Origin of the sequence: Pauljensenia sp. 27098_8_83 (assembly GCF_041432695.1) — a bacterium.
Classification (GTDB): domain Bacteria; phylum Actinomycetota; class Actinomycetes; order Actinomycetales; family Actinomycetaceae; genus Pauljensenia.
Map to the genome: position 1 here is coordinate 1 of NZ_JAPWAD010000005.1, position 57,671 is coordinate 57,671.

Below are 57,671 nucleotides of genomic sequence, written 5' to 3' on the forward strand. Positions count from 1 at the left end.
CTCGAGTCCTTCGGATTCCGCGAGTGCGGAACCATCACAGTTGCCAACGGTACGCAGCGCGTCGCCTACGACTGGATCAAAGAGGCGCTTCACGGCAGCACCCCGGCTAGCTCCACAACACGCTAGACTCTCACCCGTAAGCACTTACCCAACAATCTCGCATGCAATTCCCTACAGACACTGGTCCACAACGCCTCAGAAACCGCATGATTTCAACGTTCCGGTTTCAAAATCTGAAATACTGTCGTGGGAATTGCATGCGACTTTTCCTGTGCTACACCCAATAGGGGGTGTTGCACCCGATCAGAACGGGTGCAACACCCGTCGACAGGGTGCGCAACCCGAACAGCGACAAGCTCTTTCGCGAAAGCGCACCACCGGCACAGCAGACACCTCGGCCAGGCCCGGCACCATGCGCCAGAGCCGGCCCGGAGCCGCACACATGGCCGCCCACCAAGGCACCACGACCTCGCCACACTCGCCGACGAACCCCGCAACAACCCCGCACGTGGGTGTACGCCAAGCCCACACCCGAACACACGGCCCCGCACACACGCGGGCGCGCGCCCGGCCAATCAGCCGGGCGCGCGCCCTTCCCACCAACCGCCACGAGGGCGGTAGCCTCACTTGATGAAGCCGAGCGCCTTGACGGCGTCGTACTCTTCCTGCAGGGCCTTGATGTTGTGGTCGATTCCGGCGCGGGTCGCGTCGGAGATCTCGAGGCCGTCGACGACCTGCCACTCGCCACCATCGGAGGTGACGGGGAAGCCGAAGTTCAGGCCGGCGGGGACGCCGTAGTGCGTGCCGTCGGACATGACACCGGCGGTGACCCACTCGCCCTCGGGGGTGCCGTGGATCCACGAGTACATGTGGTCGATCGCGGCGTTCGCGGCGGAGGCGGCCGAGGAGGCGCCGCGCGCCTCGATGATGGCGGCGCCACGCTTGGCGACGGTGGGACGGTAGTAGCTGGACAGCCACTCTTCGTCCACCAGCTCGGTCGCGGGCTTGCCGGCGACCTTCGCGAAGGAGACGTCCGGGTACTGGTCGGCCGAGTGGTTACCCCACACGACGACGTCCTTGATGTCGGCGTTCGCGGCGCCAGTCTTGTGCGCCAGCTGCGCGATCGCACGGTTGTGGTCGAGGCGCATCATCGCGGTGAAGCGCGACGCGGGGACGTCCGGCGCAGCGTTCTGGGCGATGGTGGCGTTGGTATTCGCGGGGTTGCCCACGACGAGGACGCGCACGTCGTCGGCGGCACCGTCGTTGATGGCCTTGCCCTGGGGGCCGAAGATGCCCGCGTTGGCCTCGAGCAGGTCGGCGCGCTCCATGCCCTTGCGGCGCGGCATGGCACCCACCAGGTACGCGACGTTGGTGCCCTGGAATGCACGGTTGACGTCGTCGAAGATCTCAACGCCGGCCAGGGTCGGGAACGCACAGTCGTCGAGCTCCATGGCGGTGCCCTCGGCGGCCTTGACGGCCTGGGGGATCTCCAGCAGGTTCAGCTTGACGGGCACGTCCGGGCCGAACAGCTGGCCGGAAGCAATGCGGAACAGGAGGGCGTAGCCGATGTTGCCGGCTGCGCCAGTGACGGTGACGATACGAGGTTCTGCCATGATTGGCGCTCCTTTACAGTTCCTGTGGGCGTGTGCCCTTCAGTCGCGGTGTTCTCCGCGCTCTGCCCCTAGGATACGTCGTCGGTCACAGTTCGACCCGGGCACCCAGTCCCAAGACGAGACAGCCGAACAGTGATCTGCAACATACACATTAGGTTAGCTCTCCCGCACTCATGCCGCCCCGCCGTAGAGTAGGGCATATGTCCGACACCAACCCCACCGCCCCGCACGAGCACGCACCCTCCCGGATCCCGGCCCCTGCCTCGTCCCATATTGACGAGGCCGTGGCGCACTCCCACGAGCACGCGCACTTCGCGGGCGGCGGGCATGGCGGCCACGGCCACGATCACTCCCACGCGGGGGCCTCGGCCAAGCGCTTGGGGTGGGCGCTCGCGGTGACAGGGGCCGTCGTCATCGCGGAGTTGCTCGGCGCCTTCTGGTCGGGGTCCTTGTCGCTGGCGGCGGACGCGGGACACATGGTTGTCGACGCGTCCGGCTTGGTCGTCGCCCTCATCGCGGCTCGCCTGACGCGCCTTCCGCGCGACGAGAAGCACACGTGGGGGTGGGCGCGCTCCGAGGTCCTGGCCGCCGCGCTGCAAGCCGGCATGCTCCTCATTATCAGCGTGATGGTCGCGTGGGAGGCAGCCTGGCGCCTCGTCTCTCCCCCGCCCGTCGAGGCCGGCCCGATGCTTCTCGTCGGCGTCATCGGCCTGCTCGCGAACGTCGTCTCTCTGGCGATCCTGGCTGGCGGGCGCGACGCGAACCTGAACATGAAGGCAGCATTCCTGGAGGTCGCGAACGACGCGCTCGGCTCCCTGGCGGTGATCCTGGCGGCAGGCGCAGAGTGGGCATTCGGGTGGGCGCGCGCGGACGCGATCGCGTCGCTGCTCATCGCGGTCCTCATGGCTCCACGCGCGCTGTCCCTCCTGAAGCGCTCCCTCGCGATCCTCATGGAACAGACCCCCGCCAGCGTCGATGTCACCAAGCTGCGCGCGCACATGATGGGCGTCGACGGCGTGCTGGGCGTGCACGACCTGCACGTGGTGGCCGTCTCCTCCCACCTCGTGACTGTCACCGCGCACGTGACTGTCACGCACGAGGCCGACGGGCCTTCGCGCGACCGCATCATCCACGAACTCGGCGAATGCGCGTGCCACCACTTCCCCATTGCCCACTCCACGTTCCAGCTCGAATGCCCCGAGCACGCGAGCCACGAGCACATGGAGCACTAACCGCCACCTCGTCCCCACAAACAGCGAGGCGGAGGGAGCTACACGCTCCCACCACCTCCCCCAGATACACGTCGGGGGCCACGCCAGCCGGCGCGGCCCCCGAGCTCAGCTCAGATGAGACTACTTCGTGCGATTCGCGCGGTAGTACTCGATGAGAGCGCGGGTGGACTGATCCTGCGCGTCCAAGGCCTCGGACGAGCCCTCGATGGCGGGGAGGATCTGCTTGGCCAGGACCTTGCCCAGCTCAACGCCCCACTGGTCGAAGGAGTCGATACCCCACACGGCACCCTCCACGAAGGTGATGTGCTCGTACAGGGCGATCAGCTGGCCCAGGACCGACGGGGTCAGGGCGGGGGCCATGATCGAGGTCGTGGGACGGTTGCCGGTGAACACGCGAGCGGAGACGATGGCCTCGGGCGTGCCCTCGGCGCGCACCTCCTCGCTGGTCTTACCGAAAGCCAGGGCCTTCGTCTGGGCGAAGAAGTTCGACAGGAACAGCTCGTGCATGTCGGCGTCGCCATCGCCCAGCGCCCACGTCGGGTTCGCAAACGCGATGAAGTCGGCGGGAACCATGCGGGTGCCCTGGTGGATCAGCTGGTAGAAAGCATGCTGGCCGTTGGTGCCGGGCTCGCCCCAGAAGACCTCGCCGGTCTCATAGGTGACGGGGCTGCCGTCGCGGCGCACGGACTTGCCGTTGGACTCCATGGTCAGCTGCTGCAGGTACGCGGGGAAGCGGTGCAGGTACTGGGAGTAGGGCAGGACGGCGTGCGTGTCGGCACCCAGGAAGTTCGAGTACCACACGTTGAGCAGGCCCATGAGGAGGGGCACGTTCTTCTCGGGCGCGGTCTCGGCGAAGTGGCGGTCCATCGCGTTAAAGCCGGCGAGGAAGTCGGCGAAGCCCTCGGGGCCGATCGCGACGGCCAGGGAGGTACCGACCGCGGAATCCACGGAGTAGCGGCCACCCACCCAGCTCCAGAAGCCGAAGGCGTTGGCCGGGTCGATGCCGAACTCGGCGACCTTGTCCAGGGCGGTGGACACGGCGACGAAGTGCTTGGCGATCGCCTCCTTCTCGGAGGCCTCGTCGGTGACGATGCCGCGCTCACGCAGACCGTCCAGCAGCCAGGCGCGCACGACCTTGGCGTTCGTGATGGTCTCGAGCGTCGTGAAGGTCTTGGAGGCCACGATCACGAGGGTCGTCTCGGGGTCCAGGTCCTTCGTGGTCTCACCCGCGTCGGTGGGGTCAATGTTGGAGATAAAGCGGCACTCCAGGCCCTCCTGCACGTAGGGCTTGAGGGCCTCGTACGCCATGACGGGACCCAGGTCGGAGCCGCCGATGCCGACATTGACGACGGTCTTGACGGGCTTGCCGGTGATGCCCACCCACTCGCCGGAGCGGACGCGGCGGGCGAAGGCGTAGACCTTCTCCAGGACCTCGTGCACGTCGGCGATCGCGTCCTGGCCGTCGACCGTCAGGGAGTCGGTCGCGGGGCGGCGCAGCGCGGTGTGCAGGACGGCGCGGTCCTCGGTGACGTTAATGTGCTCGCCCGCGAACATGCGGTCGCGCAGCTCCAGGACACCGGTCTGCTCAGCGAGGGCGAGGAGGTGGCCCACCAGCGTGGGGCACACAAGGTTCTTCGACAGGTCGACATGCAGGTCGGCAGCATCGAAGGTGAAAGTCTGGGTGCGGTTGGGGTCATCCGCGAAAAGCTTGCGCAGATCGGGTTCAAAGTTGTCGGCCAGCTGGTCGAGCGTGTCCCACGCGGGGGTCATCGTCGGGTCGATCACGGGGATATCACTCATGGGGTCTCCTGACAGTAGAGATAGGTTCGCACTCTAGTTTAGCGGGGACTTGGCCCCTGGTCACCCCCGCTTCGCTCTCCTGAAACGACGAGGCCGTGGCCCGCTAGCACTCACGGAACCACGGCCTCGTACGCCGCGCGAATTCGGTCGAGTCAGGCGACCGGATCGTCGATGGGGATGGGCGTGGCCTCGATGCCCGGGTTCTGCAGCGACACGATGCGCTGGACGGGCACGAGGTCGAGCCACCACTGGTGGAAGGGACGACGATTCACCAGGTCGAGGTCGTCGAACATGTTCTTCACCGGGCGCGCCTCCATCACGGCGCCGACCTGGCCGATGTAGTAGGCACCGCGGTCGCCGCGCTCGAACTGGTCCACCAGCTGCTCGAAGGCTCGTGCCACGAGGCGCGTAGCGAGCAGGCGGTCGTACGGCGAGGGCGATCCGCCCTGCTGCATGTGGCCGAGAGCCTGGTGGCGCACGTCGTAGATCCCCTCCGACTCGGCGTTGAACACGTCGGCCAGGAACTCGCGGTCGTAGTACTGGGACGCCGACTCGTTGAGGAGGGTCAGGAACAGGCGCCTGCCGGACTTGAAGGAGGCGACCATCCGCTCAGCGTCCGCGGCGATCTGCTCGAGGGAGGGGGACTCCTCGTTGATGTACATGTACTCCGCGCCGCTGGACAGGGCGCTCATGAGTGTCAGGTAGCCGCAGCGGCGTCCCATCGTCTCGGCGATGAAGCAGCGCTTGGAGGCCGCCGCGCTCTCCTTGATGCGATCGATCGCCCAGGTCGCGTTGTTGATCGCCGTGTCCGTGCCAATCGCGAGCTCGCAGCCGGGCAGGTTGTTGTCGATCGAGGCGGGGATGAGCAGAATCGGGATCTGGAACGCCGGGTAGCGGTCCTTCTCCGAGGTGATCGCGTGGACGCCCAGGTAGGCGTTCATGCCGCCGATGACGAGGAGCGCGTCGATCTGGTTGCGCTCGATGGCGCGTCCCAGCGCGTAGAACTGCTCGACCGGCGGAATGTCACGCTTCGTGCCGAGCTCGGCACCGCCCTTGAAGGCCCAGCCTTCCACGTCGGACCAGCTCAGTTCACGCACGCGGTCATCCGCCAGTCCGCTCCACGAACCCTCCACGCCGAGCATCGTCCAGCCGCGGGCGATACCCAGGCGCACGGCCACGCGGGCCGCCGTGTTCATGCCGGGGGCCAGGCCGCCAGCGTGCAGGATCGCGACGCGCTGGGACTCGCCCGTCGGCTCGGGGGTGAGCTGCGGGGGCGTGGACAGGATCTGGTTGATGCCCACCATCGAGGAGAAGGACGATCCGCGCGAGGCCTGGGCAGCCGCGTAGTCGCCGGCAGCGATCAGGTCCTTGACCGCGCGCGTGTCGTGGACGGCCTTCATGAGGGGGACGCGCGTGATGCGGTTGCGGCGCACGCCCAGGATGACGGGCTCGTCCTCGGCCGTGGAGGCGAGGATCTCCTGGACGGCGGCGTAGCCCAGCAGCGTGGACATCCAACGGTCGTACGCCGACGGTGTACCGCCGCGCTGCACGTGGCCGAGGATCGTCACGCGCGCATCCTCACCGGTGCGCTCCTGGATCGTGTCCGCGATCAGCTGCGTGGACAGCTCGTTGCCGTCACGGTCGTGCGCGCCCTCTGCCACCAGGACGATGGACTCGCGGCGGCCGGCCTCGCGGCCGAGGCGCAGGTGCTCAGCCAGGTCGTCCTGCCAGCCAGGACCCGCCGGGTCCTCGGGCGTGAACACGTAGTCGGCGCCACCCGCGACAGCCGCCATGAGGGGCAGGTAGCCGCAGTGCCGACCCATGACCTCGACGACGAACGTGCGCTGGTGCGAGGCCGCCGTGCTGGTCAGCTGGTCGATGGCGTCCAGGATGCGGTGCAGCGCAGTGTCCGCACCAATCGTCATATCCGTGCCCACCATGTCGTTGTCGATCGAGCCAACGAGGCCGACGATGATGAGGGCGGGGTGAGCGGCCGCGGTCTCGGCCGAGATGACGCCCTCGGCGGCCAGCTCGGCGACGTGCTGCGCCCACTCGCCGCGGAACTCGTTCGTACCCGACAGGGAACCATCGCCACCGATCACCGCGAGGTGATCGATGCCGTGCTCAAGCAGGTTCGCGGCCGCGCGGTGCCGGCCCTCGTACGTGCGGAAGTCCGCGCTGCGGGCCGTGCCGATCACCGTGCCGCCCTCAGCGAGGATCGAGGACACGTCCGACCATTCCATCTTCTTAATGGAATCGCCGCCCGTGCAGGCCCCCTGCCAGCCTTCATAGATCGCGTAGGGCTGCGCGCCACGCGCCAGCGCCGTGCGCACAACGGCGCGAACGGCCGCGTTCATTCCCTGGGCGTCACCGCCCGACGTGAGGACACCGATACGAACTGTGCTCATTTTTCTGCCATCTTTCGTTGACGGAGCGGGCCGCGAAGCCCGGTGTGCCTATCATGTTCCATTCTACGTGGCCTGCGCCTCCACCACTAGGGCCTAACTCCCATTTACCGAGGAAACGACAAGCGCGCGCCCGCCGAGGCGGCGGGCGCGCGCGAGCACAATCACAACAAACTAGGCGACCGTTTCGCTGCTATTGCGGGCAGCCGACTCCGCCAGCTCCTCGGGGCTCACAACGCCCTCAACGGACACACGGTCCAGGTAGGCCATGCCATCAAACGCCAACTCGCGAGCATTCTCCGGGTCACCCTCGTTGCCGATCGAACCGTGGGCCATACGGTCGACGATGAGCGCGATCGCGCCATCGCCCGTCACGTTTGTGGCGGTACCGAAGGAGTCCAGCGCAATGTAGGTGGCGATCATCAGCGCGACCTGCGCGTCGTTGAAGCCCAGCATCGAGCTCAGCAGGCCCGTGGCCGCCATGATGGCGCCGCCGGGAACACCGGGGGCCGCGACCATCGTGATGCCCAGCATGAAGATGAAGCCCACCCACTGCAGGGAGGAAACCGTCAGGCCCTGCGTCAGGACGATGGCGAACGCGAAAGAGAAGATCTTCGAGGTCGAGCCAGCCAGGTGGATCGTCGCGCACAGCGGAATCGTGAAGGACGCAACCGCGTCGGACACGCCGTTCTTCTTCGTCTGACGCAGGGTCACCGGGATGGTGGCCGCGGACGAGGAGGTGCCCAGAGCCGTCAGGTAGGCCGGCATCATCGTAACGATGGCCTTGAAGGGGTTACGACGCGCGACGAGGCCCGCGAAGCAGAACTGGGTCAGCAGAATGACGACCTCGAGGACCAGGACCACGACGACGACGCGCAGCAGCGTACGAATAACCGAGGCGGCTTCGCCCGTGTAGGTCAGGTTCAGGAAGATACCGAAGATGTGCAGCGGCAGCAGCGGAATAATAATCGTCTCGATGAGGCGCGTGATGATGGCGCGGAACTCGATGAAGCCCTTGCGCAGCACGCCGCGCGGCACCATCGACAGGCCCAGGCCCACCACGAAGGACAGGAGCAGCGCCGTCATCACCTGCAGCGGCGCAGGCATCTCGATCGTGAAGTAGGACTCCAGGGCGCTGCCCGGCTCGGCCACATCGGCCAGCTGCGTCGAGGCGAGGAGGCGCGGGAACAGGGACGCACACACCAGGTAGGTCAGGAAGCCCGAGAACAGCGTCGACGCGTAGGCGATCGCCGTCGTAATACCCAACCACTTACCCGCGCCGCGACCCAGATCCGCGATCGCGGGGGTCACGAGGCCGATAATGATCAGCGGGATCGAGAAGGACAGGAACTGGCTGAAAATAGCCGAGAAGGTCGCAAAGATACGGCCAATCTCAACGGGAACCAGGTGGTTATCGCCGATACGGACGGATCCGAGGACGGTCGCAAGGACGATCGCAGCGATCACCCACACGAGGATTCCGGATTTACGCATGAACGCGCGCATGTCTTTCACCTTGAAAATAGGGATGATGGGTCACGCCTAGCATGCCCGAACTTTACGCATTCTTGAAGCGGTAGCCAGGATACGGGATAGATGCGGCGCAAATCACGTGGCCGACAGAGCGCAACGACGAGGCCATCCACCCCTCGCGCGGGCCACACTCTGCGGATTTAACGCACCGCGAGCGTCGACACGTACGGCGCGAACCACCAAATAATCGCGGCGAGAATCACGTACACCGCGACATCCATGAGACGCGCGCGCGACGCAAACCACGGGCGCCCCGGCGTCCACAGGCGCAGCGCCCCCATCCCGACGAGCACAGCGACCATCAGCATGACCGCACGGTGACGGTGATCCGTCACGGCCAGCGCTATCACGCCGAGCACCCCCACCGCACTGAGGGCAGCGCCAAGCCACGCACCCACTCGTGCGCGCATGGTCTTCTCCTCGTCGTTCACGCCCCCTACCCTAGCGCACGAGCACACCCGGCCATACGATCGCTCACATCTACCCCTCCGCCTCAGCCCCGGCCTCGTGCCGCACAGAACCGACCCCGGCATCGTCCGAACGAAGGAATAGGACTCAGAGGGCGCGCGGGTTTAGTATTAGTCCAAAGGTCCCTGAGACCAGCAGCATATTTCTCGCATCAAAGGAGCATTCGAGTGTCCCGCTTTATTGTCGTTGCCCCCGGTTCGTCGGAGGCCGCCGCCCTCGCCACTGACGAGCTGGCCCGCGTTCTCGGCGTCACCACGGTCGACGCCCTGGCCGGCACGACGGCCACCGACGCCGCCCTGCGTCCCGCCTCCGCCCTGCCCGCCGTGGTCGAAGCCGTGCGCGCCGCCGGTGACGACGCGCTCATCTCCCCCGCCCGCGAGGCCTCGAACCGCGCCTTCGACCACGTCGCCTGGAACCTGAACCTCGCCGCCGCCACGCGCGCCGGCGTCGTCCTCGCCTTCGACGCCGAGGGCGCCAGCGCCGAGCTGCTGACCGAAGAGATCGCCGCCGCCCGCCTGCGCGCCGAGGCCGCCGCCGCTTCCGTCGTCGCCGTCGTCCTGACCGGTGGCGCCCCCGCGCTCGAGGCCGACGTCCCCGTTCTCACCCTGCCCCTCGGCGAGGACGCCGCCGCCACGCTGCGCGAGGCCCCCACCCCCACCGCCGTCACGCCGCTCGCCTTCCAGGCCGACCTCATCGAGCGTGCCCGCGCCGACCGCAAGCGCATCGTCCTGCCCGAGCCCGACGACGACCGCGTCCTGCAGGCCGCCGCCCAGGTCCTCGCCGCCGGCATCGCCGACATCACCTTCGTGGGCGACGCCGACTACGTCGCCAAGCGCGCCGGCGAACTCGGCCTCGACCTGAGCGCCGCCCAGGTCGTCTCCGTGGGCGACCCCGCATACCTCGAGCGCTACGCCGAAGAATTCGCACGCCTGCGCGCCAAGAAGGGCGTCACCCTCGAACAGGCCCGCGAGAAGGTCACCGACGTGTCCTACTTCGGCACCATGATGGTCCACATGGGCGACGCCGACGGCATGGTCTCGGGCGCCGCCCACACGACCGCGCACACGATCGTCCCCTCCTTCCAGATCATCAAGACCGCCCCCGGCGTCTCCGTCGTCTCCTCCATCTTCCTCATGGCGATGAAGGACCGCGTGTGGGCATTCGGTGACTGCGCCGTCAACCCCAACCCCACGCCCGAGCAGCTCGCCGACATCGCCGTGACCTCCGCGCGCACCGCCGCCCAGTTCGGCGTCACCCCGCGCGTCGCCATGCTCTCCTACTCCACCGGCACCTCCGGATCCGGCCCCGACGTTGACGCCGTCGTCGAAGCCACCCGCCTCGCCCGCGAGAAGGCCCCCGAGCTGGCCATCGAAGGCCCCATCCAGTTCGACGCGGCCGTCGACGCGGCCGTCGCCTCCAAGAAGCTGCCCGGCTCCGACGTCGCCGGCAAGGCCACCGTCTTCGTCTTCCCCTCGCTGGAAGCCGGAAACATCGGCTACAAGGCCGTCCAGCGTTCCTCCGGCGCGCTCGCCGTCGGCCCGGTCCTGCAGGGCCTCAACAAGCCCGTCAACGACCTGTCGCGCGGTGCCCTCGTCGAAGACATCGTCAACACCGTCGCCCTGACCGCCGTCCAGGCCCAGGGCTGAACGGGAACGAGCCCCCGGGGTCCGGTTACCATTAAACGTAAACGGGCCCCGGCCTCGTCCTTTATCCCCCAACCCCACAACACGAAAGGCGAACGCGTGACCTCGTCCTCCGTTCTCGTCATTAACTCCGGCTCCTCCTCCATCAAGTACCAGCTCGTCGACCCCGAAACCGGCGACGCCATCGCCAAGGGCATCGTCGAGCGCATCGGTGACACCACCGGCCTCATCAAGCATGAGCACGGCGACGCCGTCACCACCGAAGAGCTCCCGGTTCCCGACCACACCGTCGGTATGCGTGAAGTCCTGCGCCTCTTCGACACGGAGGGTCCGTCGCTGGCTGATGCGAACGTCGTCGCCATCGGCCACCGCATCGTTCAGGGCGGCCGCTACTTCGACGGCCCGGCCCTCATCACCGACGAGGTCCGCAACCTGATCGAAGAACTGTGCCCGCTGGCTCCGCTGCACAACCCCGCCCACCTCAAGGGCATCGACGTGGCGCGTGAGCTCATGCCCGACGTCCCCCACGTCGCCGTCTTCGACACCGCGTTCTTCCAGCAGCTGCCCGACAAGGCCGCCCTGTACGCCCTCGAGACCGAGACCGCCGAGAAGTACTCGGTGCGTCGCTACGGTGCCCACGGCACCTCCCACCAGTTCGTCTCCCAGGAAATCTCCACAATGCTGGGCCGCGACGACCTCAAGCAGATCGTCCTGCACCTGGGCAACGGCGCGTCCGCCTCCGCTGTCAAGAACGGCAAGCCGATCGACACCTCCATGGGCCTGACCCCCCTCGAGGGCCTCATGATGGGCACCCGCACCGGCGACATCGACCCCGCCGTCGTGTTCCACCTGCAGCGCGTCGCCGGCATGACCGTCGACGAGGTCGACACCCTCTTCAACAAGAAGTCCGGCATGAAGGGCATGACCGGCGAGTCCGACATGCGCTCCGTGTGGGAGGTCATCAACAATACCTCCGACCCCGAGGCTTCCCGGCGCGCCCGTACCGCCATGGACGTGTACATCAACCGCCTGCTGAAGTACGTGGGCTCCTACGCCGCTGAGCTCGGCGGCCTGGACGTCATCACCTTCACCGCCGGTATCGGCGAGAACGACGACGACGTGCGCCGCGAGCTGGCCGAGGCCCTCGCCCCCTTCGGCGTCAAGATCGACGTCGAGGCCAACAAGGGCCGCGTCAAGGAGCCGCGCATCGTGTCCGCTCCCGACTCGGCCGTCACCCTCGTCGTCTACCCGACCAACGAGGAGCTGGCGATCGCCCGCCAGGCGCTGACCTTCGCCTGATCGGTTTTTCCGCACGAGGCCGGGGTTCCCACGTGGGGCCCCGGCCTCGGGCGTATCCACGTCCACTATTGACTGCACGCCAACACACCGACTACGATCAGAAGTGGTAACGGCGAGCAAGTCCTCGCAGAGTGCCGATCCGCGGGCCCACGAGCGCACACGTTGCGCCGTGGGTCTTTGCGTCTCTCAGTGAGGGGAAACATGCTCATCGCTTACATCGACGAAGTTGGCGAGGCCGGGGTTCCCCCGTGGTGCCCCGGCCTTTCGGCGTTAGAGGCAGACAGCGTTGGGTGCGAAGCGTTGTGCCACTGTGCTGGATGGGGAGAATTGGTCGCGAAGGCGGTTGTGGCCCAGGTGCGGGGCGTTGGGCCCGGGTGCGGGGCGTTGCTCCGCGCCCCTGCTTGTCAGATGCTGCTTGTGGATAGGAACGGCGCATCTGGATAGGAAACGACATATCCGGATAGGTTAATAACCTATCCGGATGCCCATAACCTATCCGGATGCACGCAACCTATCCAGATGTCGGGAGTACCCCTCATGTCGGGAGAGGCTCCCAGCAACATGACTCGTCCTGTGAGCCAGGGGCGCGCGGGCTCCGGGCGTATCCTGAGAGAGTAGTCATCCCGAGGAGGGCCTCATGAACAGCGACGTTTCCACCCTGGCGGACTGGATCGCTCAGTCACCGTCGACCGTGTTTTTCGGCGGCGCAGGCGTCTCGACCGAGTCCGGGATCCCCGATTTTCGCGGGGCGAACGGCTTCTACTTCCAGGAACGCGAGATCCCCCTCGAAACGGTCCTGAGCATCGACTTCTTTGAGCGGCATCCACAGGCATACTGGGAGTGGTTCCACGAGATCTACCATCCGGTGGAGCCCAACGGCGCGCACAGGGCACTGGCGTCTCTGGAGGCCGCGGGACACCTCGACGCTGTCATCACGCAGAACATTGACGGCCTGCACCAGCGGGCCGGATCCCGCACCGTGTGGGAGCTGCACGGCAACTGGGAGCGGCTCGTGTGCACGCAGTGTGGGGCGGTCGCAGCGTTGCGCGATGCCGTCACCGTCGACGGGGACCCGGTGCCCGCGTGCCCATCGTGCGGCGGGCAGATGCGCCCGGACATCGTCATGTACGGCGAATCCCTCGACGAGGCCGTCATCGAGGCCGCCGTGTCAGCCATCGCGCGGGCGTCCACGCTGATCGTGGCTGGCACGTCCCTCGTGGTGTACCCGGCAGCTGGCCTCATCAACTACTTCTCCGGGGACCACCTGGTTCTCATGAACGCCACCCCGACCTCGGCCGATGCCCGCGCCGACCTGATTGTTCGCGAGCCGGTGGGTGCCACACTCGATCGCGTCATGGACCAGCTGCGCGCGGAGGGTGTTCTGCCCGCGTAGGGCTTGGAGCGCGCGGGATTCGCTCACAGGCCACGGCCCCAACGCACAGGTGCCACCTCCCCTGCGCACATGCGGATAGGTTGCGCACATGCGGATAGGTTGCGCACATGCGGATAGGTTGTGCGCATATGGATAGGTTGTGCGCATCCGGATAGCTTATTTTCCTATCCGCATCTTCATAACCTATCCGGATGTTCGTAACCTATCCGGATGTTCGTCCCCTACCCGAGAACCGGAGGACTACTGCGTCATACCACTGGCGCGAGCAACCGCTAGTATTCCTGCCTTTGCTTCTTCCATCCGGATCCGATCCTCGGGGCTCAGCCTCTGGCTGATCGACATCGCAAGGGCGGGACGTTCTCTTGCGAAGATATCCGAGTTGTGAAGCTCGCGAACCCCGCCCCGTGAATGAGAGAAGTATAGTTTTGACTCAATCGTCAGCTTCGAACGCGTCAAGTCCTCGAAAGCCGTCGGGACCCAGCTAAATGGGCTGTCTTCGATGAGCTGGTATTCGAAGGCACGCCTCACGGCCGCCGCTACCCAGTCAGCAAATTGAACGTTTGCGCTCAGCTTAGAATCAACATGCATCGTTGATTCGATGAGCCGTCGCATCTCACCGTGGTCTGGATCCGCTGTACGGTTAAAGACATGGGCATATGAGTTCTGTACTTGTACGACCCGTTCTTTTTCGTTTTCAGTGTCCATGATGACAATCAGGTTTTCCCCGTGACGCTCCGCGTACGTGCAGAGCCTATTGAGAGCTTGATGGAGACAGCCCCACTTAAACTCAAGGAGTCCCTGCTTCTGAAGCCGAGAGTCTTTCCCCCACCTTTCTGTGGCAGTGCCCAGCGGTTTCTCTTCGCCATAGAAGAACAGACGTCCGCCACGGGCGCAGAGGAACCGTACGAGTTCGCGAAAACCTTCGATTGGACGCCGATAGCTGTCCCATGCCACCGGGGTGAAGATATCAGAGCCTTTCCTCTCCCAGGTCCCAGCCGTCGCTTCAATCGGGATCAGATGAGCAAAGAGCCTCCGCTTCTTCTCAGTGAAGCACTGCGACATCGCTCGCACATGGTCACTCGGGATCACGAAACCCGCATATCCAAAAGCTGGTGACCCGTTGTAATTCTTATGTGTTTTACTAACGAACGCTCCCGCCTCGGCAACTTCGTCGAGATAAGCAACCAGCATCTGGCCTCCTTTGGCTAGATAGACGGAAACCCACACCGCGAGGGCGTGGGTTTTCGATGTGGCACTCTGAGCACTAGCCCCGTTACCGATTCCAATGCTACCTTCACAGGCTGCTTACTGTCCAGCAGTTCCTCAGAGTCTGCTGATGTCAGGATTACCCCTCCAGGCCAGCGGGATCAACGAGGGCGAGGGCGCGCGGGGCGCGAGAGATCCGCACGCGTTGCCCCCAGGTGAGGGTCAGGCGGTCTGACTCCATGCCGTCGCCGAAGAGCACGAGGGATTCGGAGCCAACGACGAGGCTGAGATCCTCGCCGTCGTCCAGGAGGCCCTCGGTGTGCTCGACTCCGGTGTAGGGCGAGGGCCACGCCTCGCGCACGAACCACGCGAGCGAGCGCGAGGTCGGGGCGGGCAGCTCCCCCATGTGGCGGCCGCGTTTGAGGGAGGCGCCCCACCCGGTCGCCCCGGTGCCCGTGGAGACGACGACACCGGAGGAGGATTGGCGCTCGACGGATGAGCCCACGGACAGCTCGTAGCGGGCGCTCTGGTGACTGTGATGCCCGATAAAAACCTCGTTGAGGGCTGTGAGCGTGCGCGAGTCGTCGGCGCTCGCGCGCACCATCGTCAGCTGATCCACCCGCAGGTCCGCGCCCGCGTCGATGCGACCCAGGGCGGCGACCCCCTGGTCGGGCGTGCATCGCACGAGCACGCCTGCGTTGGACTGGGGCACCGAGTTGATGCCAACCACGGTCTGGTCGCCCGCGTACTTGGAGACGTTGGCGACCAGACCGTCGGGTCCCACGACGACAATGACATCCTCGGGGGCGAAGAGAAAACGCGAGAGGGAGTCGCGCTCCACGTCGGCGCTCGCCCACCCGTCCGGGATGCCTGCCCGCACGTGGGCCAGCGCGGACACGTGCGCCTCGTGAGCACATTCGACGGACTCGAGGGTGCGTCCACGCGAGCGCAGGACGAATTCGACCTGGCCGCGCGTGGAGTAGCGGTCCATGAGCTCGTCGAACTCGGTGGGGCGACGGACGATGACGGCGCGGCGACGCATGGTTACTTGCCTTCCTTCGCGTGACCGGTGAACGCCGAGACGAGGTCACTCAACACGTCGGCGGTAATGGTGATGTTTCCGAAGGACGGCATGTTCTTGGCCATTTCCTTCAGGGCGAGGGCGCGCGCCACTTCGGGGCCGGCCTCGGCGAGGGCCTGGATGTAGGCCGCGTCGTTGGCGATGCGTGCGCGGCCCGCGGTGTTCCAGTCGACCTCGTACGCCTTGGCTTTTTCAGTGATACGACGCGCTTCCGCTTCGACCTCAATAGCGTCCGCTGCAGCCTTCTCTTCGGCTTCGCGCCTGGCGTTATGACCTTCCTGATCGACAAGGTCGGCGCGCTTACGGGCCAGGTCGAGCTTGGATTGCATCTCGTTTGCAGAAATCTGGGACTCGCGTTCGACCGCGAGCGCCCGGCGCTCGTAGAGGGCGCGGTCGGCCTCGGCCTGGAGTTGCTCGAGGAGAGGGGCGCGCAGGGAGGATTCGACGCCCTCGTCCGGGCGCAGGCTCAGCAGGCGCGCGTCGACGACGGCAACGCCGGTGGCGCGCAGCTGCTCGTTCGCCGCGAAAGCCTGGGTCAGCACGCGGCCGACCCGATCGAGGGACCCGGCGATGGCGTCGGTCAACATCATCTCCCCAATCGCCGAGGCCAGGGCGGAGAACGCGATGCGGGTGACGGTTTCGTCGATCTGCCACAGTCCCTGTGCGTCCGCCCCGGCCTCGCGCGGGTAGAGCCCGAAGTCGTAGTGAGCGGCGGCGGCCTCGGCGTCCTCGATGTGGTAGGTGATGGCCACCTGCGCGTTGATGTTTTGCTGGTCGGAGGTCGTCGCCTGGACGAGGAAGCTGTGAGCGCGGTTGGCGGTGGGGACTTCCGCGAGCGCGCAGCGTCCGGCTCGTAGCCAGAAGGACTGGCCGACACCGGATCGGATGGTGCGTCCGGCGCGGATCTGGACGACATGGTCGCCGGCCCCGCCCTGGTAGCGGATGAAGAAGGGGTGGTGGTGAAGAGTTCCCATGATGGCTCCTTGGTTGGTGACCCACTTGTTTATGTCAGGATGACGATAACCCCATCAGGTATTTAATGTCAACTCGACGCAAATAGGGTAGGATGGCACCATGACACAGCCCCTCACCGTTCCCATTGCCGTCGACATCGTCGCCCTGACGGTCATCGACCACACCCTTCACGCCCTCGTCGTGCGTCGCGGCATCGAGCCCTTCAAGGACCACCTGGCCCTGCCCGGCGGCTTCCTGCGCGAGGGAGAACAAACCAAGGAGGCCGCAGCGCGCGAACTGGAGGAAGAAACCGGCATCACACCCCCTGGCCACCTCGAACAGCTGTGTACCTACGGGCCGCAGGGACGAGACCCCCGAGGGCCGGTCCTCTCGGTTGCCTACCTCCTCCTCGCCCCATCTTTTGCGCCGGCCCGCGCGGGAGGCGACGCCTCGGGAGCGCTCTGGTACCCCGTCGACGCCCTCCTTGCGCCCAATTCACCCCTCGCCTTCGACCACGCGAGCATCCTCGCGGACGGAGTCGAGCGCGCCCGCTCCAAGATCGAATACTCCCCCCTGGCCACGTCCTTCTGCGGCCCCGAATTCACGATCACACAGCTACGCACCACCTACGAGGCCATCTGGGGCTCGGCACTCGACCCGCGCAACTTCCACCGCAAAGCAACAAAGACAGCTTCCTTCATTGAGCCGACGGGCGGCACCGTGCGCGAAGGGGCAGGTCGCCCGGCTGCCCTCTACCGCCTCGTTCCCGGCGTCGACGACACCGCTTTCGTCCTCGATCCTCCCCTGCGCCGCCCGCCCGCCCCGGCCTCGTCACCGAAGAGCGCGAGCGCGCCGAGTACGCAAGAATAAGCCCAGTACCAAAGGAGAACTATGAACTTCCATTCCCTCTACGATCAGGGCTTTGCGCGCGTCGCCGCCGTGACCCTGCCCGCACACCCTGCCCGCCCCTTCGAGAACGCGTGCGAGATCATCGACGCGGCCCGCCAGCTCGATGCGCGCGGCGTCGCGATGGGTGTCTTCCCCGAACTGTGCGTCTCCGGATACGCTATCGACGACCTCCTCCTGCAGGACGTGCTCCTCGACAACGTCGAGAAGGCCCTCGCACAAATCGTCGAGGCCAGCGCCGACCTACTCCCCCTCCTCATCGTCGGCGCACCCCTGCGCAAGGACAACGCACTGTACAACTGCGCGGTCGCCATCCACCGCGGACGCGTCCTCGCGATCGTCCCCAAATCGCATCTGCCCAACTACCGCGAGTTCTACGAAAAGCGCCACTTCGTCACCATGCCCCCACGCGCCTGCGAGCGCATCGAAGTGCCATGGGGCGGCGTCGAAGAATTCAGCGGCGGCCCCGTGTGGGTCCCCTTCGGCCCAGTCCTCCTGTCCGCCGACGACGTGCCCGGACTGACCGTCGGCATCGAAGTCTGCGAGGACATGTGGGTGCCCGTCACCCCGTCCACGGAGCTGGCGCTCGCGGGCGCAACCGTCCTGGCAAACCTGTCCGCCTCCCCGATCACCGTCGGGCGCGGCGCGGACCGCGAGCTCATGGTGCGCTCGATCTCCTCGCGCTGCTGCGCGGCCTACGTGTACACGGCGGCCGGCATGGGTGAGTCCAGCACGGACCTCGCCTGGGATGGCGAAACCATGATTTACGAGGCCGGGGAACGCCTCGCGATCGGCGAGCGCTTCCAGGAGGGCGCGCACATCACGATCGCCGACGTGGACCTGGAGCGCCTGCGCACCGAACGCAAGCGCCAGAACTCATTCACGGACAACGCACAGCGCTACTTCGCAGGTGACGAGCGCATGGCCCCGCAGGAGGTCGAGTTTACGCTCGACCCGCCGCGCACCGACCTGGGCCTGGAGCGCTCCGTCAACCGCTTCCCCTTCGTCCCCAACGACCCGACACGCCTGGAGCAGGACTGCTACGAGGCCTACAACATTCAGGTGGCCGGCCTCGTGCAGCGCCTGCGAGCGATCGGCAACCCGAAGATCGTCATCGGCGTCTCGGGCGGCCTGGATTCGACGCACGCGCTGGTCGTGGCCTCCCGCGCGATGGACCTGCTGGGCCGTCCGCGCACGGACATCCTGTGCTACACGCTGCCCGGCTTCGCCACCTCCGAACGCACGAAGAAGAACGCGACCCGCCTGTGCGAGTACCTGGGCACCTCCTTCCAGGAGATCGACATCCGCCCGGCGGCCACGCAGATGCTCGCCGACATCGGTCACCCCTACGGCGAGGGCGAGGCCACCTACGACGTGACCTTTGAGAACGTCCAGGCGGGCCTGCGCACCGACTACCTGTTCCGCCTGGCCAACCACCTGGGTGGCATCGTGCTGGGCACGGGCGATCTGTCCGAGCTGGCGCTGGGCTGGTGCACGTACGGCGTGGGCGACCAGATGAGCCACTACGCGGTCAACACGGGCGTACCCAAGACCCTCATGCAGCACCTGATCCGCTGGGTCGTGGCCTCCAAGCAGTTCGACGAGCGCGTCGGCGAGGTCCTCCTGTCGATCCTGCACACCGAGATCTCCCCCGAGCTGGTTCCCACCAAGCCGGGCGAGAAGATGCAGTCCACGCAGGACAAGATCGGTCCCTACAACCTGCAGGACTTCACGCTGTACTACGTGCTGCGCCGCGGCGCGCGCCCGTCGAAGATCGCGTTCCTCGCGGAGAAGGCCTGGTCGGACGCTTCCACGGGCTCGTGGCCGGTCGGCTTCCCCGAGGAGGACAAGGTCGCGTACTCGCTGGACGAGATCGTCAAGTGGGAGCGCCTGTTCCTGTGGCGTTTCTTCAGCCAGCAGTTCAAGCGCAGCGCGCTGCCTAACGGCCCGAAGGTCATGGCCGGCGGCTCCCTGTCCCCGCGCGGGGATTGGCGCATGCCGTCGGACGTGTCGGGCGCGGATTGGGTCGCCGAGCTCGACGAGGCTGTGAAGGGCCTGGTCGACTGACCTAGCGTTTCGCTCAACCACACTGTTTCCTGGGGGCGGTGCTCACGCGAGCACCGCCCCCAATTCATCCCCTGCGATCAGCGCATCGTCATTCCCTGCGCTCAGTTCATCCCCAGCGATCAGCGGAGGTCACACCACGCGCCTCTCTCCAGCGCCGGTTCCCGCCCACACCAGACGCTCCGTGCCCACAATTTCGCATGCAATTCCCCAAACACATCACAACCATACAGAGCACAAACGTTGAAATTCCACCGTTTTTCAACGAGCTAATAAATATTAGGGAAACCAAATTGCATGCGAGATTTACGAAAAGCGTGAGCTTGGCAACAAATGTGCGCAGTCGGCGAGAGGGAGGCGCAGCCGGCGAGAGGGAGGCGCAGCCGGCGAGAGGGAGGCGCAGCCGGCGAGAGGGAGGCGCAGCCGGCGAGAGGGAGGCGCAGCCGGCGAGAGGGAGGCGCAGCCGGCGAGAGGGAGGCGCAGGCGGCGAGAGGGAGGCGCGGTCGACGGGGCCGCTGCCAACGAACGCGTGAACACGGGCCCCAACGGGGCAGCGCGAAACTATGTGCGTATTCACACGCACGAGGCTCAAAATGTCTGTATGGTTGGTTTGACAGTTAGGTAAGCCTTGCCTTCCCTATTTCAGCCCCAGCACAGATACCTCTACGGAGAAATGATGTCTCGTACGACCACCTCCCTGGCCGCCATCGCCGCCATCGCCGCCCTCGGACTGGCCGCATGTTCTTCCGGCACCACCACTTCTTCCTCCCAGTCCTCCGCTTCGCCGAGCGAGACCACGCAGGCCACCCAGGCCTCGTCCGTGAGCATCGACGCGAACGACGGTCCGGTCGAGATCAAGCTGCCCGTGACCCGCGCAGCCTCCCTTGACAACCGCACCTTCGAGGTGCTGCAGCAGTGGGACGTTCCGCTCGTCGCCGTCCCCAAGAAGCTGATCCCCTCCACCGTCACCGCCTACAACGGCGAGGACATCGCGGACGTGGGCATGCACCGCGACCCCAACCTGGAGGCCCTGGTCGCCGCGAACCCCGACCTGATCATCTCCGGTCAGCGCTTCTCCAAGTTCGACGCTCAGATCAAGGAACTCGCGCCCGACGTCCCGCTCATCAACCTCGAGCCGCGCGAAGGCAAGCCCTTCAACGAGGAGCTCATCCGCGAGGTCACGGACCTGGGTGAGATCTTCGGCAAGCAGGATGAGGCAAAGAAGCTCGTCGACGACTTCAACGCGTCGATCGAGCGCGCGAAGAAGGCCTACGATGGCTCCTCGACCGTCATGGCGGTTGACGTCTCCGGCGGCAACATCGGCTACGTGGCACCCGGCAAGGGCCGCACGTGGGGCCCGGTCTTCGACCTGCTCGGCCTGAAGCCGGCGCTCGAGGTCGAGGGTTCGACTGACTCGCACACCGGTGACGACATCTCCGTCGAAGCGATTGCGCAGGCCAACCCGGCGTGGATCTTCGTCCTCGACCGCGACGCCGCCATCACCAAGGACGGCTCCAACACGCCGGCCGAGACCGTCATCAACGACAACGCTGCGCTGCAGAACGTCGCTGCGCTGCAGAACAAGCACGTTCTGTACGCACCGAACGACACGTACACCAACGAGTCCATCATCACCTACACGGAGATCTTCAACTCCATCGCGGGCGCTTTCGAAGCTGCGAAGAAGTGACCCTCTGACACACAAGCGGGTGCCGCCCCTCGGGGCGGCACCCGCACCCCGTTTTCCTATGACACACTCCCCCACCACCGCCCCGCCCGCGGACGCGGCGCTCGAGCGAGAGGCCACCCCGGCCTCGTCGAAGCGTCGCCCCCTGGCGCTCGCCCTGGCCACGCTCGCCGTGGCTGCGCTCCTCGTCCTGTCACTCTCGACCGGCGAATACTCGATCCTGTCCCAGGACGACGGCTGGCAGATTTTCCTCGCCGTGCGCGTCCCGCGCACGATCGCGCTCGTCCTGTCGGGCGCCGCGATGTCGATGAGCGGCCTCGTCATGCAGCTGGTCACCCAGAACCGATTCGCCGAGCCCTCGACGACGGGCACGACCGAGTGGGCGGGCCTGGGTCTGCTCGTCATCATGATCGTGTGGCCCGGCGCCCCGATCCTGGTGCGCATGACCTGCGCGATCGTCTTCGCGTTCGTGGGCACGATGGTGTTTTTCGCCCTGCTGCGCCGCGTCTCGCTGCGTTCCTCGCTGCTCGTGCCGATCATGGGCATGATGCTCGGCGCGGTCGTCTCCGCGATCTCGACGTTCCTGGCCCTCGAGACGAACACCCTGCAGAGCGTGTCGGTGTGGTTCCAGGGGTCTTTCACGTCGGTGTACGAGGGCCAGTACGAGATCCTGTGGATCGTCGCCATCATCGTCGCAATTGTGTTCGTCATGGCGGATCGCCTGACGGCCGTGTCCCTCGGCGAGGACATAGCGGTGTCGCTTGGCGTCAACTATCACCGCATGATCCTCATCGCGACGGGGCTCGTGGCCGTGGCCACCGGCGTCGTCACCGTCGTCGTCGGATCGCTTCCCTTCCTGGGCCTCATCGTTCCCAACCTCGTGTCCATGTCGATGGGTGACAACCTGCGCACCAACCTGCCGTGGGTGTGCCTGGCGGGCATCGCGCTCGTGACGGTCACGGACCTCCTGGCGCGCACAATCATCTCCCCCTTCGAAATGCCCGTCTCGGTCATCCTCGGTGTTCTCGGCGCCTTCGTTTTCATTGCGCTCGTCCTACGCCAGGCCAGGAAGGGGGCCGTCCTGTGAACATCCTGTCCTCCTCCGCGACCCCCGAGGCCGTCTCCGCTTCCCCGGCCCCGGCCTCGTCCGCGCGCACGAAACGCCCCACCCGACGCACCGGCGCCTTCACCTCCCCGGCCGCACGGCGTCGCTGGTGGATCCTCTTCGGGCTCGTGTGCGCGGTCGCGATCCTCGCCTGCATCGGACTCATCGCCTGGAAGAACCCCGCACAGTTCGGCACCCCCGTGTTCTGGAGGCTCGCCCGCAGGCGCGCCTTCGCGGTCCTCGCGATCGCCATCGTGGCGGTGTGTCAGGGCATGGCGACGGTCGCCTTCCAGACGGTGGCGAACAACCGCATCATCACGCCCTCAATCCTCGGGTTTGAGTCCCTGTACCGGGCGATCCACACCTCCACGATCTTCTTCCTGGGCGTCGCCGGCCTGGGCGCGTCGGCGACCGTCGGGAACTTCGTCGGGCAGCTCGCCCTCATGATCGCCTTGACCCTCGTGCTGTATTCGTGGCTGCTCACCTCGCAGCGGGCCTCGATGCACGCGATGCTCCTCATCGGCGTCATGTTGGGCGCGGGCCTCGGGTCGATCTCCACCTTCATGCAGCGCCTCCTCACGCCCTCGGAGTTCGACGTACTGACCGCGCGCCTTTTCGGGTCGATCGCGAACGCCCAGAAGGAGTATTTCCCGATCGCGGTCCCGCTCGTCGCGGCTGCGGCCATCGCCCTCGTCGCCCTCACCCGCCAGCTGTCCGTGCTCTCGCTCGGCCGCGAGACGGCCACCAACCTGGGCCTGAACCACCGCCGCACGTCCGTGCTTGTCCTCGTCCTGGTGTCGATCCTCATGGCCACATCCACGGCCCTCGTGGGTCCCATGACGTTCCTCGGGTTCCTCGTGGCGACGCTGGCCTACCAGTTCTCGGACACGCACGATCACCGCTACATCTTCGCGATGTCCGTCGCCCTGGGCGCAGCGATCCTGGCCAGCGCGTACTTCGTCATGAATCACGTGTTCAACACGCAGGGCGTCGTCTCCATCATCATCGAGTTCGTCGGCGGACTCGCGTTCATCGTCACTATCTTGCGGAAGGGCCGCCTGTGATCTCCATCGATTCCGTCGTCAAGCAGTATTCGCCGTCGGTGCGCATCGGCGCGGTCTCCCTCGACATCCCCACGGGCGGCATCACGGCGCTCGTGGGCCCCAACGGCGCGGGCAAGTCCACGATCCTCACCATGATCGGGCGCCTCCTGGGCATCGACGAGGGCACGATCGAGGTCGGCGGCCTCAACGTGGCCACGACGAAGTCCTCCGAGCTGGCGCGCACCCTGTCGATCCTGCGCCAGGAGAACCACTTCATTTCGCGCCTCACGGTGCGCCAGCTGGTGGGTTTCGGGCGCTTCCCCCACTCGAAGGGACGCCTGAGCGCGCAGGATGAGACCATCATCGACCGCTACATCGGCTTCCTCGACCTGGAGGAGCTCGAAGGGCGCTACCTGGACCAGCTGTCGGGCGGCCAGCGGCAGCGCGCCTACGTCGCCATGGTGCTTGCCCAGGAGACGGAGTACGTCCTGCTAGACGAGCCCCTCAACAACCTGGACATCGCGCGCAGCGTCGAGATGATGCGCATGCTGGAGCGGGCGGCGCGCGAGTTTTCGCGCACGATCGTCATCGTCCTGCACGACATCAACTTCGCGGCGCGTTACGCCTCGCAAATCTGCGCGCTCAAGGACGGGAGGGTCGCCTTCATGGGCACCCCGGAGGAGATCATGCGCGACGAGGTCCTCACCGACATCTTCGATACCCCTGTCACCGTCGTACCGGGCCCCAACGGCCCGCTCGCCTGCTACTTCTAAGCGGGGCTGGCTCGGGCGCGCGGCTTGGCCGCCGCACGGTCACCGCGCCCCGCCCGCCTCAGCGGCGACGAGGCCGGGGCCGGGTAGAATAGGCGCGCGGCCCTTCGTGAAACGGCCGTGAAACGCTCGTCTTCCAAGGGGTTCCCGTGCACGTCGGACTGATCGCCGTCTTCCTGATTCTCGCCGTCGCTCTCATCGCGGGTGGCCTCTACCTCTTCATGTCGGGACTGACCGCGCGCGCCGGTGTGTGCCGTCCACCCCTGGGGCTGCGTCTTCAGGGCGTCGAGCCGGGCTCGCAGGACTGGGAGCGCGCCCACCGCGCCGCCTGGCCCATCCTCTTCGGCGGCGGCGTCCTGGGCACCGCCCACGGCATCGCCCTGGCCGCCACCACCCTCATGGACGCGCGCATCTCCGTGCCCATCGTCTTCATCGTCTCAGGGCTCATCGTCGAGGCCGGCCTCTGGCTGGTCGCCAAGGGTGCCGGCAAGGCGTCACTGAAGTAACGCTTCGCGGGGCGCCGCCGCCCCGCCCATCCCGCGCGGATACGACAAACGGGCCCCGGCCTCGTGCATCACCTCACGAGGACGGGGCCCGCCGCACAGTGTCGGAGCCTCAGGCCTTGGGGCGCTCGCGGCGATCGAGCATGTATAGGGCCATCTTCGAGGGCTCGAGCGCGCGCACGGCGTGCGGCAGGCGCGTGCCGAAGTGGATGACGTCGCCGGGCTTCAGGACGACGGTACGCCCGTCAGCCTCGATTTCGAGGGTGCCCTCGAGGGTATGGAGGATGACGGGCATCGCGGCGGTGTGCTCGCTGAGGATCTCGTCCTTGTCGAAGCTGAAGAGGACCAGGCGCACGCCCTCAGCGTGCATGACGGTGCGCGACACCGTGGCTTCCTCGTTGATCTGGATCATCGAGGCGATGTCCTGCAGGTCCGTCATGATGGGCGTGGGGACCTCGGTGTTCGATTCGGGCGACAGGCTCATTGGCTCTCCTTGGGTTTGCGCGCGACGATGGCGACGCCGCACAGGTGTCGATCATATTTCTTAAACGTGCGCGCCATCGTCGTGACGCGTTCACGCAGGTCTTTGTCCCGCGCGACGTTGCGCATGATGCGCAGCGCTCCGAGCACGCCCTCGTCGGCGATCATGCGGCCGGGCTTGAGGAGGGCCATCGGGGCCGTGCGGGTCTCTTCGACGACGAGGCCGACGTCCTCGAGTGCGCGCCTCCAGTCCGCGACCGTGAGGGGGCGGGCGTTGACGTTGATGGCGCGGGCGAGGGCGCGGCGAATCTCGGTGGCGGGTTCCTCTCCGATGGAGTCGGGGCGCATCGCCAGCTCGTGGATGACGTAGCGGCCGCCGGGTCGCAGGATGCGCGCGGCCTCGCCCATGATGGCGCGCTTGGCCTTCTCCCCCTGCATGGAGAGCATGGCTTCGCCGACGACGACGTCCGCGCTCTCGTCCGGCAGGCCGGTCTCGGCCGCGTCAGCATTGACGCAGTGCCCCACGCCCGAGGCGATGGCGTCCACGCGCGCAGCAGCGTTCGGATCGCGCTCGACACCCACGTAGGAGGCGGGGCCCACCTCAATAATCGCCGAGGCCGTGACGCCCAGGCCGGGCGCGAACTCGACGACGTCGGAACCGGGTAGGACAGCGCGCTTGAGAGCCCACGTGCTGAGGGCGAGTCCTCCGGGGCGCAGGACCGTCTTTCCGGCGCGCGCGAGGACCCAGTGGCCGGGCGCCTTCTCGACGGGCCGATCGGCGAAGGGCAGGGCCTCCGCCAGCGATTCACTGTGAGTTGCCATATACGCAAGTATAGCGTTGTCTATTTCTTCATGCAGGGCTACACCCACAGAAAATGCGCCGACGGCTCCCTTCCTCCGCGCTACAGGCCGATAATCTCGGCGAAAGCTCCCTTAATTGCGTCGAGGCGCTCGCGCGCCTGCTCCCAAGGCAGCGGCTCCCCGTCTGCGACCGGCAGGATCACCTCGAGGTAGCACTTGAGCTTGGGCTCAGTACCCGAGGGGCGCGCGATAACACGGTCCCCGGCCTCGGTGAGCACGAGGACGCCGTCCGTGGGCGGCAAACCGCGGTATCCCTGCGCCAGGTCCGAGACCTCGACGACGGGCGATCCGGCGAGAACGGTCGGCGGCTGGGCGCGCAGGCGCGCCATACCGCTGGAGATCTGCTCGATGTCGTCGACGCGGAAGGTCAGCGGCGAACTCACGTGCAAGCCGTGCAGTCGCGCCAGGCGCTCCAGCTCATCCCACACGCTGCGCCCCTGCGCCTTTAGCGAGGCCACGAGGGAGGCGGCGACGACCGAGGTCGCGATGCCGTCCTTGTCGCGCACGTGGGCAGGGTCCGGGCAAAAGCCGATGGCCTCCTCGTAGCCGAAGCCGAGGCCCGGTGCACGGGCGATCCACTTGAAGCCCGTGAGCGTCGTGTGATGCTCCAGGCCATGCGCGTGAGCGATACGCGAGAGCAGGCGCGAAGACACGATCGAGTTCGCGAGCGAGCCCGTCATGCCGCGCGAGGCCAGGAACTCACCCAGCAGCGAGCCGATCTGGTCACCGCTGAGCGGGCTCCATCCCGTCTCCGAGGTGGGGTCGGGCACCACAAGCGCGCAGCGGTCCGCGTCGGGGTCGACCGCGATGATGAGGTCTGCCCCCTGCTCGCGGGCCTGCTCGATCGCCATGTCGAGGGCGCCGGCCTCTTCGGGGTTGGGGAAGGGCACGGTCGGGAAGTCGGGGTCGGGATCGGCCTGGGCCGCCACGAGGGAGACGTTGGAGAATCCGGCCTCAGCCAGGACGCGCGAGGTGATCGCGGCGCCCACGCCGTGCATGGCGGTCAGGACGATGCGCAGGTTCTCGCGCGCCGAGGCCTCGCCCGAGGCCAGGGCGGAGGCGCAGGCCACGTATTCCTCGCGCGGGTCCACGGCCTCGATAAGGTCGTCGTCCATCGGGACCTCGTCCGCGGGCGGCGCGACCTCGATGGCGGCCGCGATCTCCGCGTCGAAGGGTGGGACGATCTGGACGCCGCGCCCGTCCCCCTGCACGATGCTACCGCCCAGGTAGACCTTGTAGCCGTTGTCCGGGGCGGGGTTGTGGGAGGCGGTCACCATGACGCCCGCGTCCGCGTCGAAGTGCAGCATCGAGAAGGAGGTGAGCGGGGTCGGGTTGGCCTGGGGCAGCGCGAGGACGCGCACCCCTGCGGCCGAGGCGACGCGGCAGGCGGCCGTGGCGAACTCGGAGGACCCGTAGCGGGCGTCGCATCCGACGACCAGCGTGGGGGTGCCCGTCGCGTGGCGCTTGACGACCTCGCACAGGCCGGCGGTCGCGCGGATGACGACCGCGAGGTTCATGCGGGACTCGCCCGGGCCGACGACGCCGCGCAGGCCTGCGGTGCCGAACTGGAGGGGGCCGTTCATGGCGGCGCTCACGCGGGCCGCCGCCTCCTCGTCGCCGCGCTCGGTGGCCTCAATGTCGGCGCTCAGGGCCGAGGCCGTGGCGGGGTCCGGGTCGTGGCTCGCCCACTGGCGGGCGCGCTCCAGCAGCTCCATCGTCTTTAGTCCTCCAGTCCTGCCAGGATGGCGTTGGTTGCGGAGACCCCCAGGCGGGAGGCTCCGGCCTCGATCATGGCCAGGGCCGTCTCGGCGTCACGGATGCCGCCCGAGGCCTTGACCCCCAGCGCGTCGCCGACCGTGGCGCGCATGAGGGCGACCGCGTGGGTCGAGGCGCCGCCCGCGGGGTGGAATCCCGTGGAGGTCTTGACGAAATCCGCGCCAGCGGCCATCGAGGCGGTGCACGCGGCGACGATCTCGTCGTCGGTGAGCGCGGCGGACTCGATGATGACCTTGAGGATGCGCGGGGCGGGGACGACGCGGCGCACGGCCGCGATCTCCTCCTCGAGGTCGTGGAGGCGCGCGTCCTTCACCAGCTCGATGTTGATGACCATGTCGATCTCGTCCGCGCCGTCGGCGACGGCCTGGGCGGCCTCGAAGGCCTTGACCTGGGGCTTGACCGCGCCCGAGGGGAAGCCGACCACGCAGGCGACCTTCAATCCCCCGGGAACGTCCAGGGGCAGCATCGAGGGGGACACGCACACCGAGAAGGTGCCGGCCGCGGCGCCCTCCTCGACGATGCGGGCCACGTCCGCCTTGGTGGCCTCAGGCTTGAGGATCGTGTGGTCGATGAGTGCGGCCACGTCACGCTTCTTCATGGAACTTCTTTCTTGTCGCATCACAGCTGGGCCAGGGGCAGGGCCAGCTCCATCATGGTGGTAAAGGAGGTCTGACGCGCCTGGGCGTCCGTGGCCTCGCCCGTCACCAGGGAGTCCGAGACGGTGAAGATACCCACGGCCTCGACGCCCGCGTGGGCGGCCGTCGCGTACAGGCCCGCGGACTCCATCTCGACCGCGAGCACGCCCATGCGCTGCCAGGCCTCGTTGAAGGTCGGGTTCGCGTTGTAGAACGTGTCGGAGGAGAGGATGTTGCCCACGTGGATCGGCACGTCGGCCTCGCGGGCGCGACGCACCACGTCCTCGATGAGGCGGAAGGAGCCGATCGGAGCGTAGGAACCAGGGATCTGGTACTGATCCAGGAACGCCGAGTTCGAGCAGGCGGCCTGGGCGACCACCACGTCGTACAGGTTGACGTCCGGCTGCAGGGCACCGCACGTGCCCACGCGCACGAGGCGCGTGCAGCCGAACTCGTGGATCAGCTCGTGGGCGTACAGCGAGATCGAGGGGATGCCCATGCCCGAGCCCATGACGGACACCGGGGTGCCGCGGTAGGTGCCGGTGTAGCCCAGCATGTTGCGCACGGCGTTGAACTGGCGCGCGTCCTCCAGGTAGGTTTCGGCGATGAACTTCGCGCGCAGCGGGTCTCCGGGCAGGAGGATCGTCGGCGCGATGGGGGCGGTGGGGTTGATGTGCGGTGTCGAGCGCATGTGTCCTCCTATGGTGTCGAGGAGCCCGGGGCTCCGTCGAGGCTTCTTTACCCTTGTCGCAAGGCTATGCCGTGCAATTGAAATGTGTCAACGAGTGGTTTGACAAATGTTCTCATCCACTTGGGGCGCGATCACGCACCCCGCGCGGGGTTGCCCCACGTGGCCGTTCCAGCAGCGCGAGGGCCAGGTCCTGGTCGACCACCAGGTGAGTGGCCAACCCCATGTGCAGCGCCGTCTCCAGCGCCTCCGCTTTCACACGCCCGCCAGCAACGAGCACCCTCACGGGGCGAGAGCGCAGCTCCTCGAGCGTGATACCGACCGTCCGGCGATCGACCGAGGCCAGGGCAACCGCGCCCTCGCGCGTAAAAAACCGCGAGCAGGCATCCCCAACCGCGTCGCGCATCAGGGCCTCCACCTCGTCGTCCTCGAGCTGGCCGAGGTTGAGCGAGAGGGCCTCACGCCCCAGGGAACCAACGGTAAACACCGCCACGTCCACACCGCGCCCCTCCTCCAGGATCCGCTCGATCAACCGGTCGCGGCGCACGATGGAGAGCATCGCCGTGTCCTGGAAGATCACGGGCAACGGCAGGTAACAGGGCTGCGCATTGAAAGCCTCGCAAAAAGCCCGCATGATCTCAAAATCGTGCGTCGCCCGCTCAGAAAACGACGTCCCGCCCTTGAGCTGGACGACGCGTACGCCCACGCGAGGGGCGCGGGGCAGGTGGGCCGCGAGCGCACTCATCGTGCGCCCCCAGGAAATCCCCACGCTCATGCCGTCGCGCACGAGCTGGGTGACGACATCGGCACCGACGCGGCCGACCTGCTCGATGGCCTCGCCCTCGGTCATATCGCGGCCGTGGGCGACGCGCACGCTCGCCAAGCCGAAGCGCTTCTCCAAGCGCAGGGCGATCTCCGAGGCGTCCTCGCGCGGATCGTGGATCTCGATGGTCACAAAGCCGCGCTCGCGGCCGTGGGCGAGGAGTTTGGCGACCGTGGGGCGCGACAAACCCATGCGGGCGGCGACCTCGGCCTGGCTCAGTCCCTGCTGGTAGTAGAGCTTGACGGCCTCAATCGACTGTTCGTCGCGCCTTTCCACGATTCCTCCTCCCTGCACGCTCGCGATTCCCCGGCGTTAGGACACCGTCTCCAGGACGACTCTGCGCGGCTCGGGGGTGACCCCGTCAGCGATCTCGATGGCGCCGGAGAGGGACTCCAGGGCGCGCTCGATGCGCCACTCATCGTCGGTGTGGAGCGTGAGCAGAGGCTGGCCCGCCGCGACGCTCTCCCCCGGCTTGGCGTGGATCTCGATGCCGGCGCCCGCCTGGACCGGGTCTTCCTTGACGGCACGACCGGCACCCAGCCTCCACGAGGCCACGCCCACGGACAGGGCGTCCATGCCGACGACGGTTCCCCCGGCCTCGGCGAGGACCTGGTGGGTGTGCGCGGCGCGCGGCAGCGGCGCGTCCGGGTCGCCGCCCTGCTCGCGGATCATCGCGCGCCAGCGGTCCATCGCACGCCCGTCCGCCAGCGCGGCCTCCACGTCAGCATCCCGGACTCCCGCAAGGTCGAGCATGTTGCGCGCCAGCTCGCACGTCAGCTCAATGACGTCGGCGGGGCCGCCTCCAGCGAGAACCTCGACGGATTCCTCCACCTCGAGGGCGTTGCCGATCTTTCGTCCCAGCGGCACGGACATGTCGGTGAGCAGCGCACGCGTGGCGACCCCCGCGTCGCGGCCGAGGTCCACCATCGTGCGGGCAAGCTCGCGCGCGGCGTCCAGGTCCTTCATGAAGGCACCCGAGCCGACCTTGACGTCCAGGACCAGGGCTCCCGTGCCCTCGGCGATCTTCTTGCTCATGATGGAGCTGGCGATGAGCGCGATCGACTCGACGGTCGAGGTGATGTCGCGCAGCGCATAGAGCTTCTTGTCAGCGGGCGCCAGGCCTGAGCCCGCCGCGCAGATGACCGCGCCGCAGCCGCGTCCCAGCTGAGTCATGATCTCGTCATTGCTCAGCTGCGCCCGCCATCCGGGGATGGCCTCGAGCTTGTCGAGCGTGCCGCCCGTGTGCCCCAGGCCTCGGCCCGAGAGCTGCGGGACGGCCACGCCGAAGCACGCGACCAGCGGCGCCAGGGGCAGCGTAATCTTGTCGCCCACGCCGCCCGTGGAATGCTTGTCGGCCGTCGGCTTACCGATGCCGGAAAAATCCATGCGCGCGCCCGAGCGGATCATCGCGTCCGTCCAGCGGGCGATCTCGCCCCGGTCCATGCCGCGCAGGAAGATCGCCATCGCCAGGGCGGCCATCTGCTCGTCCTTGATGACGCCCTTCGTGTAGGCGTCGATCGTCCAGTCGATCTGGTCGGGGCTCAGCACTCCCCCATCGCGCTTGACGCGGATGATGTCAACGGCATCAAAGAGTGCCATCGTGTCCTTCTTTCTCCTGGGGCGAGGCCGGGGTGGCGCCGGGGACGGACGACAGGTCGTGGGGTCCGAACGCGCCGGGCAGCACCTCGGTCATGGGGGCAACGCCGCCCGGCATGAGGACCAGGCAGGAGGGGCCGCCGTGCTCGTAGATCAGCTGACGGCAGCGCCCACACGGGGCCACCGGCTCCTCGTTGCCGTTGACGGCGACGACCGCGACGAGCGCGCCGCCACCTGAACGGATGAGGTCTGAGACCATGCCGCATTCGGCGCACAGGGTGACCCCGTAGCCGGCGTTTTCGACGTTACAGCCGCTGACGAGCCAGCCGTCGGCGGTCAGGCCCGCGGCCCCCACGGGGAAGTTCGAGTAGGGGCAGTACGCGTGCTTCATCGCGTCGATGGCCTCGGCCAGCAGGGCGTCCCAGTCAATTTCTGTTGGATCCATGCGGGTTCTCACTTCACGTAGGGGATGTTCTCGGCGGCGGGCGCGCGCGACTTGCCGACGAATCCAGCGACGGCCACGATCGTGACCACGTAGGGGATCATCGACACGAGGTCGGCGGGGATCGCGGGCTCGATGTTGGGCAGCATGCGCGCCAGGGCCTGCGCGAAACCGAACATGACGGCCGCGCCCATGGCTCCCAGCGGGTTCCACTTGCCCAGGATCATGGCGGCCAAGGCGATGTAGCCGTTGCCCGCGGAGATGTTATCCGTGAAGGCCAGGCCGGAACCGATCGTAAAGAACGCGCCGCCCAGGCCTGCGAAGGACGACCCCAGGATCGTGTTGAGGGTGCGCGTGCGCCCCACGTTGATGCCGACGGTATCGGCGGCGCGCGGGTGCTCACCGCAGGCCCGCAGGCGCAGACCCCAGCGCGAACGGAACAGGAAGAACGCCAGGGCGATGACGGCCGCGTACATCAGGTAGACGAGGATCGATTGGTTGAACAGGACCGGGCCGACGATCGGGATCTCGGAGAGGCCGGGAATCTTGATGTCGGACAGCGAGAACTGGTTGGTGTTCAGGCTCCCAGGGGAGTTCTTCATGATCGTCCCGTAGAAGAACGTCGTCAGGCCCAGCGCCAGGACGTTCAGGACGACGCCGACGATGATCTGGTCGACCCCGTACTTGACGGAGAAGAGCGCCAGCAGGGACCCCAGGGCAGCGCCCGCGAGGGGGGCAGCAACGAGGCCCGCGTATGGGGTCTGGAAGTACGAGGCCGCCATCACGCCCGCAAACGCGCCGACGAGCAGATCGCCCTCAATCGCGATATTGACGACGCCGACGCGCTCCGAAACGACGCCCGAGAGGGAACCGAAGATGAGCGGCGTCGAAATCGCCACGGTGGACACGAGGGTCGAGGTCAGGGTGACGACGCCCGTCGACCCGGAGCCCGCGTAGAACAGGAATCCCAGGATCGTCGACAACCCGACGACGGCCATCCCGCCGACGCGCGCCCACGCGGGCTGGGTGATGCGCCGCACGGTCGCGGCAATCGTCCATGCGGTAATCGCGATCGTCAGGACGGCGAGCACCCACACGATGGGGGCACCCGCGGTGACGATGTCGGGGATCGCGTACGACTGCGACTTGTCGTTCAGGCGCAGCGTCATGTCGCCTCGGGCAGCCGCCGCGAAGACGACGAGCAGCACGCAGGCCGCCACGTAGATGCCGGGCAACTTCCAGGAGCGCTTGGCTTCGACCTGCGTGACCACGGTGGACTCACTTGTGCTCATCAGCGTTCCCCTTTCGCGTCTGCGCGGCCAGCGCGCGCACATCGGGCAGACGGAACAGCCAGCGCACCAGCGCCGGCGCGGCAATCAGGAGGACGATCACCGACTGCAGAATCAGGATCATGTCGATCGGCACGCCCTTGGCCTGCATCGTGTAGCCACCCGCCTTAAAAGCACCAAAGAGGAGGCCCGCACCGAATGTTCCCCACGTCTTGTTGCGCCCCAGCAGGGCCACCGTGATCGCGTCGAAGCCGATCGAACCGGCCACGTCGCGCGAGACGTACCCGATGGTTCCCAAGGCCTCGTTCGCGCCAGCCAAGCCGAGGAACGCGCCCGAGAGGACCATCGTGATCGCCGTGATGCGCTCGACCGAAATGCCTGCCGTGCGGGCGGCTGCCGCATTCGCGCCGACCGCGCGAATCTGGAATCCCAGCGTAGAACGCTCGATGAGCCACCAGAAGAAGGCGAGGGCAACCAGGGCGACGATGAAACCGACGTGCAGCTTGAAGGGGGCGGGGAGCAGGCGCGTCAGAGCCGCGCTGTCCGCAACCTTCGGCGTCACCGGCTGGTTCGAACCGGGCACCTGCCACGCCTTCTGCGTGAGCGTGTACCCCAGACCCAGCGTCGCGATCGAGTTGAGCATGATCGTCACGATCACCTCGTTCGCGCCCGTCTTCGCCTTCAGGACGCCCGCGATGCCGGCGTAGAGGCCGCCCGCGACGACCGCGACGAGGAGGGCCACCAGCGTGTGGAGGACCGGCGGCAGGTTCACCGCGAAGCCCACCCACACGGCTGCGAGCGCTCCGACGATGATCTGGCCCTTACCGCCGATGTTGAACAGACCCGCCCGGAAGCCGAGCGCCAGACCCAGGCCCGAAATGATCAGCGGGATCGAATAGAACAGGGAATCCGTCAGCGGCTTGATCTGACGGACGAAGGTCGCTGCGTTGGGATCGACGATCGATCCGCGGAACATCGCGTAGTAGGCATCCAGAACGGATGCACCCGACAGCGCGATGAGGACCGCACCGATCACGAACGCAATGAGGACGGCCAGCACCGAGACAAACCACTGCGAGCCAAGGATCCGGGTGAGGATGCCCGGCCCGCTACTGGTGCGCGCGCTCATTGTTCCTCCTTCCTCTGCGCCCCGGTTTCCTGCGCGGAACCCGAGGAGGCGGCCACGGCCTCGTCCAAGGGGACGCCCGCCATCATCAGGCCGAGGACGTCGCGGCCCGTGTCAGCCGGGACGATGCCCACGATGCGGCCGCGGTACATGACGGCGATACGGTCCGCCAGCGAGATGACCTCGTCGAGTTCAGAGGAGATCAGCAGGACCGCGCAGCCCTGATCGCGCACGTCCACGATCCGGCGGTGAATGAACTCAATCGAGCCGACGTCGACGCCGCGTGTCGGCTGGTTGGCGACGAGCAGCGTCAGGTCGCGCGACATCTCTCGGGCGACGACCACTTTTTGCTGATTGCCGCCCGACAGGGAGGACACGGGATCCTCAATCGAGGTCAGGCGGATGTCGTATTCCGCTTCCTTGTCGCGGGCGTTGCGCGCAATCGCGCCGCGTTTCAGGGAACCGAACGAGGCGAAAGCCGAGGAGCGGAACTGGTCCAGCACCAGGTTATCCGCGATCGAAAACGAGGCGATGATGCCATCCGTCGAGCGGTCCTCGGGGATGAAACCGACTCCCGCGTCCAGGGACTGACGCGGCTTCGCACGCGTAATGTCCGCATTCTCGAGGCGGATCACGCCGCTGTCGGGGCTGCGCAGGCCCAGGATCACCTCCGCCAGCTCCGTCTGTCCGTTGCCCTGCACGCCGGCGACCGCCAGGATCTCACCGCGCGGAACGTCGAAGGACACGTGGTCGAGAAGCGGCACACCGCCCGCGCCGAGCAGGGACACGTCCTCGAAGGCTAGGCCGCCGCCAGCGGGACGCGCGGGCTCTTTCTCCACGCGCATGAGCACCTCGCGTCCCACCATCTGTGTGGCCAGCGAGGCCTCGGAATCGCTCGGGGACGCGTGCCCCACGACGCGGCCGCGGCGAATGACCGTGATCTCGTCTGCCACGGCGCGCACTTCGCGCAGCTTGTGGGTAATGAACACGATCGAGGTCCCGGCATCGGCGAGCTGACGCATGATCGTCATCAGCTCATCCGTCTCCTGAGGAGTCAGCACGGCCGTCGGCTCATCGAGGATGAGGACCTTCGCCTGGCGCGACAGGGCTTTGACGATCTCCACCCGCTGCTGCGCACCCACCGGCAGATCCTCGATGAGAGCATCGGGGTCCAGGTCGAAGCCGAAACGCGCCGACACCTCGCGTACCGTGCGCCGGGCGCGCTCTCGGCTGATAATCCCCGCCGGGCCGGTCGGCTCGAAACCCAGGGCAATCGACTCCGCGACCGTGAAGACCGGGATCAGCATGAAGTGCTGGTGCACCATGCCGATACCCGCCGCGACCGCGTCGCCCGGCCCCTTGAACGTCACGGGCGTACCGTCGATGAGAATCTCACCCTCATCGGGTGCGTGCATGCCGTACAAGACGTTCATGAGCGTGGACTTGCCCGCGCCATTCTCTCCGAGCAGGGCGTGAATATGCCCCTCCTCGATCGTTAAATCAATCGAGTCATTGGCGATGAGGGGACCGAACCTCTTCGTGATCCCCCGCAGCTCTAATTTCATTCCTTCGACCTTCCCCAGCTGGTGGGCGCACCCCGCCCCGATGCCCGTGTGGGGCCGACAGCGTCACCGCCGCCAGCCCCACACGCATCGCATCACTTCGGGGCGTTCTGCGATTCGATCACGAGCTTGCCGGACTTGATGTCGTCCGTGAGCTTGCTCAGATCCGCCTTCAGCTCGGCGGACACCTTGTCATCGAAATCGTGGAACGGAGCGATCGAGACACCGCCGTTAGCCAGGGTGCCCACGTACGGGGTCGCGCTGAACTTACCGTTCACGGAGTCCTGAATCGCCTGCTCGACCGAGGCGCCGATCTCCTTCATGACCGAGGTCAGCACGATCGAGGAGTAGTCGGGGTTTGCCTCGTACCAGTCGGAGTCAACGCCGATGATCCAGGTGTTGCCATCCGCCTTGGCGGCCGCAGCGGCGCCCAGGCCGACCGGGCCCGCGACGGGCATGATGATGTCCGCACCCTGGGAGATGAACTGCTGCGCCTGCTCCTTGCCCAGCGTCTGGTCGTCGAAGGACTGCGTAAAGGAGCCGTTCTGCGTGGCCTTGTCCCAGCCGAGCAGCTGGACGCTCGTCCCCTTGGCCTTGTTGTAGGCCGCAACACCGTCGGCGAAGCCGTCCATGAACACCGTCACCGAGGGGATCTGGATGCCGCCGAAGGTCGCGACCTTGCCGGTCTTGGTCATGCCCGCGGCGACGTAGCCCGCCAGGTAGGCGGCCTCGGCCGTGTTGAAGAGCAGCGGGCGCGCGTTCTCCACCGTCACCGTGTTGTTGTTGCCGTCGTTGAAGCTGGAGTCGACGAGGGCGTAGTGCAGGTCCTTATTCTCGTCGGCGGAGGTGTGGATGGCTTTCTCCAGGTTGAAGCCGACGCCGATGATCAGGTTGCAGCCGTCGGAGACCATGGACTCCACGTTCGGGTTGAAGTCGGCGTCCGAGTTGGACTCGGCCGTGTTGATCTGGATGCCGAGGCTGGACTGGGAGGCCTTGAGGCCGTCATAGGCGGACTCGTTGAATGACTTATCGTCCCAGCCGCCGGCGTCCGAGACCGCGCAGGCCTTGAACGAGCTGGCGTCCTTCGTCCCCGTGGACTGGCTGGTGGTGGCCCCTCCGCCGCCACCGCAGCCGGCCAAGGCGAGGGTTGCGACTCCCGCCGCGGCGAGGAGCTTCGTGAGGTGCTTCATGAGTGTTTTCCTCCGTTGATGTGGATTCTTCCTTGAACCGGTGGCGGCGCGAGCCGCGGATCGTGTCCGCGCAGCCATTGCGCGAACATTTGTCATGATCGACTTTTACGTCTGATCCGAGTGTCTCGCGCCGCCTCCGCGCCTGTCAAGGGCTACTTGTTCTCGCTTTGGTAACGATTGGCGCGGCGACGGGCGACCAGCCCGGCACCACCGATCGCTGCGACAAACAGTGCTCCGACCAGGCCCTCCGTGCCTGCGCCCGTGCGAGCCAGGGAGCTCTTGGGAGCCTTCGCGTTCTTGTGCTGCGTCGGAGCTGGCGCCTGGGTGCCAGACTGGGAACCACCCGCAGCATCGGCCGAGGGGCTCGGGGCGGGTGCCGACGTACCGGCACAGGTCACGGGGATCGTCAGGCCATCCGAGGCCTCGACGACCGTCGCGAAGTCCGTGGCAACCGTAACGGGCACGTTCACAACCTCGCCAGCAGCCTTGCCCTCGCAGGCGCCGACGACCGTCACGTCCACGCTCGCCTGGCCCGCGCCGTCCGTCGTGATGACCGAGGCAGCGTCGGAGGCATGCGCGTCCACGAGGGAGTTATCGACCTCGGCCACGGCCTGCGCTCCCCCGGCACTCACGCGCACCTTCGTGGTGATGGATGGCCCCTCGGAGAAGGACAGGCCGCGCAGCGGGATCGTCACCGTCGAGCCGTCGGCGACCGCCTCGGTGGGCAGGGTCAGGCCGATCGAGGACTTTGCCTCGCGCGGCGTCAGGCCGCCCGCGTCCTGGAGGGAGCGGGCCGCCGCACCCGAGTGCGCGCCCAGGTAGGCGTTGAAGGAGTCGCGGTCCAGGTTTCCGTTCGTGGTGGCCGCTCCCCCGCGGGTCAGGGCCTCGAAGGAGTCACCGCCAGCGAGCAGGAAGGTCACGGATCCGACCGTGTACGTCGCGTCGGCCTTCAGGGGTTCACCGTTGATCGTCACCGACGTGATGCGCTCCCCGTAGGGCCTCGCCGGATCGTAGGTGTAGCGCACATTCGAGGAGAGGCCAAGCTTGAGCATGGGCCGAGAGTTCTGCGAGTTCAGGTCCGTCTTCCACTGCTGCTCGAGCGCGTCCTTGACGTCCGATCCCTTGAGCGTGACGTATCCCAGCTCGTTGGAGAAGGGCTCGACCTCGTATGTCTGCGCGTAGGTGATCGTCCCATCCTCGTTCGGCACCAGGTCTGCGCGCAGGCCGCCCGCGTTGATCATGCCGATGTCGACGCTCTTGCCGTCCGGGGTGAGGATGGTTTCGCGCAGGGAGTCGGCCACCAGGTCGCCCAGGGAGGACTCGATGCCTCGGTTCGACCCGGGATCCGTGGCCCCCTCGGGGGTGGTGAAGACGCCGCGCCTGAAGGGCTGCGTGTACCCGGTGGCGACGACGCGCTTGCCGGCTTCCTTCGAGTCGGCCTCGGCCTTATCGACGATCGCCTGAGTGTCGGGGTCCGCACCGCACTGGGCGACCTCGGCGGCAGGGATGAGGATCGAGTCCGCACTGGTCACCTGGCGCGTCGCGGGGTCGATCGTCAGGCGGATGAGGCCCAGGTTGTCCGTGTAGGAGCCCGACGCGATGCCCGCCAGGCGTGGGTTCGCGGAGTTGAAGGCCTCGACCGAGTTCACGTGGTCGAACTCGTAGGGAACGTGCGTGTCCCCGCCCATGAGGCCGTCGACGTCCTTGCCGACCTTCGTGTAGTTGTTCTTCACGTCGTCGTCGAGCATGGCGATGACGACGTCGGCCTGTCCACTGGTCTTCAGCTTCGCAGCCAGGGAATTGATGCGCGCGATCGGGTCAGTGAATGTCAGGCCCTCCGTCGTGCCGGGGCTTAGCTTGTAGGGCACGTCCTGAGCAATTGCACCGATGAACGCCACCTTCATGCCCGAGGGCGACGTCCACACCTTGTAGTCCCCCAGATACGGGATGCCGTCACCGTAGGTGCCCATGCCCTCGATGTTGGCCCCCAGGTAGGGGAAGGTCGCCTGCACGAATTCGCTCGGGTTCGACCCGTCAACGCGCTGCTTGAAGACGGCCTGTCCCATGTCGAGCTCGTGGTTGCCAATCGTCGAGGCCAGCGGATTCATCGTGTTCAGGGCCGCGATGGTCGGGTTGTCCTTGAGCGCGCCCGAAATGTAGGGGGAGGCGCCGATATTGTCGCCCAGCAGCGTGAACGAGGAGTTGGGGTTCGTCGCGCGTGCCTTCTTCAGATAGCAGTTCATCGCGGGCAGCCCGGCCTCGCGCACGACGCCCTTCTTGGTGACCTGCTGGATGTGTCCGTGTACGTCCGTCAGGGTGTAGAGGTCGAGGGTGATCGGCGCGGCCTCGTCCTGTGAGGCCTCGTCCTGCCCGGCCGCGAGCGCTGCGGCTGGCAGGGACGCCAGGGAGAGGGCGGCCGCCGAGGCGAGCGCGAGTCGAGTCCATGGTCTGTGCATGGGTGTGTTCCTTTCATCGGGGCGGCGCCGGCGGCGCATCCTGCGTGGTGCGTGGGGAGTTTGTGGGGTCAGCCGCGGCGGCGAACGCGACGCGCGACGAGGAGGAGCCCGCCGCCCGCTGCGGCGAGGAGGACACCCAGGCCGATAGCCCGGTTAGCATCGGTGCCGGTGCGCGCCAGGTTGCCCCGGGTGCGGGTCTGGCGCGAGGGAGTCGTGCGCGTCGAGGCCGTGGTCCCCTGGACGTTCCCGCGCTGGGACGCCGGGGACGGGGCTTTGGACGAGGCCGGGGCCGGGCTGGGTTCATTGGTTGGGTCAGCGCTTGGGTCGGCACTCGGTGTCGGGGCAGGATCCTCTCCGCCGCTCAGGGTGAGCCCGATGAGCTCAGGGTTGTGATCCGAGGAGCGGTAGGGGTTATCGGCCTCAACGGACAGGAGGGCATTCATGCCGGCCCGCGAGTATTCGAAGGCGATGGACTCTTGGGCGTTGACGGCCCAGCTGGTCACCCCCGCGAGGAGCGGCTTGGCGGCCGCGTTGGCGAAGACGTGGTCGAGCGATCCCGAGCGCCCCGAGTAGACGTAGGAAGCCTCCCCCGCGCCCGACACGTGCGCCCAGCCCGCAGTTTCGAGGGCCTTGATCGGGTCCTCCTGGGAGTAGGAGTTGAAGTCGCCGACGAGCAGGGTCGGCTTGTCCGAGAAGCGAGCGGCGAAGGACGCCAGCGCCTCGGCCTGGGCGACGCGTATCGCGTTCGCGTTGCCCTGCCCGTCGCCGCTGTCCATATTGCCGGCGGGCGCGCCCTCCGGGACGGATCCCTTCGACTTGAAGTGGTTGGCGATGACCACGAAGGATGCGGGCGCGGATCGCTCGGCGGCGACGCGCGCGAACTCCTGAGCGAGAGGCTGGCGCGCCAGGCCCGTAAACGCCGGATCGTCGTCAATGAGCGACTCTCCAACGGGTGCGACGGTCGCGGGCTTGTAGATGAAGGCGACGCGGATGACGTCCTCGGCCTCGGGAACGGTCTTGGGCGAGGGCACGTACGCCCACGTTCCCGCTCCCGCCGCCTTGTTGAGGGCCTCGACAAGGCGCGCCAGGGATGCGTCGCGGTCCGTTCCCACGCCCACGGCCACCGGGTTTTCGATCTCCTCCAGGGCGACCACGTCGGCGCCCAAGGCGTTGATCGCCGAGACGATCTTGGCCTCCTGGTTCGCGAAGGCCTCGCGCGAGAACGCGCCGCGCACCTTGCACTTCTTCGCCGTCACGAAGGCGCCCGTGCGGTCGGGGTAGCCCGTGCATCCGGCCTCGTCGACGCCCAGGTCCGAGAAGTAGTTGAGGACGTTAAAGGTCGCCACGCGCGTGTCGCCTCCGACCGTGGGGGCGCTCGGGCGCTGCCCCGTGATAGTCACGGGAGAGCGGTCCGGATGCCCGGCGACCATCGACGTGGGTTGGAAAACGAAGGACCCGTGCCTGGGTTCGAGGACAACCGGCCCCGCGAAGGACACGTGGTAGCCGACGCGTGCGGGCGAGCCGTTGGCCAGGTAGGCGTAGGCGGCCTCGGTGGCGGCTCCCTTCAGCAGATTCGTGTTCGTGCCATCATCGAGGGCGATGACGCGCGCGGCATTGGCGGCCTCGTAGTCGCGGGCCGCCTGCCCGGGTGCGACCACGTCGGTGGCCGAGCGCAACGGACTCTCACCCGGGGTGAGGGCGAGCGTGCCGTACTGGTTCGTCTGGTAGTTGTCGGTGATGGTCCACGTACCCTGGGGAGCCAGGAGCATCGACTCGTAGGGCTCCGCCTGATCGGGGGTAGGGACGCCGGTCACCGGCGTAGGGGTCACGCCCTGGCAGCCCTCAACGTTACTCACGGAGGTCGCCGCCAACTGGGTGAGGCTCTGCGGGTTTCCCTTCGCGGTCGTCGCGGGGAACTCACCAACCGTTCCGGTGACGCGCACGCACGTTCCGACCGCTGGAACCTGGCCGTTCTTCCCCGCGTAGACAAACAGAGCGTCCGAACTCGCGCGTCCCTCATCCCACGCGCCGCCCGAGCCGGGGGTCTGGATCGTGTAGCCGTCCAGCGTCGCGTCCAAGCCGGACTCGGCGGCCGGGTACGCGGCGGTCACAACGCCGAGCGTCGTCACGGTGGCCCCCACCAGCGCGGAATCATCCCCCGCGCCCACGGCCTGGATGTCCGGGATCGGCGTATCGACGAGGCCTGGGCTGGCCTCCCCCGATTGCGCGGAAGTTTCGGGGGCGGAAGACTGAGCGGGCTGCGTCGGCTCCTCAGGCTGCGCCGCACCTGACTGGGCCTGCGTGCCCTCAGTCTGCGCAGCTCCCGACTGGCTTGCTTCCACCGCACCCGATTGGCCCGCATCAGCCGCCCATGCGGCGGGCACAAGCCCCATCGCGGAGAGCGCGAGCGCGCCGAGTACAGCTAGTGATCGTGTCCCGCACTTCATCGGGATGTCCTCTCAACCTCACCTCACCGTGAGGGGCCGACGAGCCCCGTGCCGCAGGCGTTTTACCAACGGCAACACGAGTTATGACAAGTGTAATCGCACGCACACGTGTGCGGAAGATGTTGAGAATATTCCCGAAAATACAAGGCGTTTCCGGGCGAGCGTGCACCCGACAGCGCGAAGCGGCCCCGACCTCGTCAAACTGAGCCGAGGTCGCGGCGCTCCCCTGGCCTCGGCATACCCAGCCCCGGCCTCGTCGCTGGGCGAACGAAGGTTAGGACGCCGAGTACGGGGAGACGACCACCTGGGCGCGCTGCAGATCCTTGACCTCCGAGTATCCCATCGAGGCCATGGTCCGCTTGAGCGCGCCAATAAAGTTCAGCGAACCATCCGCGCGGGTTGAGGGGCCATAGAGGATCTGCTCGAGCGTGCCCGTCGTACCCACGTGGACGCGCTGGCCGCGCGGCATATCCGGATGCGTCGCCTCCGACCCCCAGTGCCAGCCGCGCCCCGGAGCCTCCTCCGCGCGGGCGATGGCCGCACCCAGCATGACGGCGTCGGCGCCGCACGCAATCGCGCGCGACAGGTCACCGGAGCGGCCAATGCCGCCGTCCGCGATGACGTGCACGTAGCGGCCGCCAGACTCATCCATGTAGTCGCGCCGGGCTGCCGCCACGTCCGCGATCGCGGTCGCCATGGGCGCGTGCACGCCCAGGGACTGGCGCGTCGAATGCGCCGCACCCCCACCAAAACCGACGAGGACGCCGGCCGCTCCCGTGCGCATCAGGTGCAGGGCAGCCGTGTCCGTACACACGCCGCCGACGATGACGGGGACGTCCAGCTCGTAGATGAAACGCTTGAGGTTGAGGGGCTCGCGCCGCGACGACACGTGTTCGGCGGACACCGTCGAGCCGCGAATAATGAACAGGTCGACGCCCGCGTCCACGACCGCGCGCCAATGCTGCTGGACGCGCTGGGGCGAGAGCTTGCCTGCGACCACCACGCCGGCTTCGCGCAGCTGCTTAAGGCGCGCGGTAATCAGCGACGGCTTGATCGGCTCGGAGTAGATGCGCTGAAGGGACGCGATCGACTCCTCCTCACCCAGGTGAGAGATGCGCTCAAGGATCGGGGTCGGATCCTCGTAGCGGGTCCACAAGCCATCCAGGTCGAGCACGCCGATACCACCGAGGCGACCAAAAGCGATCGCCGTCTCCGGGCTCATCACCGAGTCCATCGGGGCCGCCATCACGGGAATGTCGACGTGGTAGGCGTCGATCTGCCAGCCCACGTTGACGTCCTCGGGATCCCGGGTGCGCCGCGAGGGCACGAGGGCGATATCGTCCAGCGTGTAGGCGCGGCGCCCGCGTTTGCCACGACCGATTTCCACTTCGTCGCTCATGACCCGATTCTACTGCCTCGGGGACGCAGATGTGCCCGCCCTCTGCCACACTGGAGTCACCGGCAAGGCTAGGAGCAATCATGAGCTGGATCGACGACCCGTGGATGGGTTTTGACACCGAGACGACGGGCGTGCGCGCGCTCAAGGATCGCCTCGTCACCGCCGCGCTGGTGCTGCGCATCGACGGCGCGTCCTACCGCAGCGGTGTCAGCGCCCCCGACCAGGTCGCCACGTGGCTGACCGATCCGGGCGTCGAGATCCCCGAGCAGGCCACGGCTGTCCACGGCATCACGACCGAGCAGGCGCGCCGCGACGGCCGCCCGATCGAGGAGGTCCTCCACGAGCTGGCCGGTTCGATTGTCGAGCATTGGCTGCGGGGCTACCCGGTCGTCGCTTTCAACGCGACCTACGACATCACGCTGGTCAATCAGGAGCTGCGCCGCCACCACCTGGGTTCCTTCGAGGAGCGCCTGGAGGGCGCACCGATGCTGGTCGTCGACCCGCTCGTCCTGGACCGCAAGCTCGACCGCTTCCGCAAGGGCAAGAAGACGCTGACGGAGATGGCACCCGTCTACGGCGCGGTCGCCTCCCCGGACGCTCACACAGCCGAGGTCGACGTGGCCATGACGCTCGACGTACTCGCCGGCATGGTGGATAAGTACCCGCAGCTGGGCTCCATGAGCGCCCTGGAGCTCATGGATTACCAGCTCCAGGCTCACCAGGATTGGGCCGAGGACTTCGAGAAATACCTGCGCAAGCAGGGCAAGGACGCAAACATCGACCGCGAGTGGCCCCAGATCACGCCGCGAGGCCGCGGCGGCGACCAGGAGTAAGAACGCTTCGGGCGGGGGCCGGGTGCCGGCCCCCGTTTTCGTTGCGTCTGAAGAGTCCTCCGTGCGGCGCATGTACGAGCTGCGTGGCGGGCACCTATTCGAGCTGCGTGGAGGACGCCGCGGGTAGCGCAGCCTGCCCCCAAAAGTCGCATGCAATTCAATTGACTGAAGATTCAACAAAGCCTGAAAACGTTGCAATTCCAACACTCATCTTTCAATACATGAAAGGTTGACAGGGAAATTGCATGCGAAATTGGTGGGAGCTCAGCGATTAAGTAGTGCGAAGGCTGAGGGCGAGGTGGAACTGGCCGAGCAACGCGCAACACGTCACCAGTACGCGCAACACGTCACCAGTATTGGGCCGCGGGTTCACAACGGGACCGCAGTACCTGGCCAGATAAAAGTCGCACATAATTTCCCTCGGTCATTTTTCGAGCACTGCTCAAAACGTTGCAATTCCAACGATGCAAATTCAAAGTTTGAAGCAGCCGCAGGGGAATTACGTGCGACATTGTCGGGGAACTATACCAATGCCCTACACAGGACCAGACCAAGGGGTATGACGCCAGTTCGGGAGGATTACAGCCGAAAGGGAGGATTACACCGGTTCGGGAGGATTACACCGGTTAGGGAGCATTACACCACCTCCGAAGTGGTGCAATGCCCGGCTAAGTGGTGCAACACCACTTAGTAACAAGCCGAAATGCGGACTCGCTCGAGTGGAGAGGTCAAGGTCGTCGGCCGCCAGCTCACATACGGATAGGTAAGCAACATCCGGATAGCTTAATAACCTATCCGGATGTGCATAACCTATCCGCGTGTGCACAACCTATCCGGATAAGCCCAGGCAGAGGGCGCCGGCGGGGCCGCAAGGCCTGACCGGGCACACACCACACACCGCCAATGTGGAGGGTGCTGGCGGGCCACGGCCTGTTCGCCCACAAAAGTCGCATGCAATTCGATTGGGTGAAGATTCAACAAAGCTCGAAAACGTTGCAATTCCAACGCTGTAAATTCATGGTTTGAAATAGTCACAGGGGAATTGCATGCGAAATTGGTTGGGGATCAGCGGTGAAGAGGCGCGAGGGCTGCAGGTGACGTGGGCCTGACCGGGCACCGCACCACGCGCCACCAGTGTGGAGGGCGTCGGCGGGGCCGACGGCACCCGGAACACCTGCAGCGCGGACGGCGAGCGGGCGGGCGGGCCCGACGACGCCCGGAACGCCGGTGGCGCAGCCAACGGAACACCGGTGGCGCAGCAGCAATGCGGGTATGCGAGAGGCCCGGAGGCGAGTCGCCGCCTCCGGACCTCTACACGGGGCTCACTTGTCGTTGATGAGGTCCAACCACGTGCGGCGCTCACCCACGAGGATGCCGAAGTCGCGGTTCTGGTCCGCGATGGCGGCGTCGGTCGCGGGGTTCTTGATGAGGGCGGCCAGCACGTCGGGGGCGGCGGTGATGGCACCGACACCCTGACGGACCAGTTCGAGGACCTGCTCGGAGTTCTTGAAGGATGCGGCCAGGACGTCGGCCTTCAGGTCGTAGGTGCGCAGGGTGCGGTGAATTTCGGAGGCGACGCGCACGCCGTCGATGCCGTAGTTGTCCATGCGGTTGACGTAGGGGGCGACGTAGCGCGCGCCAGCCTTGGCGGCCATGAAGCCCTGCATCGAGGAGTGGATGCCGGTGGCCGTGACCTGCATGCCTTCGCGCACGATGCGCGGGATGGCCGCGAAGCCTTCGCGCGTGACGGGAAGCTTGATGAAGAGGTTGCCGCCGATTTCGCCGCGCAGCGCCCGGGCCTCGGCGACCATGTCATCGGCGCGTTGAGAGACGATCTGGACATGAAGTTGCGCACCATCGGGCAGGACAGACTTGATCGCGTGGAGAACCTCGAGGGGCTCCTTTCCTTCGCGGTACAGGATCGTCGGATTGGTGGTCACGCCGTCGATGGGGAGGTATTCGAGGGTCTTAGCGATCGCATCGACGTTCGCGTGATCGATGAGGATGAGCATGGGTGGCTCCTTTGCGCTGTCGTGGGTTTTTCGCACCACTAGGATAGCGCGGGCGGGAGCAGTCCACCGACTGCTCCCGCCCGCAGTTCACACTCGATTGAGGTGCTCAATGATGAGCTTCGCCGCTTTTGTGTTGCCCCCTGCGTTCCACGTCTCTTGGCGAAACGCGGACAGGCGCGCATGGCACTCACGATCCGATAGCACGCGCATTGCCACCTCACGAAGGACATCGGGAGTTGCTTCACGGATGTCCAACGCTTCACCCAATCCCAGTTCCTCCACCCGCCGCGCCACAGTCGGCTGGTCATTACCAACAGGAACAACCAGCATCGGTACACCGTAGAAGAGTGCCTCATTGACACTGTTCATACCGCCGTGGGTAATAAAGAGAGATGCTCGCGAGAGCACCTCGAGCTGCGGAACCCTGCGGCGAACCATCATCGTAGGAGGAACGGGTCCTAGGCTCTCGGGGCGCACCGAGTCACCGATCGCCATGACAACACGCATTCCAGTGCTGGCGAAAGCTTCCACGCACCGACGGAAGAACCGTTCGGATTTGTTGAGTTCTGTTCCAAGAGATATATAGACGAGAGACCCTCTGCCCGCAGGAGGCTCAAATGGCTCGTGGCGACGTCCACCGATAGATGCGCCTACGAATGCATACCGTGATTGAGGAAATTCATTGGCGTACACCTGGAAGCTCCGAGGCGTGTAGGTGATGTTGAGAGCAGGGCTATTACGCACAATCTCAGCCTCAAGTTCTCGGAATCGCCAGCCATATCTCCTACTCATAGGTGCAGAGATGAGCGATCTCAGGCGCGGAAAACGGAAGATTGAGGTTAGGTACAACCCGCCGTTGCGCCCGAAGTCTTCCAGCACATGCTCATTAAGTGCGAAGGTTGAAAATAGCCTAATGGGGACGATCCCCAAACGGTCAGCGAGCGCCTTGCCTGATACAAAGAGCATTTCGTAGATCAGGCAGTCGTATTCTGCGCCAATACGCAGCACCGTCCGATAAGCCGCACGCCAGCAGCGCATGCGATCCTGGAATGGACTCGGGAAGAGGGGATAGCCATCGTAAGGGACAAAACGTGCGCCCGTATTTTCCACCGCTTCTCGCCACGTAGGCGAATGAACATAAGTGACACGATGCCCCATATCAGTGAGCATCCGAGCTAAGCCGAGCGTCGGGTTCGTGTGCCCAGAAAACGGCAAATTCACCATGAGAATGGAGTAGGATTTGCGCTCACTCATAGAAACGACCCACCCCGTTTTTGATAACTGCGATGGCGTCCTCACTGAGTACCTGCGCATCGAAACGCTCGAGGAACGCAGCGATGAAGTCCACCTTTTGACACATTCGCTCATACGTATCCGCAACGATCAGCGGATCGACCCACACATCGACAAGGAGGACCAACACTTCAGCGACTTCATGGGGAAAGATACAGCCGATTTCACCAGACTCCATTCCCTGGCGCAGCATTTGTTCCAGGTGGGGCGCAAGCTTTGTCAGCGAGTGACGCAATGATTCCAGTAAGGCTTCAGGAACCTCACTCACCCAGTTGGCGCGCCCGAGACCACTTTGCGGACTAGACGCGACCATGTGCGTCGCGAGGATCGTCATTCTATCGGTCACCGACGCATCAGATCGCGCGGCAAGGTCTTCGACAAATACGTTGAGATGGCGCCACTCTCCCTCTATAACGGAACGCAGCACCTCCTGCTTTGACGAGAAATGATGATAAATCGCCCCCTTCGACATGCCACTCGTCCTGACGATATCTTGCATGGTGGTCGTGTCGTAGCCCTTCTCTGCGAAGAGCTGACGGGCGGCTACACAGATCGCTTCCCGGGCACGCTCGGATTTCTCGGCCTGATTCATACAACCTCCATTCCAAACCGACGGTCGGTTTTACTTTAGTTTCCTCCTCCACCCCCAACAAGACAGCTCACTGAAGAGTCCGGATGACAAGACGGGCCACACTGCCACGACTTGACGAAAGAACCAGCTCCCCGTCCTCTTTACACAGCTCCCCACCCACACAGTCGCCACATAAACCCTTGGATGTTTCCAAGACACAACATGCCCGCTACCAACTCAGACAGCGCATCTCCCCCGGTCACCCTTGAAGACAAGAAGCGGGCGGGAGCAGCCCAGCGACTGCTCCCGCCCGCAATAACCGCTCGATCTGCGATTACTTCGCCGAGGAGGAGTGATAGTTCGGCGCTTCCGTCGTCATCTGGACGTCGTGCGGGTGCGACTCGCGCAGGCCCGCGCTGGTGATGCGCACGAAGCGGCCGTTGGCCTTGACCTGGGAGATCGTGGAGGCTCCCAGGTAGAACATGGTCTGGTGCAAGCCGCCGACGAGCTGGTAGATCACCGAGGCGAGGGAACCGGTGTAGGGCACCTGACCCTCGATGCCCTCGGGGACGATCTTGTCGTCGGAGGTGACGTCGGCCTGGAAGTAGCGGTCCTTGGAGTAGGACTTGCGCCCGCGCGAGCTCATCGCGCCGAGCGAGCCCATGCCGCGGTAGCGCTTGAACTGCTTGCCGTTGGTGAACACGACCTCGCCCGGGGACTCCTCGCAGCCGGCCAGCAGGGAGCCGAGCATGACGGTGTCGGCGCCGGCCACGAGGGCCTTGCCGATGTCGCCCGAGTACTGCAGACCACCGTCGGCGATGAGCGGGACTCCGGCGGGACCGCAGGCCTGGGCGGCCAGGTGGATCGCGGTGATCTGGGGGACGCCGACGCCGGCGACGACGCGGGTGGTGCAGATCGATCCGGGGCCCACACCGACCTTGACGGCGTCGACGCCCGCGTCGATGAGCGCCTGCGCGCCCTCGGTCGTGGCGACGTTGCCGCCAATGATGTCGATGCCCTCAAACGTCGGGTCGGCCTTGATGCGGCGGATTATGTCGAGGGCCAGCTGGGCGCCGCCGTTCGCGGTGTCGACGACCAGGACGTCCACGCCGGCCTCGGCCAGGGCGGTGGCGCGCTCCCAGGTGTCGCCCCAGTAGCCGACGGCCGCGCCGACGACGAGGCGGCCGCGCGAGTCCTTCGTGGCGTTGGGGTATTGCTCGGTCTTGACGAAGTCCTTGACGGTGATGAGGCCGGTCAGGTGGTCGTTCTCGTCGACGATGGGCAGCTTTTCGACGCGGTGTTCGGCCAGCAGGTGCTTGGCGTGTTCGCGGGAGATGCCGACCTGGCCGACGACGAGGCGGTCGCGCGGGGTCATGCAGTCGCGCACGCGCAGGGTGGCCCACTCGTGCTGGGGGACGAAGCGCAGGTCGCGGTTCGTGATGATGCCCAGGAGTGCGCCGTCCTCGTTCACGACGGGCAGGCCGGAGACGCGGTAGTGGCCGCAGAGGCGGTCGAGTTCATCGATGGTGGCGTCGGGGCCGACGGTCACCGGGTCCTCGACCATACCGGATTCGCTGCGCTTGACCTGGCGGACCTGCGCGGCCTGTTCCTCGATGGAGAGGTTGCGGTGGAGGATACCGATGCCGCCCTGGCGGGCCATGGCGATGGCCATGCGCGCCTCGGTAACGGTGTCCATGGCGGCGGACAGGAGCGGGACGCGCAGCGAGATGTTTGTCGTCAGGCGACTGCTCGTGTCAACGGATGAAGGAACGACGTCCGTGAGCTCGGGAAGGAGCAGGACGTCGTCGTAGGTGAGGCCGGTCAGGCCGAAAGGATCATGTGTTGCGAGTTCTCCCATGGGCCAATTGTAGGCGGTCGGTGACGCTTTCGCGTCCTCGCCTCCACGCATATCCCACAGCCGGGCATGAATGGAACGAGGCCGGGGCGCCCGCGCGGCCCTCAGGAGGTCACGCTGGGGGCGGGCTGGGAGGCGTAGCGGGCGGCGGTTGCGCCGGTGACTGTGAGATGGATCGGGGCGGCGCCTCGTGCCAGCATGCGGGCGGCGGTGAGGGCGTCGGGGCGCCCCTCCCACACGAGCATGGAGACGGAGCCGTCGGGTGCGACTTCGTGGATCCAGCGTCCCATCCCGGCGCGGGCGTGGGAGTCGGCCCAGGCGACGGCGCGGGCGTAGTCGACGGCGAGGTCCTCGGCGCGCGAGGGGTCCACGACCTCGGCGAGGACGCGGGCGGCGCTGGCGGCCTCGCATACGACCCAGTGCATGCGCTGGGGGGCGGCGACAACGCCTGTGGGGTCGAGGGTGTAGACGATGCCACCCACGCCCTCGTCCGTCCACCCGTCGGCGAGGGCGCGGTCGTAGAGCGCGGTCGCGGTGTCGATCATCCAGGGGCCGGGCTTGTCGCCCATGTGGGTGAGAATGGCATGCACCTGCCCGATGAGGCGGGCGGCCTTGAATCCGAGGCCGGGGAGGGTATCTCCGGGACGGATGAGCTCGACGGGGGCTTGGTCGGCCGAGGCGGGCAGGGGGCACCATTCCGCGTCGTAGAGGTCGGGCAGTGCGAAGCCGCAGCGCGCGGCGATCTCGCCGACGAGACGCAGGATCGAGCGCGCGCGGTCGAACCAGACGCGCTCCCCCGTCGCTTCCCAAGCGGCCAAGTAGGCCTGCGCGGTGTCGAGGTTGGTGGAGAGGCGACACAGCGGCGAACGCTTGCCAGTCGCGGCCTCGATCTCCTCGCGCACGGCACCGGCGCACGGGTCCCACCAGCGCTGATCCTGGTCCGCTTCAAGGTCGGCGAGCAGGTCGCGCGCCTCATTGTGTCCGACCATCAGGGCTGCGGCGGTAGCGCCGATCATCGCCGACTGTGCGCGCTGCGAGAAGATCACCCGAGGAACGGGGGTCGCACTATTTTCCGAGGTGGGCACGACCTCGGCGTACCAGGATCCGTTCGGGGCGCGCAGGGGTCCGGCGAGGGCGGCGAGGCCGTGGCTGACCAGGTGCGCGGCCCCCTCGATGCCCCGCATCTGCGCGAGGGCGAAGACGTGCGTCATGCGCGCGCTGATGCGCGCGTCGAGCGGGCGTCCGAGGTCCACCTGACCGTCGGCGCGCAGGAAGGCGAAACCGACCCGCGCCTTCGACCGGGAAGCGAAGGCGACGAGCGCGTCAAAATCAGCGTCGAAAGCGCGGCGCAGGTCTTCGTTGTTCCAGGGGGCGTTCATGACTGTTCTCCTGCCGGTACGTGCCTTCACGGTATCACCTGACCAGGCGCTGCGGGCGGAGACGGGGGCGCTGAGCGCGCAGTTGAGCGGGCAATTGCGCGTGGACCGCCGCCCGCGTTAGGAGCGGCCGACCAGCTGCAGATCCGCTTGGGGTGCGAGGAGCGCGAGGGCTTCTTCGACGCAGGCGCTGATCGTTCGCACGCGCTGGACGTGTGGAGAGAGGACGTCGGGGGCGTCCGTGCCCACCATGATCGTGGGAACGCCGTAGCGGGCGACCAGGCTTTCGACGGTGTGCGCGCAGGAGGGACCGCAGCCCAGGACGACGGTCAGTGCGGGAACGCCGCCACGCACGTATTCGCGGAAGCGATCGGCGGCGGCGACACCTCCGTATTTTTCGCTCGATAGTAGGCGAACGTCGCATCCGTACCAGGCCAGGGCGACGCCGACGACCTGAGCCGGGGTCTCGTGGAGGGCGTCGCTGACGATTGCGATGCGGTCCCCGCCGATGAGGGCGCGCGTAGGCCGCGACTGGTAGGCGCAGCGGCACACGCGCTGGAAGGCGTTGACGAGCATGATGGCGGGCGAGGATCCGACCGGGTCGCCGCCGGGTGCGGATCGCAGGGATTTGAGGGCGGGTTCGACGAAGCGCGACCACGTATGGACGAGGCCGTGGCTGGCGACCGCCGATTCGAGCACTTCCTCGAGGCGCTCGTAGTCGTCGGCGAGGACCACGGTGCGCAGCTGTGCGGCGTTGTCGGGGCCGGATTGGGGCAGGCGTGCCCGTTCGGCCAGGGCACGTTTGGCCGCCTCGGCGGCGGGCAACCCGGCGCGCACGTGGTGGATCATGGCACGCAGGCGTTCAACGTCCTCGGGCAGGTAGCGACGGCGCGCTCCGGCTTCTCGTTGTGCGGGGCCGAGACCGTAGCGTCGTTCCCAGGTGCGCAGCGTCGACGCTGACACGCCGAGTTCGTCGGAGACAGAGGAGACGGTACGGGAGCGGTCGGCGAGAGCCGACTGCTCGATGATCGCCCGTGGCATGCCTGCTCCTCTCCGCGGTGTGTCGGCGCTTGTCCGGTACCCCGATTCTTGCGTGTTAGAAGCTGACACGCCACAGGAAAGACCCGACGCACACGCGAAAAGTTGTTCACAAAGTTATTCACTGCTCGTTCAACTCGCGCACCTGAGTTTTATCGGGGTTTTAACAGTCCAGACCCCCACGCGCTGAGAACTGGATCATAATTCGAGAAAGATCCTTGAATAACTACCGCGCAAGTGTCTATTCTTGCCGACATCGTGTGCCGAAAATGTCGGCACGACAGACATGAAGGAGGCACCCAATGACTGACGTCTCCCGTCTGCCCGGACCCATGATCGATGCGTGGGAATGGCAGTACGAAGCGGCGTGCCGTGACCTGGACACCGAGCTGTTCTTCCACCCCGAGGGCGAGCGCGGCTCCACACGCCGACGCCGCGCGGCGAACGCCAAGGCGATCTGCGCAACCTGCCCGGTGATCGAGCAGTGCCGGTCCTACGCTCTGGCCGCCCAGGAGCCCTACGGCATCTGGGGTGGAATGACCGAAGAAGAACGACGCGAAGAGATCCGTTCCTCCGGGCGCGGTCGCCGCGTCTCCTAACGCGCATCCATTGTTCGGTGCGGCATCGCCACCGCGGTGCCGCACCTTTTTACTGCCCGCCCAAACGCCCATCCTCTCCGGGAGCTCGCATGACCGACAACGACAACAAGGCCTCGCAGAACAAGGCCGAGGACGCCCCGACCAACCTGTACAAGACGCTCTTCTTCGTGACCGCGCCGATCACGGCGATCCTTGCGGGCGCTTGCGTGTGGATGGGCGTCCAGCTCTCCTCCACCTCTCCGGCGAGTCAGGCCACCCCTGCGGCGACGCCCACAGCGGCCGCTCAGATGCCGCAGAATTCGGAGACTGCGGCTCCCAGCCAGACGAACGCGAACAACCTGGAGATCATGAAGTCTTTCGTGCGTCACCAGGCCGATGACCCGCAGGCGAAGGGTGATATCAACGCCCCGGTCACCATGGTTCTCTTCTCCGACTTCGCGTGCCCCTACTGCACGAAGTACGCCCAGGAAGTTGACCCCGCGCTGGCTGACCTCGTTGCGGATGGGACGCTGCGCGTGGAGTGGTACGACCTGGCGCAGATCACCGAAACTTCTCCCCTGGCGGCCCAGGCAGGCATCGCGGCCGGTGAGCAGGGTAAGTTCTGGGAGTTCCACGACGCGGTCTACGCAGCGGCCGACCCGACCGGTCACCCGCAGTACTCCGAGCAGGCACTCGTCGATTTCGCAGCCCAGGCGGGCGTGCCCGACTTGGACAAGTTCCGCGAGACGATGCTCTCCGACCACACCGTTTCCAAGGTGAAGGCAGCCAAGGAACAGGCTCACCAGGCGGGCATCAGCGGCACGCCCACAATGTTCATCAACAAGGCGTTCGTCAGCGGCTACCGCGACGCTTCCTACATCCGCAACACGATCCTCGAACAGGCGGCGCAGTCCGCTTCCTGATACGAGGCCCCGCGCCGCAGGGATGAACGACGCGGGGAAAACAAACAAAATGGGCGGCCCGGAAGGATTCCTTCCGGGCCGCCCCTGTAGCGTTCAGTGTGCGAAGCGCTCAGCGCTCCACGACCGCCAGCACGTCACGCGAGGACAGGATCTGGAACTCCTGGCCATCGTACTTGACCTCGGTGCCGCCGTAACGCGAGTAGATGACCACGTCGCCGACCTTGACGTCGACGGGGATACGGTTGCCGTTGTCGTCCACGCGGCCGGGGCCCACGGCGATAACTTCGCCTTCCTGCGGCTTCTCCTTGGCGGTGTCCGGAATGACCAGGCCGGAGGCGGTGGTCTGCTCGGCCTCAACCTGGCGGATGACGATGCGGTCCTCGAGGGGCTTGATGGAGATCGACATTGTCGCTCCCTTTCTTTTTTGTCACGAAGGTGCTCGTCCGTTCCCTGCCGTCGCGGGGGTCAGGTGCGGGACCGGTCGCGGGTTTTCCCGCGCTTCCTCCACGAGTGTAGGCGCGGTCCTGGCACTCGGGCAAGCCGAGTGCCAGGCGCGTTCACCCTGGGCGAGACTCGGCCCGCACTATCCACCCCCGACCGCACACCCACAGACGGCCTCGTCCCTGAAGAGATGGGACAATGAGCGGATGAGCGCCCTGACCCCCGTTCTATCCTCCCCCGGCTGGGAGCTGCTGGAATCCCTGCAAGCCAAGCAGGCCACTAACCCGATTCCCCTGCCGGAGCTCGGCTCTGCCCTGCGAGCCTCCGGCCTCGACGCGGAGCTGGTGGTCGCCGTCCTCACCCAGCTCGCCCTGCGCCAGGCTGCGCGCGCCAAGTTCGGCCCCTTCGCCTCGCACATGGTTTTCACGCGCGACGGTCTCGAGCAGGCCACGCGCCTCCTCGTGGCCGCCCGGCATGCCCAGCGATTCCGGGACTGCGGGGCGAGCCGCGTCGCGGACCTGGGCTGCGGCATCGGATCGGACGCCATGGCGATCGCCGGCCTGGGCATGGACGTGCTAGCCGTCGACATCGACCCCGACGCCGCGGGGGCCGTCGCCGCGAACCTGCGCGCCTTCGAGGGATCCGAGGTACGCCTGGGGGACGTCACCGACCTCGACATGGGCGAACTCGCCGAAGAAGGCGTCGACGCAATCTTCGCGGATCCCGCCCGACGCACGGGAGCCTCGCGCGGATCGGCGCGCATCACGGACCCGGAGCAATGGTCCCCTCCCCTCTCTCTCGCCCTGGGCTGGGCCTCCACGATCGACCGCGTCGGCATCAAGGTCGCGCCGGGCATCGCCTACGAGCACATCCCCTCCTCCTGGCACGCGCAGTGGGTGAGCGTGGGCGGCGACCTCGTCGAGGCCTCGCTCTGGTCTCCCGCGCTGTCCCCCGAGGGGCGGGGCCGTTCGTGCCTCCTCCTCGACGAGGCCGGGGCCGCCCATTCGCTCTCCACGCCCGAGGGCTTCGCGCCGAACGCGCCCGCGCCCCGCGTTGAGGTCGCTCCCCTGGGCGCGATGGTTGCCGAGCCCGACAGCGCGGTCATCCGCGCGGGGCTCCTCGGACGCCTCGCACAGGACGTCGGAGCCGGCATCGTCTCCGACAAGATCGCCTACCTGACAGGGGATGACCTGCCCGACTCCCCCTTCTTTGACCGTTTCGAGGTCCTCGCGGTGACCAACCTGCGGGCAAAGGCAATTTCTGTCGAGCTGCGCTCGCGCGGGGCGGGCAGCGTCGAAATCAAGAAGCGCGGAGCGGACATCAACCCGGACGACCTGCGTAAATCCTTGAAATTGGGCGGCGGAGGCGAGCAGCTGACCGTCATCGCGACGCGCGTCGACGGGCGTCACCGCGCGATCATCTGCCGACGGTTGGCTAAAAACCTGTAAGGAAGCTCTCGGCCGCCACTGGGTCCCTGCCTGCCAGAATGGAGGCAGCCAGCGAAAGGATCGACATGTCTTTGCCCTTCGGTTCCTCCCAGCGCTCCACGATTGGTATCGAGTGGGAGCTCCAGCTCGTTGACCGTGATTCCCACGACCTGCGTCAGAGCGCGGACGCCATCATCGACCGCGCGACGAGCGACGGCAAGCTCTACCCGGGCGTGCACCGCGAGATGCTGCTCAATACGATCGAGGTCGTCTCGAAGCCGCGCGCGACCGTCGCCGAGTGCATGGCCGACCTCATGGATTGCGTGGACTACCTGACTCCGCTGGCCTCGGACCTGCGCATTGACCTGGCGACCGCCGGCACGCACCCCTTCGCACGCCCCGGCCGCCAGCGCGTCACCGATTCGCAGCGTTACGCGCAGCTGGTCGAGCGCACCGCCTACTGGGGACACCAGATGCTCCTGTACGGCGTCCACGTCCACGTCGGTGTCGAGGACCGCGCGAAGATCCTGCCGATCCAGGCCGCTCTCACCGCCCACCTGGGCCACCTGCAGGCCATCTCCGCATCCTCCCCCTTCTGGGCGGGTGAGGACACCGGATACGCGTCCAACCGCGCGATGGTCTTCCAGCAGCTTCCCACCGCCGGCATCCCGCGCCAGTTCGCCACGTGGGAGGACCTTGAGGCCTACACGGACGACATGATCCGCACGGGCGTCATCGAGGGATTCGACGAGGTCCGCTGGGACATCCGCCCCTCCCCTGCCTTCGGCACGATCGAGAACCGGGTGTACGACGCGGCGACGAATGCGACCGAGGTCGGCATTTTCGCGGCCTTCACCCACGTCCTCGTCGAGCACTTCTCGCGCCTGTACGACGCGGGCGAGCCGCTGCCCGTCCTACCGGACTGGTTCGTCGCCGAAAACAAGTGGCGCTCCGCCCGCTACGGCATGGACGCGACCCTCATCGTCTCGCGCGACGGCACCACCGAGAGCGCCCGTGACGGCATCGCACGACTGAAGGAGGAACTGGCCCCCGTCGCCGAGGACCTGGGATGCGCGCGCGAGTTCGCGGGCCTCGAGACGATCCTGGCGATCGGCGCGTCCTACGAGCGTCAGCGCGCCGTCGCCGCGGCTGCCCGCCCCGGTCAGGGCCTCGACGCAGTGGTGGATCTCATGCGCGCCGAAATGAGCGCTGGACGCCCCCTCGCCCTCGCCGAATTCGCGACTCTGAACGCCTGAACTCAGCCGACATGTGCCCCACGCCTCCACCCGGGCGTGGGGTTTGTCATCATCGCCACACGTTCCCAGCACACTGTCAGCGCACTCCCAGAACACCGCCGTATCCTTAAAGCGGCCGTTAAACTGAAGCTGAGAGGACACTCGCCCGTGGTGCAGGAAGCAACGCAGTCACCCGAATCTGAACACGAACCATCTGCGCTCGCCAAGGTCCTCGCCCCAATCGGCGCCACCCTGCAGACACTCTGGCTCCTACTCTCCTCACTCACGCGACTCACCGTCCGCTGGCTCTCACGCTGCCCCGCCACTGCGGTCCTGACTGTCGCGCTCATGATCACCTCGGCGTCCTACTGGGTGTGGCGCGGCCAGTTCCAGGCCCTCGAAGCCGACCCGTCCAGCCCCCACTGGTGGGCCATCCTCTCCTCCGTCGGCGCGGTTCCCGGCAGCTTCATCGCGACGGCCGTGCTCGGCATCATCGTTATGATCGTCGCGGGCGGTGCGGCCGAGCGGCACCTGGGTACCCGCGCGTGGATCGCCGCCGCCGCGGCCGGACAGGTCGTCGGCGTCGCCGCCACCTGGCTGACGCTGCCGCTCCT

The 57,671-nt window shown here is 66.6% G+C and carries 47 protein-coding genes (1 of these 47 running past the window's edge); 17 read left to right on the forward strand and 30 right to left on the reverse strand.

The genetic code is table 11. The features are described from left to right. Positions 1-623: 623 nt before the first annotated feature. On the reverse strand, positions 624-1,613 hold the full coding sequence (locus O3656_RS03105; RefSeq protein WP_009057671.1) for a malate dehydrogenase: 990 nt from the start codon (positions 1,611-1,613) through the stop codon (positions 624-626). Between the two features lie 200 nt (positions 1,614-1,813). Between O3656_RS03105 and O3656_RS03110 the strand changes: the two genes are divergently transcribed. Beyond that, positions 1,814-2,845 carry a cation diffusion facilitator family transporter gene (locus tag O3656_RS03110; protein ID WP_500062594.1) on the forward strand — a complete coding sequence of 344 codons (1,032 nt, stop codon included), beginning with the start codon at positions 1,814-1,816 and terminating at the stop codon, positions 2,843-2,845. Between the two features lie 120 nt (positions 2,846-2,965). On the opposite strand, the gene pgi is transcribed toward O3656_RS03110, so the two are convergent. The 4 genes from pgi to O3656_RS03130 form a co-directional block, all read right to left on the reverse strand. Further along, positions 2,966-4,645, reverse strand: coding sequence for a glucose-6-phosphate isomerase (gene pgi / locus O3656_RS03115; RefSeq protein WP_500062595.1), 1,680 nt, complete (start codon positions 4,643-4,645; stop codon positions 2,966-2,968). A gap of 152 nt (positions 4,646-4,797) precedes the next feature. Next, positions 4,798-7,053, reverse strand: a complete 2,256-nt coding sequence (locus O3656_RS03120) for a 6-phosphofructokinase (RefSeq protein ID WP_500062596.1) — start codon at positions 7,051-7,053, stop codon at positions 4,798-4,800. 171 nt (positions 7,054-7,224) lie between these two features. Continuing rightward, on the reverse strand, positions 7,225-8,556 hold the full coding sequence (locus O3656_RS03125; protein ID WP_500062597.1) for a dicarboxylate/amino acid:cation symporter: 1,332 nt from the start codon (positions 8,554-8,556) through the stop codon (positions 7,225-7,227). 167 nt (positions 8,557-8,723) lie between these two features. Then, complete coding sequence (locus tag O3656_RS03130) at positions 8,724-8,993, reverse strand: hypothetical protein (RefSeq protein WP_048674694.1); 270 nt, start codon at positions 8,991-8,993, stop codon at positions 8,724-8,726. A gap of 225 nt (positions 8,994-9,218) precedes the next feature. Here O3656_RS03130 and pta point away from each other — a divergent pair, with 225 nt between their 5' ends. The 3 genes from pta (at position 9,219) to O3656_RS03145 (ending at position 13,386) form a co-directional block, all read left to right on the forward strand. Next, positions 9,219-10,697 (forward strand): phosphate acetyltransferase, encoded by a 1,479-nt coding sequence (gene pta / locus O3656_RS03135; protein ID WP_500062598.1) that lies wholly within the window; start codon positions 9,219-9,221, stop codon positions 10,695-10,697. 96 nt (positions 10,698-10,793) lie between these two features. Next, entirely contained in the window at positions 10,794-11,993 is a 1,200-nt protein-coding gene (locus O3656_RS03140; protein WP_500062599.1) for an acetate/propionate family kinase, read from the forward strand. A gap of 637 nt (positions 11,994-12,630) precedes the next feature. Next, positions 12,631-13,386: an NAD-dependent protein deacylase gene (locus O3656_RS03145; RefSeq protein WP_500062600.1), complete on the forward strand. Its 756-nt coding sequence runs from the start codon at positions 12,631-12,633 to the stop codon at positions 13,384-13,386. A 240-nt stretch (positions 13,387-13,626) separates the two neighbouring features. Here O3656_RS03145 and O3656_RS03150 read toward each other — a convergent pair whose 3' ends face one another. The 3 genes from O3656_RS03150 to O3656_RS03160 all read right to left on the reverse strand — a co-directional run bounded on the left by O3656_RS03150 (position 13,627) and on the right by O3656_RS03160 (position 16,647). Then, positions 13,627-14,577: a DUF3800 domain-containing protein gene (locus tag O3656_RS03150; protein WP_500062601.1), complete on the reverse strand. Its 951-nt coding sequence runs from the start codon at positions 14,575-14,577 to the stop codon at positions 13,627-13,629. Between the two features lie 154 nt (positions 14,578-14,731). Then, on the reverse strand, positions 14,732-15,634 hold the full coding sequence (locus tag O3656_RS03155; RefSeq protein WP_500062602.1) for an NAD(+)/NADH kinase: 903 nt from the start codon (positions 15,632-15,634) through the stop codon (positions 14,732-14,734). Positions 15,635-15,636: 2 nt separating this feature from the next. Continuing rightward, a complete protein-coding gene (locus O3656_RS03160) occupies positions 15,637-16,647 on the reverse strand; it encodes an SPFH domain-containing protein (protein ID WP_500062603.1) in 1,011 nt (336 codons plus the stop codon). 100 nt (positions 16,648-16,747) lie between these two features. Between O3656_RS03160 and O3656_RS03165 the strand changes: the two genes are divergently transcribed. The 7 genes from O3656_RS03165 to O3656_RS03195 all read left to right on the forward strand — a co-directional run bounded on the left by O3656_RS03165 (position 16,748) and on the right by O3656_RS03195 (position 24,708). Next, positions 16,748-17,497 (forward strand): NUDIX hydrolase, encoded by a 750-nt coding sequence (locus O3656_RS03165; RefSeq protein WP_500062604.1) that lies wholly within the window; start codon positions 16,748-16,750, stop codon positions 17,495-17,497. Positions 17,498-17,518: 21 nt separating this feature from the next. After that, positions 17,519-19,600 carry an NAD(+) synthase gene (locus O3656_RS03170; protein WP_500062605.1) on the forward strand — a complete coding sequence of 694 codons (2,082 nt, stop codon included), beginning with the start codon at positions 17,519-17,521 and terminating at the stop codon, positions 19,598-19,600. 673 nt (positions 19,601-20,273) lie between these two features. Beyond that, positions 20,274-21,287, forward strand: coding sequence for a siderophore ABC transporter substrate-binding protein (locus O3656_RS03175; protein WP_500062606.1), 1,014 nt, complete (start codon positions 20,274-20,276; stop codon positions 21,285-21,287). A 58-nt stretch (positions 21,288-21,345) separates the two neighbouring features. Further along, positions 21,346-22,371 (forward strand): ABC transporter permease, encoded by a 1,026-nt coding sequence (locus tag O3656_RS03180; RefSeq protein WP_500062607.1) that lies wholly within the window; start codon positions 21,346-21,348, stop codon positions 22,369-22,371. Beyond that, the gene (locus O3656_RS03185; RefSeq protein ID WP_500062608.1) at positions 22,368-23,453 is read left to right on the forward strand and encodes an iron chelate uptake ABC transporter family permease subunit; all 1,086 of its coding nucleotides are present in this window, start codon (positions 22,368-22,370) and stop codon (positions 23,451-23,453) included. The genes O3656_RS03180 and O3656_RS03185 overlap by 4 nt, the downstream gene beginning before the upstream one ends. Then, complete coding sequence (locus O3656_RS03190; protein ID WP_500062609.1) at positions 23,450-24,205, forward strand: iron ABC transporter ATP-binding protein; 756 nt, start codon at positions 23,450-23,452, stop codon at positions 24,203-24,205. The genes O3656_RS03185 and O3656_RS03190 overlap by 4 nt, the downstream gene beginning before the upstream one ends. A gap of 146 nt (positions 24,206-24,351) precedes the next feature. After that, positions 24,352-24,708 carry a permease gene (locus O3656_RS03195; RefSeq protein ID WP_500062610.1) on the forward strand — a complete coding sequence of 119 codons (357 nt, stop codon included), beginning with the start codon at positions 24,352-24,354 and terminating at the stop codon, positions 24,706-24,708. A 109-nt stretch (positions 24,709-24,817) separates the two neighbouring features. On the opposite strand, the gene O3656_RS03200 is transcribed toward O3656_RS03195, so the two are convergent. From O3656_RS03200 to O3656_RS03270, 15 genes are all read right to left on the reverse strand, one after another. Further along, positions 24,818-25,189 (reverse strand): cupin domain-containing protein, encoded by a 372-nt coding sequence (locus tag O3656_RS03200; protein ID WP_500062611.1) that lies wholly within the window; start codon positions 25,187-25,189, stop codon positions 24,818-24,820. After that, entirely contained in the window at positions 25,186-26,007 is an 822-nt protein-coding gene (locus tag O3656_RS03205; RefSeq protein ID WP_500062612.1) for a class I SAM-dependent methyltransferase, read from the reverse strand. Before O3656_RS03205 ends, O3656_RS03200 begins: the two co-directional genes overlap by 4 nt. An 80-nt stretch (positions 26,008-26,087) precedes the next feature. After that, on the reverse strand, positions 26,088-27,761 hold the full coding sequence (locus O3656_RS03210) for a phospho-sugar mutase (protein ID WP_500062613.1): 1,674 nt from the start codon (positions 27,759-27,761) through the stop codon (positions 26,088-26,090). A 5-nt stretch (positions 27,762-27,766) separates the two neighbouring features. After that, a complete protein-coding gene (gene deoC, locus O3656_RS03215) occupies positions 27,767-28,420 on the reverse strand; it encodes a deoxyribose-phosphate aldolase (RefSeq protein WP_500062614.1) in 654 nt (217 codons plus the stop codon). A gap of 20 nt (positions 28,421-28,440) precedes the next feature. Further along, positions 28,441-29,148: a purine-nucleoside phosphorylase gene (deoD, locus tag O3656_RS03220; protein ID WP_016460265.1), complete on the reverse strand. Its 708-nt coding sequence runs from the start codon at positions 29,146-29,148 to the stop codon at positions 28,441-28,443. A gap of 112 nt (positions 29,149-29,260) precedes the next feature. Further along, positions 29,261-30,244 (reverse strand): sugar-binding transcriptional regulator, encoded by a 984-nt coding sequence (locus tag O3656_RS03225; RefSeq protein ID WP_500062615.1) that lies wholly within the window; start codon positions 30,242-30,244, stop codon positions 29,261-29,263. A 36-nt stretch (positions 30,245-30,280) separates the two neighbouring features. Beyond that, positions 30,281-31,567 carry a thymidine phosphorylase gene (locus O3656_RS03230; RefSeq protein WP_500062616.1) on the reverse strand — a complete coding sequence of 429 codons (1,287 nt, stop codon included), beginning with the start codon at positions 31,565-31,567 and terminating at the stop codon, positions 30,281-30,283. Further along, positions 31,554-32,009: a cytidine deaminase gene (locus tag O3656_RS03235; RefSeq protein WP_500062617.1), complete on the reverse strand. Its 456-nt coding sequence runs from the start codon at positions 32,007-32,009 to the stop codon at positions 31,554-31,556. The genes O3656_RS03230 and O3656_RS03235 overlap by 14 nt, the downstream gene beginning before the upstream one ends. Positions 32,010-32,017: 8 nt before the next feature. After that, positions 32,018-33,298, reverse strand: a complete 1,281-nt coding sequence (locus tag O3656_RS03240) for an ABC transporter permease (protein ID WP_500062618.1) — start codon at positions 33,296-33,298, stop codon at positions 32,018-32,020. Beyond that, positions 33,285-34,424, reverse strand: coding sequence for an ABC transporter permease (locus O3656_RS03245; RefSeq protein ID WP_500062619.1), 1,140 nt, complete (start codon positions 34,422-34,424; stop codon positions 33,285-33,287). Before O3656_RS03245 ends, O3656_RS03240 begins: the two co-directional genes overlap by 14 nt. Next, positions 34,421-35,986: an ABC transporter ATP-binding protein gene (locus tag O3656_RS03250; protein ID WP_500062620.1), complete on the reverse strand. Its 1,566-nt coding sequence runs from the start codon at positions 35,984-35,986 to the stop codon at positions 34,421-34,423. Before O3656_RS03250 ends, O3656_RS03245 begins: the two co-directional genes overlap by 4 nt. A gap of 92 nt (positions 35,987-36,078) precedes the next feature. Next, positions 36,079-37,173, reverse strand: a complete 1,095-nt coding sequence (locus O3656_RS03255) for a BMP family lipoprotein (RefSeq protein ID WP_048674610.1) — start codon at positions 37,171-37,173, stop codon at positions 36,079-36,081. A gap of 152 nt (positions 37,174-37,325) precedes the next feature. Continuing rightward, positions 37,326-39,629, reverse strand: a complete 2,304-nt coding sequence (locus O3656_RS03260; RefSeq protein ID WP_500062621.1) for a bifunctional metallophosphatase/5'-nucleotidase — start codon at positions 39,627-39,629, stop codon at positions 37,326-37,328. A gap of 68 nt (positions 39,630-39,697) precedes the next feature. Next, a complete protein-coding gene (locus O3656_RS03265) occupies positions 39,698-42,076 on the reverse strand; it encodes an ExeM/NucH family extracellular endonuclease (protein WP_500062622.1) in 2,379 nt (792 codons plus the stop codon). 274 nt (positions 42,077-42,350) lie between these two features. Next, positions 42,351-43,475, reverse strand: coding sequence for a GuaB3 family IMP dehydrogenase-related protein (locus tag O3656_RS03270; RefSeq protein ID WP_500062623.1), 1,125 nt, complete (start codon positions 43,473-43,475; stop codon positions 42,351-42,353). 80 nt (positions 43,476-43,555) lie between these two features. On the opposite strand from O3656_RS03270, the gene O3656_RS03275 reads away from it, so the two are divergent. Next, entirely contained in the window at positions 43,556-44,308 is a 753-nt protein-coding gene (locus O3656_RS03275; protein WP_016460276.1) for an exonuclease domain-containing protein, read from the forward strand. Positions 44,309-45,630: 1,322 nt separating this feature from the next. Here the strand turns inward: O3656_RS03275 and O3656_RS03280 are convergent. The 6 genes from O3656_RS03280 to O3656_RS03305 all read right to left on the reverse strand — a co-directional run bounded on the left by O3656_RS03280 (position 45,631) and on the right by O3656_RS03305 (position 52,456). Further along, positions 45,631-46,320, reverse strand: a complete 690-nt coding sequence (locus O3656_RS03280) for a transaldolase family protein (protein ID WP_009055824.1) — start codon at positions 46,318-46,320, stop codon at positions 45,631-45,633. A gap of 87 nt (positions 46,321-46,407) precedes the next feature. Continuing rightward, positions 46,408-47,574 carry a macrolide family glycosyltransferase gene (locus O3656_RS03285; RefSeq protein WP_500062624.1) on the reverse strand — a complete coding sequence of 389 codons (1,167 nt, stop codon included), beginning with the start codon at positions 47,572-47,574 and terminating at the stop codon, positions 46,408-46,410. After that, on the reverse strand, positions 47,567-48,205 hold the full coding sequence (locus O3656_RS03290; RefSeq protein WP_048677064.1) for a TetR/AcrR family transcriptional regulator: 639 nt from the start codon (positions 48,203-48,205) through the stop codon (positions 47,567-47,569). The genes O3656_RS03285 and O3656_RS03290 overlap by 8 nt, the downstream gene beginning before the upstream one ends. Positions 48,206-48,518: 313 nt before the next feature. After that, positions 48,519-50,042 (reverse strand): IMP dehydrogenase, encoded by a 1,524-nt coding sequence (gene guaB, locus O3656_RS03295; RefSeq protein ID WP_500062625.1) that lies wholly within the window; start codon positions 50,040-50,042, stop codon positions 48,519-48,521. A gap of 101 nt (positions 50,043-50,143) precedes the next feature. Next, on the reverse strand, positions 50,144-51,418 hold the full coding sequence (locus O3656_RS03300; protein ID WP_500062626.1) for an AGE family epimerase/isomerase: 1,275 nt from the start codon (positions 51,416-51,418) through the stop codon (positions 50,144-50,146). Between the two features lie 117 nt (positions 51,419-51,535). Then, positions 51,536-52,456, reverse strand: a complete 921-nt coding sequence (locus O3656_RS03305) for a MerR family transcriptional regulator (protein WP_500062627.1) — start codon at positions 52,454-52,456, stop codon at positions 51,536-51,538. 299 nt (positions 52,457-52,755) lie between these two features. On the opposite strand from O3656_RS03305, the gene O3656_RS03310 reads away from it, so the two are divergent. Both O3656_RS03310 and O3656_RS03315 read left to right on the forward strand, forming a co-directional pair. Further along, complete coding sequence (locus O3656_RS03310) at positions 52,756-53,052, forward strand: WhiB family transcriptional regulator (RefSeq protein WP_003790481.1); 297 nt, start codon at positions 52,756-52,758, stop codon at positions 53,050-53,052. Positions 53,053-53,141: 89 nt separating this feature from the next. Continuing rightward, positions 53,142-53,954 (forward strand): DsbA family protein, encoded by an 813-nt coding sequence (locus tag O3656_RS03315; RefSeq protein ID WP_500062628.1) that lies wholly within the window; start codon positions 53,142-53,144, stop codon positions 53,952-53,954. 109 nt (positions 53,955-54,063) lie between these two features. Here O3656_RS03315 and groES read toward each other — a convergent pair whose 3' ends face one another. Further along, entirely contained in the window at positions 54,064-54,360 is a 297-nt protein-coding gene (gene groES / locus O3656_RS03320; protein WP_003790486.1) for a co-chaperone GroES, read from the reverse strand. 241 nt (positions 54,361-54,601) lie between these two features. Between groES and O3656_RS03325 the strand changes: the two genes are divergently transcribed. From O3656_RS03325 to O3656_RS03335, 3 genes are all read left to right on the forward strand, one after another. Further along, positions 54,602-55,843 carry a class I SAM-dependent methyltransferase gene (locus tag O3656_RS03325; RefSeq protein WP_500062629.1) on the forward strand — a complete coding sequence of 414 codons (1,242 nt, stop codon included), beginning with the start codon at positions 54,602-54,604 and terminating at the stop codon, positions 55,841-55,843. 65 nt (positions 55,844-55,908) lie between these two features. Then, positions 55,909-57,078, forward strand: coding sequence for a glutamate--cysteine ligase (locus tag O3656_RS03330; RefSeq protein WP_500062630.1), 1,170 nt, complete (start codon positions 55,909-55,911; stop codon positions 57,076-57,078). Between the two features lie 147 nt (positions 57,079-57,225). Next, on the forward strand, positions 57,226-57,671 hold the beginning of the coding sequence (locus tag O3656_RS03335; RefSeq protein WP_500062631.1) for a bifunctional lysylphosphatidylglycerol flippase/synthetase MprF. Its footprint extends 2,185 nt past the window's final position; only the first 446 of its 2,631 coding nucleotides appear in the window; the start codon lies at positions 57,226-57,228; the stop codon falls past the right edge of the window.

What these genes read in the sequence shown, in the direction of transcription:
- O3656_RS03230 (WP_500062616.1), bottom strand. Translation starts at nt 31,567, where the DNA reads ATGGCACTCTTTGATGCCGTTGACATCATCCGCGTCAAGCGCGATGGG.
- O3656_RS03160 (WP_500062603.1), bottom strand. Translation starts at nt 16,647, where the DNA reads ATGGGAACTCTTCACCACCACCCCTTCTTCATCCGCTACCAGGGCGGG.
- O3656_RS03285 (WP_500062624.1), bottom strand. Translation starts at nt 47,574, where the DNA reads ATGAGTGAGCGCAAATCCTACTCCATTCTCATGGTGAATTTGCCGTTT.
- O3656_RS03275 (WP_016460276.1), top strand. Translation starts at nt 43,556, where the DNA reads ATGAGCTGGATCGACGACCCGTGGATGGGTTTTGACACCGAGACGACG.
- O3656_RS03250 (WP_500062620.1), bottom strand. Translation starts at nt 35,986, where the DNA reads ATGAAATTAGAGCTGCGGGGGATCACGAAGAGGTTCGGTCCCCTCATC.
- O3656_RS03130 (WP_048674694.1), bottom strand. Translation starts at nt 8,993, where the DNA reads ATGCGCGCACGAGTGGGTGCGTGGCTTGGCGCTGCCCTCAGTGCGGTG.
- O3656_RS03170 (WP_500062605.1), top strand. Translation starts at nt 17,519, where the DNA reads ATGAACTTCCATTCCCTCTACGATCAGGGCTTTGCGCGCGTCGCCGCC.
- O3656_RS03270 (WP_500062623.1), bottom strand. Translation starts at nt 43,475, where the DNA reads ATGAGCGACGAAGTGGAAATCGGTCGTGGCAAACGCGGGCGCCGCGCC.
- O3656_RS03200 (WP_500062611.1), bottom strand. Translation starts at nt 25,189, where the DNA reads ATGAGCCTGTCGCCCGAATCGAACACCGAGGTCCCCACGCCCATCATG.
- O3656_RS03310 (WP_003790481.1), top strand. Translation starts at nt 52,756, where the DNA reads ATGACTGACGTCTCCCGTCTGCCCGGACCCATGATCGATGCGTGGGAA.
- O3656_RS03165 (WP_500062604.1), top strand. Translation starts at nt 16,748, where the DNA reads ATGACACAGCCCCTCACCGTTCCCATTGCCGTCGACATCGTCGCCCTG.
- O3656_RS03300 (WP_500062626.1), bottom strand. Translation starts at nt 51,418, where the DNA reads ATGAACGCCCCCTGGAACAACGAAGACCTGCGCCGCGCTTTCGACGCT.
- O3656_RS03290 (WP_048677064.1), bottom strand. Translation starts at nt 48,205, where the DNA reads ATGAATCAGGCCGAGAAATCCGAGCGTGCCCGGGAAGCGATCTGTGTA.
- O3656_RS03205 (WP_500062612.1), bottom strand. Translation starts at nt 26,007, where the DNA reads ATGGCAACTCACAGTGAATCGCTGGCGGAGGCCCTGCCCTTCGCCGAT.
- guaB (WP_500062625.1), bottom strand. Translation starts at nt 50,042, where the DNA reads ATGGGAGAACTCGCAACACATGATCCTTTCGGCCTGACCGGCCTCACC.
- O3656_RS03265 (WP_500062622.1), bottom strand. Translation starts at nt 42,076, where the DNA reads ATGAAGTGCGGGACACGATCACTAGCTGTACTCGGCGCGCTCGCGCTC.
- deoD (WP_016460265.1), bottom strand. Translation starts at nt 29,148, where the DNA reads ATGCGCTCGACACCGCACATCAACCCCACCGCCCCCATCGCGCCGACG.
- O3656_RS03280 (WP_009055824.1), bottom strand. Translation starts at nt 46,320, where the DNA reads ATGCTCATCCTCATCGATCACGCGAACGTCGATGCGATCGCTAAGACC.
- O3656_RS03325 (WP_500062629.1), top strand. Translation starts at nt 54,602, where the DNA reads ATGAGCGCCCTGACCCCCGTTCTATCCTCCCCCGGCTGGGAGCTGCTG.
- O3656_RS03110 (WP_500062594.1), top strand. Translation starts at nt 1,814, where the DNA reads ATGTCCGACACCAACCCCACCGCCCCGCACGAGCACGCACCCTCCCGG.
- O3656_RS03305 (WP_500062627.1), bottom strand. Translation starts at nt 52,456, where the DNA reads ATGCCACGGGCGATCATCGAGCAGTCGGCTCTCGCCGACCGCTCCCGT.
- O3656_RS03105 (WP_009057671.1), bottom strand. Translation starts at nt 1,613, where the DNA reads ATGGCAGAACCTCGTATCGTCACCGTCACTGGCGCAGCCGGCAACATC.
- O3656_RS03330 (WP_500062630.1), top strand. Translation starts at nt 55,909, where the DNA reads ATGTCTTTGCCCTTCGGTTCCTCCCAGCGCTCCACGATTGGTATCGAG.
- groES (WP_003790486.1), bottom strand. Translation starts at nt 54,360, where the DNA reads ATGTCGATCTCCATCAAGCCCCTCGAGGACCGCATCGTCATCCGCCAG.
- deoC (WP_500062614.1), bottom strand. Translation starts at nt 28,420, where the DNA reads ATGAAGAAGCGTGACGTGGCCGCACTCATCGACCACACGATCCTCAAG.
- O3656_RS03125 (WP_500062597.1), bottom strand. Translation starts at nt 8,556, where the DNA reads ATGCGCGCGTTCATGCGTAAATCCGGAATCCTCGTGTGGGTGATCGCT.
- O3656_RS03260 (WP_500062621.1), bottom strand. Translation starts at nt 39,629, where the DNA reads ATGCACAGACCATGGACTCGACTCGCGCTCGCCTCGGCGGCCGCCCTC.
- O3656_RS03245 (WP_500062619.1), bottom strand. Translation starts at nt 34,424, where the DNA reads ATGAGCGCGCGCACCAGTAGCGGGCCGGGCATCCTCACCCGGATCCTT.
- O3656_RS03175 (WP_500062606.1), top strand. Translation starts at nt 20,274, where the DNA reads ATGTCTCGTACGACCACCTCCCTGGCCGCCATCGCCGCCATCGCCGCC.
- O3656_RS03210 (WP_500062613.1), bottom strand. Translation starts at nt 27,761, where the DNA reads ATGGAGCTGCTGGAGCGCGCCCGCCAGTGGGCGAGCCACGACCCGGAC.
- O3656_RS03255 (WP_048674610.1), bottom strand. Translation starts at nt 37,173, where the DNA reads ATGAAGCACCTCACGAAGCTCCTCGCCGCGGCGGGAGTCGCAACCCTC.
- O3656_RS03240 (WP_500062618.1), bottom strand. Translation starts at nt 33,298, where the DNA reads ATGAGCACAAGTGAGTCCACCGTGGTCACGCAGGTCGAAGCCAAGCGC.
- O3656_RS03235 (WP_500062617.1), bottom strand. Translation starts at nt 32,009, where the DNA reads ATGGATCCAACAGAAATTGACTGGGACGCCCTGCTGGCCGAGGCCATC.
- O3656_RS03180 (WP_500062607.1), top strand. Translation starts at nt 21,346, where the DNA reads ATGACACACTCCCCCACCACCGCCCCGCCCGCGGACGCGGCGCTCGAG.
- O3656_RS03155 (WP_500062602.1), bottom strand. Translation starts at nt 15,634, where the DNA reads ATGCGTCGCCGCGCCGTCATCGTCCGTCGCCCCACCGAGTTCGACGAG.
- pgi (WP_500062595.1), bottom strand. Translation starts at nt 4,645, where the DNA reads ATGAGTGATATCCCCGTGATCGACCCGACGATGACCCCCGCGTGGGAC.
- O3656_RS03145 (WP_500062600.1), top strand. Translation starts at nt 12,631, where the DNA reads ATGAACAGCGACGTTTCCACCCTGGCGGACTGGATCGCTCAGTCACCG.
- O3656_RS03150 (WP_500062601.1), bottom strand. Translation starts at nt 14,577, where the DNA reads ATGCTGGTTGCTTATCTCGACGAAGTTGCCGAGGCGGGAGCGTTCGTT.
- O3656_RS03120 (WP_500062596.1), bottom strand. Translation starts at nt 7,053, where the DNA reads ATGAGCACAGTTCGTATCGGTGTCCTCACGTCGGGCGGTGACGCCCAG.
- O3656_RS03315 (WP_500062628.1), top strand. Translation starts at nt 53,142, where the DNA reads ATGACCGACAACGACAACAAGGCCTCGCAGAACAAGGCCGAGGACGCC.